Here is a 53785-nt window from a genome sequence, read left to right as displayed (position 1 = left end):
CAGATGAAGAACTCGCTGACCGAGGCCGAAATAGAGGCCATAGCCACAGAAAAATTGCTGGGTTTGGGATTGAAAGATGTCGATGTGACGATAGCAATCGACCCTCCCAGCGGCGGCTTCCGCATGGCGCATCTCACGGCCAGATATGCTTTCGTGATCGAGTTCCCGTACTTCGACCAATATCCGATCAATTATGCGACAACTGTCACAGTTCCCTTGGTCGGATCGTGAGAGCGTCCAACAGCGCCTTTACGCAACAGGCGGTGGGGCGCCGATTGATTCGTTAACACCGGCCGCGGGATGGCGGCGATCGGTGGCGTGAGTGAACGGGTCGTCGTCGCTACAAAGACACGTTTCTGGACAGGACAGCCAACACCGCACTAGGCCGGACAGGCTCGCCACGCTTACGGAGTGATGCCGTCAGAGCGCCGGCAAGCGGCCGGGCATACGGAGCGGCAACTTGACGAGGCCCAGTCTTTCAAATTGAGTGAAATCACGATTAATAGAGAACCGGCACAAGACAGATGGGCGAGACACATATGGCATGGGATGAAAGAAAGATCGGTCACGGCAAGGGCCACTATTTCATTCAAATGGGCCTTGCGCTGCTGGTGCTCGTCTTTCTCATCGCCCTGCCGCTCGCCTTTCTTCCCGAAGATATCAGGAAGTTCTACCTCAGCGAGGGCGGTCCCATCGAAGTCTTCTCGGCCGCCGGTTACCTGATCGTCGTGGCGACGCTTGTGCGGGAAATGTCCTATCGGGAGTTGCTCAAGCGCTGGTATCTCGTCGCCATAGCGATCGCGATGTGCCTGCGCGAGTTGGACTTCCATGCGCATTTCACCACCCACAACATCACCAAGACCACCCTCTACATTTCGCCTGACGTTTCGCTGTTGGAAAAGCTGATCGGCGCGACGGTCGTTATGGCCCTCGCCATTGCCTTCTATTTTCTCCTCAAAGACGGCTTCCGTAGCTTTGTGCAAGGGCTTCGCCACGGCGAGGCGTCTGCCGTTGCCATTGCCGCCGCTATCGGTTGCGCCGTCCTTTCGAAGGTCATCGACGGGGCGCCGTCAAATCTCACATTTCTCGGCATCCATCTTGCCCGGAACGATACCTCGACAGTGTTCGAGGAAATCCTCGAATTGGGGATTCCGGTCTATCTGGCCATCGCGGCATTCGCGGCCTTCCCGACGCAGGATGGTCTCACAAGAAGAGCCGCGGGGCAGGTCGCGCCAAACAAGCCGGGATCCGTCACCTGATTGCTCTGCACAGAGGATTTGGTTCTTCGACTGAGCCTGAAAGGGACTGTGAGCGGTCGCTGCCGAGCGACCTCCAGCTCCCAATCCTATAGAGGTTTGCGACCTGCCACGGTCTGGTCCGCCGCGGCACTGCCTCTATTTGCTTGAGAAGCAGGCGAGGCAAACATGTGGGATGTGGCGAAAGAGGGCTGGACGCTCCTTAAGGAGAGCATTGTCGGCTTCATCAATGACAATGCCTTGAGCCACGGCGCAGCGATGGCGTTTTATGCCACGACCTCGCTTGCGCCGATCCTGCTCATCGTTGTCGCCATCGCAGGCATGGCCTTCGGAAAAGATGCCGCACAACTGGCGCTTTCGGCCCAGCTGGCGGGCCTGATGGGTCCGCAGAGCGCCGAGCTTTTGCAAGCGACAATCGAGAACGCGTCACAAAAAGAGGCGGGAACTCTTGCCAGCATTTTGGGGCTCCTCACGCTGTTGGTTGCCGCATCCGGCGTCTTCGGCGAAATGCAGGTTGCCCTGAACGAGATCTGGAAAGTCAAACCGGTTGGCACATCGATTTCACGGCTCGTCCGGGCGCGCGCTGCCAGCCTGGGTCTCGTCGCGGCGCTTGGCTTTCTGCTGCTGGTATCCCTCGTCGTAAGCGCTGCAATTTCGGCGCTTGGCGATATCATCAACGCATATCTGCCCTTTGGCACCCTCATCCTGAGCGCAATCAACGGGATCGTGTCGTTTGCCATGATCGCCCTGTTGTTTGCGGCAATCTACAAGATACTGCCCGACCGCGCGCTGCAATGGCGCGACGTTGGCGTCGGCGCCGTAGCGACGGCGTTTCTCTTCACGATCGGCAAGTCACTGATCGGCTGGTATATCGGGACCAGCGCCATCGCTTCGTCATACGGGGCAGCCGGTGCACTGCTCGTCGTGCTGCTGTGGGTCTTCTATTCGTCCGAGATCTTTCTGTTGGGCGCCGAATTTACACGAGCCTACTCGGTTCGATATGGCAGCCGGTCCGACCTGGAGGCGACCATTGAAGCAAGTAAATCGCAAACAGAAGCCGGCGACGGCGGCCAGGATCGAAAAGTCTAAAACGAAGTCGTCGGCTAGATTGTTTTCCGCAGTCCGCTCACTGCGTCCCTAAGCCATTTCCAGCATCAACACTGGCGCTGAGACGCCCGGCGCGGCGCCCCGAGGCGAGCATGGCCTTGGGGACATCCGGTCGGAGCGACGCGCGAAGCTCCTTCGCCGCAGCCACCAGCCTGACGCGGTTGCTTCCATATCTCTTGATCAACTGATGGACTTGCGCTGGGGTGATGCCGTTCTGTCGGGCAAAATGCCTTACCATATAAGCTTCGCTGCCGGAGATCCGATCCCGGTGGCGGGGATAGAGCTTCGCCGCGTCGGCTGTCATGCTTACTCTCCTTTGGTCACGTTTGCTCACGACGTACGATTGGCCAACGCAAAACGGGCGAATTCGTTGCCGCATGCGACACCAATGCAGTTCGCTCTTTCGCCGCAGGCCCGAGCGCCCGGCCAAAGCAATCGGGTCGAAGCACGTATCTGGTTAAGTCCATACGTCGATTTTTCGAGACTCAGCCCTCAGGCACGCGCATGATATGGGCAGGGAGGAAAAGCCATGCGCGAATTGCCAAAGAGCATTGACGCAGACGTTGTAATCGAAATCAGCAGGTTGCTCGACGACCGTTCGAAGTCGGCACCAGTGCCAGTCCACAAGCTTGCCTCGATGATCTCGAATAGTCTCGAGACCGATCTGCCGACAGCTTCCATCGAAGAGTTGATCGTTGAAATGGCCATGACCCGCCAACTTCCGATGCTGTTCGATCTGCCGGGGGCGGATGCAGACAACGTCATATCGATAGCCTTGGCGCGCGCCAGCTGATCCGGCTGAGGGACCTTTCCGGCGAGTGTGATTTCAAGACGCGGATCGTTCCCGTCCTGCTCCAATTCGCCCCGCTGGCTCCGGCCGGCGGCGTGTTTGCCGCGTCGCCAATGACAATCGTCATCGGCAATAATCGTCATGGCGATCCGCTGTTTGGGAACATGTGGTGTCCAGTTGCATTTCCTCTAGACAACAAAGGAGGAATTCATGAACTGGGATCAAATCAAGGGAAAATGGATGCAGTTCAAAGGCCAGGCCAAGGAGCAATGGGGCGACCTTACGGACGATGACCTTGATCGCATCGAGGGCAATCGTGACCAACTCGCAGGACGCATTCAGGAGCGGTATGGAATCGCCAAGGAAGAGGCAGAGCGCCAGGTAGACGACTGGTCCAGAAGCCTCACCTGAGTCTTCAATATCCAGGCTGCGCCGTCGATCGGCGCGCCTTCGTCGTCCTAGCTAGGGCGAAGCAAGGAGCGAAGCGACGGGGCGCAGACCCTAGGATCCATGCCGTTACCTCAGAGCGTCACGACGGTGCAGAACCGTTGATGGCGGAGGGAGGCGCCCCCCTCTGTCCTGCCGGACATCTCCCCCACTTGGGGGGAAATCGGATGTCGGGACCGCTTTCGCCAATCTCCGACGTCGCAAAGAGGGCGCCCACAGTGACATTGCCAATCTCCCCCTTGTGGGGGAGATGTCCGGCAGGAGAGAGAGAGGGGTGCGCTGTCCCGCCAGCATCAAAATACGATCGCCGCGACGCCCCGATGTCACGATCGGCTAGCGCGCCGATTGTCTCTTGGCTTGCACGGCGACGGCGGTGAGGAAAGCCGTTGCGGCAGTATCGCACGCCGCTCGGGACGGGCTATAGGCGAAAAGGATCAGCTCGGCAGCCCTTGTCGTAAGGCCGTGCTTTTTAGCGAAAGCAGTTATTTCGTAAGGCTTGTCGTGGTCTATGGCCAGTTCGTAGTCTTCATTCATTGCTTCCTCCCGTTTGCGACGTTCCTCGCCTTGGCCCCTCCGCGGCGCAAGGATTAACTTCCCCGGTCTTGAGAGAGTCTACCAATTAGAGATTGCAAAAGGCCTGCGGCGCAAGTCCGCTGCTTTTTTCGCGGCCATGCTGCCGACAGAACCAAGAACAGCGGGCCAGCATGGATGATCAATTCGGCGCTAGCCGCGCCGATCTGTTCATCAGTCCGTCTGATACGGCCGTCTTGAGGGGCGGCCCCATTTTGTCCGCTGCACATCAAAAAAGATTATATGATGGCGCTGATATCGCAGGTGGTCGACGCAAGCCAATGCCGATCTTTTCAGTCAAGCACACGACCGTCTATCGCTATACGCAGCCGGTGACATTCGGCGAGCACCGGCTGATGTTCAGGCCGCGCGACAGTTTCGATCAGCGACTTCTGGATCACGCCCTGTTAGTCGACCCCGAGCCGAAAGAGATTGGCTGGATCCACGACGTTTTCGGAAACTGCGTTGCCGTAATCGATTTCAACGGCTCGGGCGACGAACTGCGTTTCGTGACAGACATTCGGCTCGATCACACGCCGCAGCATGCGCCCGATTTCCGTATCGATCACACAGCACTCAGCTATCCATTTTCCTATGATCCCGACGAGGCAACCGACCTCAGCCAAACCATCGAGCGCCATCACCTCGATGATGGCGACGAGATCGGCAAATGGGCACGACAGTTCGTGAGCGCCAAAGGGCGCACCGAGACCGGCAAATTGCTGATGACGCTTTGCTACGCCATCCACGAGAGCTTTGTTTATTCGCGTCGAACTGAATCAGGGACGCAACCGCCTCTGATGACCTTGCACCTGCGTCGAGGCACATGCCGAGACTTTGCGCTGTTCATGATGGAAGCGGTTCGTTCGCTCGGTTTTGCCGCCCGGTTTGTGACCGGTTATGTCTATGTGCCGAACCGCGACAGCGGTTCTGTCGTCGGCGGCGGGTCGACGCATGCCTGGTGCCAGGTCTATTTGCCCGGCGCGGGTTGGGTCGAGTTCGATCCCACCAACGGCATTGTCGGCAACCGGGATCTGATCCGGGTGGCTGTGGCCAGGCATCCCGGGCAAGCCATCCCACTTTCGGGAAGCTACTGCGGCAGCGCGTCGAGCTTTCTCGGCATGACGGTGGAGGTCAAGGTGGTGAGGGAAGCCGGCAATCACCAGCATCTATAAAAATCAGCATCTTCCAATATATTCGGAACTGTTCGCGGGAGTTTGCTCGCCGGTGTCTGTCGGGATTTTACGCATTTCGCAATTTCACGCCGTTGCATGACTGTTCCAGCGCGATATTGCACCTTCTATCTCTGCCATCGGCATATCGGGAAGGCGCCAGCCCGCCGCGCCTTTCGGCTCGACGGGCTTCAGCGTGGGGTCACGTCAGTCGTAGACCTTCACAATCTTGCGGGTACCTGGATCGACCAGGACAGTTCGGCCATCGATGACGACGTAGCGGTACTGAACGTCCGGCACCTCGTAAAGCTCGACTGTTTCGGGCAAAGCTGTGCCGATGTTGAGTTCGACGCCAGGAAGGCTGAGTGATGCCACCGGTTTCTTTTTCACGTATTCGCGGATCACGGTGTCATGCTCGGGTTGAATAATGACGTCCTGAGCGGCAGCGGCGCTGACACCGACCAGCAGAAGCATGCCTGCCGCAGCCAATGTAAGTTGCTTTCCCATAATAGCCTCCAAGCAACCTTCAGCTGCGGTGCTTGATGCTGCCGCGACGGGTTGCCTAGTTATCTCAACGATGCCGAGCAATTCTTGTTCCACCGGCTGTGAGCGAACCGGCTGCCACGGCCTATCGACGCCGATGTTTGGCGGCGCCCGCCAACGCCGGCTCAAGGCCTGGTTTCTTCTTGGGGCGGCGCGTTTGGGACTGGACAATCAGGCTGTGGCCATTTTTCACACGCAGTCGGCTTGTCGCCAGCGTCGCCATAACGTTCCACGAGTTTTGCGAAGCCGTAGGCGAAGGCGGAAAGCAGCGCCAGGATAACCACTATGCGAGCGGCCATACGGGATTATAGCAGCTCCCGCTCAGGATTGATCCAGCATAAGCTGCGCTCGGCAGGCCGGCGACGCGCAAGTCCGCTCGGGAACCTGCGGCCCCATCGTCGCGGACGATGTGCACTACCAGCCTGGTTCCGCCGTGAGAGACCGAGGCGCCGCTATGCTGCTGCGCAGAGGCGTCTAGGGGGCCGCGTCGAAATCGATCGCAAATCCCGCGTCGATGGCGCTTCGCGCAATGAGATCGCCAATTTGCCAATCCGTGAGTTCGCAAAGTGGAAACATCTTCCTCACGGCGATGGTCACTTCGGCTATCGAGACACTCGGATTGTCAACGTGATCGATCAGGTAGCCGACAATCGCTTGCCGAACATCCAATGAATTTGGCTTCTGCAGCGGCGCGGACATTTCCGGCCTAAGAATGGAGCCGTGGTTCTGGGCTATCGGCTGTTTTGGCGTCGAAAGCGACGGGCACGCCGTGCACTACGCATGCTGCCGCCAGCATCTCCTCCAACTCGTGGTTGGTGGCCTTGCAAGCCGGCATGAGTGTTCGAATGGCGCGGATCGCCTGCGCGATCGAGAGATACCGAGCCTTGCCTCTGGAAAGGACATAGGCCTCCGCCGCGCCTTCAACCGTGACTGTGTGAAAAGTGTGGCTCATCAACAGTTCCTCCCTGCCAACACTACGACTTTCGTCTAACATGCTGCGGCCTTCAAGCATATGTCTGATTTCGGACAATCAGGCAGAGCACGTCGCGTTTGACCGGCCTCATGCGACGCGCTTCAGGTTGTTGTTTTCATGCATGTGGTAATCGGAAAACCGCTGCACGCCCTTGGGATGGTTCAGTCCCCGAGGGGCATGCTTGTGCGCGACATGCATCAGCCGAAGTGACGTTGCTCCTCGTCGCCATAGGCGCCATGTGTGAGCTTTATCATTCCGGCACGGTCGACGATCGTGATCTCGCCGCGCCTGGCGTGAACCAGCCCCCGATATTCCAGCATTTGCAGGGCGGTGGTAACGCCGGGGCGCCGAGAGCCGAGCATGGTCGCCAGAAATTCATGGGTCAGCTGGATCTTGTTTCCCTCTGTCCGGTCGTGGACCATCAGCAACCAGCGGGCCAGCCGTTCCTCGATCTTGGAATGGCCATTGACCAGTGCCGTCCGCGACGACTGGACAAGGAAGGCGTGGGCATAGGCAAGCAGCGACGCGCCAAGCGACTGGCTCTTTGCCACCTCAGACCGAAGATTCTCAACCGGCAGGCACCAGCCGCTGCCTGCGACCTGGATGTAAGTCTCATTGGGAGAGCTGTCCTGGCCGAGAATGACGGCAACGCCTGTCATGCCATCATAGCCAATGATCCCGACTTCACTCTGCCGCCCTCCAGTCATGGTGGCGACCACCGAAGCGATACCCGCTTCTGGAAAATACACGTGCTCGATTGGCTGATACGGGACCTCCAGCTGGGCTTTGAGGTCCAGTTGGACATGATGCATTGACGGCAGCAGCAGCGCGAAATCCTCTGGGGAGAGGGCTTTCAGCAGATGATTGCGAGGAAGGGACACGTCTCTCTCCCTGACGGGCAAGAGCACGTACCCTCTTACTGTCGGCTGCATCCGCAGCACTGGCGGCCGATATCAAAGCATAGGCTGCAAACACGCGATTGGCAAAACCTTCGCCACCCGCGGCCGAACTTCAAACTGAGACAAGGTGGCGGCGGTCGATCCCCGTTGCGCATCCTTGCGCGCCGGCCTCCCTTGCCCTTGGTAAAGGGAGAGCTTCTGAGGGCCCCATTGCGCAGGTTACCGGCGCCCACGCCTAGGGTATTCCACATTTATGTTGACTTCAACATTTGTGTGGAGTTCCTTATATGCGTGAACAGCAAGGAACTTAAGAAATGGCTCGCTGCGCAGGGTTGCACCTTCGAAAGCAAGAAGGGCGGCTCCGGCCACCTGATCATCCGCCGTGGTGATCGCAAGTCGGAATTGCCAATGCATGGCGCTGGCAAGGAACTCGGAACAGGCCTGGTCAATGCAGTCAAAAAGTAGTTGGGATTGAAGTGATGGCTGGATATCGCATCAACGTGGAACCGGACGACAACGGAACGCTGCTCATTACATGCCCGCAATTGCCAATTGTGGTGACGTTCGCAGAGGATGAGCAGGGTGTGCGCCAGCACGCAGTTGATGCCATAGAGACCGCACTGGCAAGTATGATCGACGATGGTGAGGACGTCCCTCGCCCAGATGGCCAACCGGGTTTCGTCATCGATTTACCGGCACTGACTTGGCTGAAGCTCAATCTTTATTGGTCGCTCAGGGATTCGGATATAACGCGAGCTGAATTGGCCAGGCGATTGGATTGGAAGAGGGAGTCTGTCGACCGCCTGTTCAGGCTTGATCACAGATCCAGACTTGAACAGTTGGAGGCGGCCTTCTCCGCGCTAGGACGCACGGTGGAAGTCGACATTCGCGTTGCCGCCTAGCTGCCGCAAGATAGATGGAGGTGGGCGGTGGCAAACGATAAGATAAAATCCATCGTGGGCAACTGTCCGCGAGTCTGGTGGCGCTCAGCAAAAAGAAGCCGCCGAAGCGATCCGCACAAAAGGCGAAGCTGGCATCGTAAGCGATCATGTCTTTGGCCCCCAAAGCTGACGTTTCTTCGCTCCAAGGCGTGCAGTTTCGCGCTTTGTTCCGTAGGCCGACGACCGTTCACGTAAACCGCAAAACGCCTAAGTTCGGATCTCCTCAACTGCAACTTGGCGAGAACGATTTCAAAGACTTTGTTGAAAGGCATTTCGGGAGGGTAACCGAGCGGTCCGAACTGCCGCTGCGTGGCCGCGTTCAATCGTTATGACGGTCAATCGGAACAACAACGTGAAACGCTCGCGTCCCGAATTATTGCCAATTACATGGCCGGAGTGGTGGACGAGGAAGAACTTCTGTCGGCTTCGAAAATGGGGCGGCAAGCGACGGCTTCACCGGAAATGAGGCCGGCCAGAGATATCGACGGAGCCGCCGCTGTGATCCGCCTCTACCAAAGATGTGAGCATCCCCTAATCTACTCCTCATGAGACTCCTCTGGTTCTCTCCCCCGGTCTACGTGAAGGCGAAGCGTCCGGCCACTCGCCATCGGGTCAGCCACCTCGAGGGAGCCGCCGAGGAACTCATGTCGTGGGACACAAAGGGGCCGAGGTGGACGAAAGCGGTCCAATCATGCGTTGACGCGTTCGAGGGCAGAGTGTCCCCCCAAAAAGGTCCGTGAAGCCTTTGAGGCGGTGGCCAAGGAGGCGAGCGTGTATCTGTCGCCTGAGTAGGAGGTATCATGGCAAGTCTTTGGTTCGTCCCTCCGGTTTTCGTGAAGACTGAAACGGAAGGTGCCAGGCATGGCTGCAACAATGCGAGGGCAGCCCTTGAGCAGCTCAAGACGTGGACCCGGAGAGGACCTCACTGGCACAAGGCGTGGACCCTCTGCCTGTCAGCACTGGAGGGCGATCCGATTGACCCTCACGTGATCCGAAAGGCTTTCGTGGCTGCCGCTAAAGAGGCGGAGATGTATCTCTCGCCTGAGTAGGAGGCATCATGGCCATCCATTGGTTTCACCCTCCGGTCAACATCGAGACCGACCGACCTGGGCTGACATACGGCTGCAATAACGTCGAGGTTGCCGCCGCGGAATTCATGAAGTGGACCAAGCGGGGACCTAAGTGGACAAAGGCAGTTAAGGCCTGCATGGCGTCCATGAGGGCGAGGGCACAGCCGACGACGTAAAAGCCGCACAGTGAGCTGCGCTATTTGCGTGCGAGCACGACGTGAGCCTCTTGGGGGAACATCAGCTCCCCTCCAGTTGAATAGATTGCCAGCGAAGAACTTACATCACTCATAATCGCTGCGATGACTGCGTCGCGGTGTCCGGCATCCATTCCGCTGACCAGCCCTGCCTGCGGAGTCGCTGCCAGCTGTAGTCGCACATATTCCTTTGACGAGGGGAATCGGATGTTCTGTGTCGTCGTGTGGATGGTCACCTGACGAAATCCCGCCCCGGCCACCAATCGGTAAAGCTCGTCCGCATCGGCGAGTGAATGCTCGGACCGTTTCGTTGCCGAAGCGCCTGGACCGAGGTGTCGATCCAAGGCGTCCACCAGCGCCTTTGCCGCAGGAGTGCGCTCAATAGCGCTGAAAACGCTTAAGGCCAGTCGGCCATCAGGCACCAGCACCCGGAACATCTCACGTAGCGCACTCGACCGGTCCGGGAAAAACTGCAGTCCGAGCTGGCAAAGAACCAGATCGAAGGTGGCGTCAGGGAACGGCATTTCGAGCGCGCTTCCCTCGTGCCAGTCGATACACGGTCCAGCGCCTGTCGGGAGGGATCGAGCAACGGCAAGCATGCCCGTGTTGATGTCGAGGCCGACGACCTGCCCACTTCCCATACGCTCGGCCGCCAAGCGTGCCACCACGCCGGTGCCGCAAGCTACGTCCAGAACCCGCTCACCAGATTGAGGCGCAGCACGATCCACCAGGTCGGCAGCCCACAGGGCTGTGATTGCCGGGACCAGGTAGCGCTCGTAGAGTTCCGCGGCGCTGCCTTGCAGCTGCCACTGCTCCTGCTCGGCCATAGCGTTCCTTTCCGCACAACGAGCCGCTCGGCAAAAGGCTCGATCGGGCGCTTTTAAGCAGTCATCATAGGCGCGCGTCTGTCAAACAAGCAACCGCGCTAACCGGCGGTTGGTAGACGCGCCGCAGCCGGCGCGCGTAGGATTTTTCCACGATCCGCAACCGGGCAAATCCCGACCCACCCGAGTTCGGTGACCGCTTGATCGCCCCGTCGCTCTCCTGTGCGGCGGGTTTTTTTGTTTCCTATGGAACACCGGCATGGCAGGACGTTCGCCTCCTGCAGCATCTTCTGTGCTGCGAGATCGGTGTCCCCTCCCGACCAGCCCGCTTTCTTCCCCTCCGTGGGCGCGGGCAACTTCAGATGGACTCTCTCCCTGATTGGAGTAGTCACGTCATGCCGTCGACCTCGATACACAAAACGGAATACGATCCGGAGCGCAAAGTCCTCTCGGCGTGGCTCGTGGCCAGCGGTAAATGCTACCAGTTTGAGGACGTGCCGCCGGAGACCTTCGCCGAGTTCCAAGCCGCCTTCGCCAAGGGCCGCATCTTCAACGGCCACATCCCAAATCACTTCCGCTACCGTCTGGTTGGACCCGCGGTCGACTGAGCAGCATCAGCGGACGATCTCTCTTTTGGCAGGGATGCGGCTCATTCGTCGCGGCCGTCCGGCCAGCTTTTGCGAGGGCAAGGTCGGACATCGGAACGAAAGGCGGATTCGCGAATTTCTACTGCTAGATAATCGGAATCGTCGCCCATGAGGCTCGCGACCCTCCACCTTGAAACTGCGACATACGGCGACGTATATCGCGCGGAAAGGCTCGCGCGGTTGAGGCAGCAAATGATCCGGCACATCAAGCGCACTGACGCCTCGGCTCAAAAAGTCGAGCAAGCGCTGGCTAGTTTGGCCGAAGCAAACGCACCCATGGACCGGCTCGCGCGGCATCAGTAGGGCCGCGCTCATGCGCGCCTCCGCATCGGCACGATGTGCGGCGGGTTGTTCGGTTGCTGCATGTGGCGTTTTCACCACATCCGTTTCGTGATGCCTGTCCTTAGCCCCCGTGGGCCCGCAGAACTGTAGACATGTGGACACGACCGCACGTCCACATGTCATCAGCTATCGGTGTTGGGGGCACTCAAGCGTCCGCTGTTAGACTCGGCGACACCTTGTAGATTGGAACGACACCCTGGAGATTCGAAACATGGCGCTCAAGCGGATGGACAACGTAGGAATCGTCGTCGAAGATCTCGGAGGGACGATCGATTTCTTTCGCGAACTCGGCCTCGAGCTCGAAGGGCGGTCCACGATCGAAGGAGAATGGGCCGGACGTGTCACTGGACTGGGCGATCAGCGTGTCGAGATTGCCATGCTGCGCACGCCGGACGGCCACAGCCGGCTCGAGCTCTCCCGCTTCCTCACGCCGCCTGTCGTCGCAGATCACCGGAACGCCCCGGTCAACGCCTTCGGCTACCTCCGCGTCATGTTCGCCGTGAACGACATCGACGAGACGCTTGAAAGGCTCCGCACGCGCGGCGCGCAGCTCGAAGGCGAAGTAGTCCAGTATAAAGACGCGTATCGGCTCTGCTACATCCGTGGGCCTGAAGGGCTCCTCATCGGACTAGCCCAAGAACTCAGCTGAGCGCAATACGAAGACAAATGGCGAAGAGTGACCAATGCCAGCGAGCGCGTCCGAGGCCGACCCGCCTGTTCGACGTCCATCCCTCCACGGTCGGCCGCGTTACGCGCATGCAATTATCGCAACGTGGGCATGCTGCCACGAAACGGCGCCTCGCGCCCCTTTGCTCGACCGCATCGACGTCCTGGATCTTGGCGGCGGTTAAGGCCTGCATGGCCGTTCGCGTCGGGCAGCGGCGCCCTGAATTCACGATGATGCAACCACCGCCACGTCTTCGCGTTTAACCGCCTTCACTCCTGGGGAGCGACGAAAATGACGGCGTTTGTCCCGATTACAATCTACCTGAATCACAGGCCGATGGTGGTCGCGTCGATCGCCGGCGCTGCGAAAGCGCTTCAGCAACCATGGCCATTCATGGACAAGCCGTCCCGGCTTGAAGCAATCCGAATGATCGAGGAATGCCTGGCCGGACATTGCAGTCACCAAGCTGCGTTCGCCGCCTTCGAGGCGGCTGCAACGGAACAGGGACTCCATAAGCAGAAGCCCCCAAGCGAAGGCCTCAAGAAATTCGACGGGGTTGCTGAAGATCTGATGTGAGATGATGCCCGCCCTCGCCACCTTGGAACCGCTGACAGGCCTCGCCCGGGCGGACTTGGTCAGCCGGGATTGCGGACCACCCGCAAGTCGAGGAATGGCGGTGGTTTCTTGCTGCGCATTGCCTAGCTAACGACCATTCCAATTGCCAGGAACGCGATGGAGACGGCGAAGACCGGAGCGAGTAACCAGCGGGTCCAGTCTGTTGCGCGAACAGGTGAGACTTGGGTCCGGTCTGAGATCCGCCCGAAGCTCCCAGCCAAAGGAACTTTTGCAGCTGCCGCGGGTTCGATGAGTATCGCGCGAAGACGATGCTGTTCGGCGCGACAGGACTCACATAGGAGGCAACTATGAAAATGCGACTTTCCACTGCAGCCGCGGGATTTCTGCTGCTGGCAGGTATCGGCGCTGCTGCCGCTCAGGACGTAGTCATCGAGCCTGAACAGGAGACCGTCATCCGGGAATATGTGAAGAAGCAGCCGCTCGCATCGGTGAAGGTCCCTGGGATGGAGCTCAATATCGGCTCAACGCTGCCCCAGACGGTCGAGCTTCATGAAGTTCCCGACACCAAATATAGTTACGTGATGGTCGACAACCGGACCGTTGTCGTTGATCCAGGCACACGCAAGATCATCAAAGTCATCGAGTGACCTAAAGCGACTGGGAGCACAGCCCGCCGTGCCTAAAGGTATAGCAGGACACTAAATCTGGAAGTCCCTCTGATCCAACAGACCATTGCCTGTCCTCTCCCGTAGGCAATGGTCTATCGGCCATCCGGTAACTCAAGTTCTGTTCACACGGGAGAATGCCAGCACTGCCGACCTCACTTTGTTTCGGAACCGATTCGAAACGGAGATATTGATTCAAATCGAAGTGTCTGGAGTGCGGGTGCATGCTTACCGAGCCTGGCGTTGGCCGGCTTTCTTTCGTTGAATTCCAAATGCCCACGCTGGTCGAGAAGCCGCCCAAGGGCGATGGATGGATTCACGAAATCAAATACGATGGCTATCGGACCCAGCTGATCATCCAGCGGGGCAAGGCGCAGGCCTTCACCCGAAGGGGCTTCGACTGGACCGACCGATACGGCCCGATTGTCGGTGCCGCGGCTGAGCTGAAAGCAAAGCGCGCAATCATCGATGGCGAGGCGACTGTATTAGGCGCTACCGGGCTTCCTGACTTTCAGGCACTACGCCGCGAGCTTGGAAAAGCTGAGTCAACGAAGCTGATCTTCCACGCTTTCGATCTGCTTCACCTCAACGGCAAGAATCTGCGGGACGCTCCGCTGCTGGAGCGCAAGCGCGCCTTGCAACGTCTCTTGGAGGGCGCGCCGCCGGTGCTGGTCTATGTCGATCATTATGAGGGCGACGGCCCGACAGTGTTCAAGCACGCCTGCGAATTGGGCCTGGAGGGGATAGTGTCGAAGCGTGCAGATTCCCGCTACCGCTCCGGCCGGCAGGAGAGTTGGCTCAAGCTCAAATGCATCAAGAGCGACAACTTTCCGATCGTTGCCTTCGTCGAGAAGCTGGGGGCGAAGCCGCGCAGGATTGCCTCGCTTTATCTCGGTCGCCGCGAGGGGAATCGCGTCCACTATGCCGGCAAGGCGCAAAGCGGCTACAGCCTGCGCGATGCACGCGAAGTGCGCGAACGATTGGACCCACTGATTGTGGCGAAATCTCCACTCTCGGAACCGATAGAAAAGCCCAAGGCAACTTGGGTGCACCCAGCAGTCGAGGCCGAAATCCAATATAGCGGGATCACCGATGACGGACTGCTGCGTGAGGCGGTGTTCAAGGGGCTGCGCGATGATCTGAGCCCACCAGCCCGCGCGCCGCGTTTAGCCCGTAAGCGGCCGCCGTCCGATGAAAGTTTGGGCGTCCAGCCCGAAAACATTCTGCAATTGCTGCCCGACGCCGTCGTGCCCTCGAAAGAGGATCTGACCGGATATTGGACGAAGGTAGCGAGAAAGGCGCTCGTCCACCTCGGCCGACGCCCGCTCAAGCTGGTTCGCCACTCCCACGACGTGACGTTCTATCACAAGGGCAGATTGCCCAAAGTTCCGGATGCCGTGCATCAGCTGCGAGTTCAGAAACGCGAAGGTGGCGAAGGGGTGAGGCTGTGGGTCGATGACCTTGATGGGCTTCTTGGCTTGGTGGAAATGGGCGTTGTCGAATTGCACCCATGGAACGCCACCATTGATGATATCGAGCACGCCGACCGCCTCGTAATAGATCTGGATCCTGGCGAAGGAGTCGAATGGGAGCTAGTTGCCGGCACGGCTTTGGCGCTCCGCGATATGCTGCGTTCAGCAGGACTGGACAGCTGGCCGAAGGTGACCGGCGGCAAAGGCCTGCATGTGATGGCGCCGCTGAACGCTGCGATCACCCACGATGCGGCCAGGCAGTATGCACGCAGGCTGGCGCAGCAGTTGGTCAACAAGCATCCCGATCGCTACCTGTTGTCGGCTGCGCCGTTCGCCCGCGTAGGGCGTATCTTCCTCGATTATCTCCGAAATGGGCGTGGAAACACCGCGGTCGGTGCGTATTCGCCAAGAGCCCGCCTTGGCTTTCCAATTGCGGCTCCCGTAACCTGGAACCAGGTCGAAAAGGGAATTCTGCCAGACGCATTCACCTTGCAGAGCCCCTTTCGGCCGACGCCGCAGACAAGCGTGCGGAAAGCAGGCCGCGCTCGGCCCAATGTTTCAGATCGCCCGACCGTGAATAAGAGCAGGGACTTTTAGTCAGTCCGGCGGATCTAAAGATCGTGGCTCGACCAACGCCAATCTTCCGCACGCGTCAAAGTGGATTGGAATAGGGTCGCAAATTGTCCCAGAAAACCGCTCCTCCGGACCCGAGATGAAGGCAAGTAGGTAGTCCTGGTCACCATGTGTAAGAAGGCGCCCGGCATATATCTCGCAGTCGGATGTGCCGTATAGGAATGGACCGTCCGCCGGTTTCCATGGCCCCAAGGGATGATCGGCAGCAAGATAGTGGATGCCCGCTACCGGCTCTCCCGGATAGTTGCGTTTGAATTCTTCCGACCAACATTGTGAATGTGTGCAGAAGAGGCAGAACCATTTGTCGCCCCGCTGGAAGACTTGGGGGACCTCGATTTCCCCGAAAGATCCGACATAAACCGGAGGCTGAAGCTGCCAATTTACAAGATCGTGCGAATGGGCAACGCCAATTGCACCAGAGGCATTGGTATCCGATGGCATCGGCGAGCGGGCCGTGAAATACATCAGCCAGCCAGAGCCCTCGGGGTCACGTATCACCCAAGGATCCCGCAGCGAGCAGTCCTTCCAGCGCCGCGGAACGCAACCCTCGTAATACTCGGCATTCTCACCGGTGCGCTCAAGCGCAAGGCCCTGCCTTCTCCAATGGACTAGATCGGCGCTACTAGCGCGTCCGATTCGTTGTATCTTGCCCTCTTCAGCGCGTGATGTCCCGGTATAGAAGAGGGTCCATGAATTCCTGTCGTTCCGCACAATGCAGCCGGTCCAGATCGTCAGATCATCAAAAGACGGAGTTTTGCTCGGCCGGAAAACCGTTCCCCGATACGTCCATTTGCGCAGGTCAGGACTTGTGGCAAGGCCCCAGGTGACATTCCAGTGTCGCAGTTCGGGATTCCCTAGCGAGCGATCGGCCTGCAGAAAGAAGGCATGCCAGAGTCCCTGATCATCCCGGCAATACCAGCTGTCCCATATCCATTTTCCTTCGACGGTCAACATTGGATGCCTCTGACGTCGCATTGCCAACCACTGCTGAAAGAAAACCATCAGCGCGCGCTAACGTTCCGCTTCAAGGCTTACGGCCGGGGAGGCAACCCGACTAATCTTGATTCCAAATATCGTGCGAACTTGGTTTCGGACTTGGTTGCCCAACGCGCGGTTCAGGTTGACCTTGTCGGCGGCCTGCCTGCCGGCCTTTAGGCGTCGGTCGCTACGCGGGCCGATGCTCGACACACCAGCCGTATTTCGGGATGGGTTGGCGCGAACTCCTTCTCGTGTGGTGAGTCTTGACCAGGATCGGGCCCCTTTCCACGGGGGCGAGCTCTTCCAGGCGGTCGTTCAGGTACCGATCAGGCCGACCTGGAACGATCGGGTGCCGACGGCGAAGCGATCCCCGATAGGCGCGCCTCTGCTTGAAGCGCCGGCTTTCGACGTCGCGGTAGCGGGGTCGGTCCACCTTCACGCGGTGGACCGGGACGCAAGTTTAGGTCGTTGCAGACCCGCGTTCAGGACGATCTGGCGATCTTCTAACTACCGTCATAGGACCCAAAGGGGAGAAACCTAGCAGGCCCGCGCCGAACCAAGGTGTGAGCGTTAGGGCGTTCACCTCGATACGCAAACGGAATACGATCCGGAACGCAGAACCCTCTCGGCGTGGTTCGTGGCCAGCCGTAAATGTTACCAGTTTGAGGACGTGCCGCCGGAGACCTTCGCCGCGTTCAAAGCCGCCATTATGAATGCCGCTACTTCAAGACCACATCCGCAATCCCTTCCGATCCGGTGTGGTTACGACCGGCGACGGTGCCGGATGACATCGTATGGACCAAGCGCGTCATTCAGGCTGGTGGCGACGCTATGTGGTGGTAGAAGACTCGTCCGACGACCCCGGCAAACGATCGCGAATGGCTTCCTCAGTTCTGTTTGCGGTCGATTCCACAACTTTGCCGACCTTGCCTGCTAGGGTGCCTGCATCTCCACCCGAGCCTTGCCGGTCGGCCTCTTCCTTGACCGTTTCGTAGGCCTCGGCGGCAACTTGCTTTGCTTGCTCCAGGCCCGTTTCGAAAACCTCCTCCGCACTGTCGCGAATTTTGTCGCGGTAGGCGCCAAGTTGCTCGTCCTCTGTGGCTGTGTGGGGCAGCATCACCCCGATGGCAGTGCCCAGCGCAAGGCCGACTGCGGCGATAGCCAGCGGTTCGCGCTCGAAGAGGTCTTGTGCCGATTGGCGCGTCCGAGCCGCTATCTCGCTGGCGCTTGAGCCGAGCTGTCCGGCGGTTTTTGTCATCCTCTCCTTGGCGCCCGTTGCAGCGTTTGCTGCAGCTTCGGCCGCGTCGCTTGCTGCTGATGTAACCGAACCGGCGGTATCGGAGAGCATCGCCCCGATTCCGGACCCTTCGTTGCCCTGGCTGAAATCATCGCCGCGCAAGTTAGAGAAAGCATCAGGAGCTGTGCCTGTCCGATAGGCGGCGGCAGCTGAGTTGGTTGCCGACGTGCCGTCGCCCAGCATCAGCCAGGCCAGGCCGGCTCCAATCAACGTCAATGGCAACGGGTTGTCCCTGACTTGCGACTTGAGATTGCCAAGCATGGCGGATCCCTCGCCACCGGCGAACATCCCGGTAAATTCGTCGATCAATTGACCCGGTGTCATCTTGCTGCGGATCGAATCGGCGGTGTCTGCTACTTTAGCACGGGCGATGTCGGCATCGCGCTCGAGCTCGGCTGCGGATTTGTCGCTCATCTTATTTGATCCTTGATCACGCGCGCGTCGCGCTTGAGTTGGTCTTGTGTGCGATCAGGCGTCAGCTCGGAAGGAGCCATGCTTTTCGTGCCGGAACGCAAGAGAATGATCCCCAGTATCGCGACGACGATTCCAACCAGCAGCGAGGACCATCCCGCTCCCAGGCCGGCACTCGCCAGGGCGATTACGAGTGCTTGCAAAAGCACCATCAAGGCCGCGAGAAGGCATATGGCGCCGGCCAGAACCTCGGCGGCGCCTGCGCCGGCCTTGCTGATTTTCTCCGACATTTCGGCCCGCAACAGCCTACTTTCGGTTTGAAGCAGGGTTGTGACCTGCTGTGCCAGATCGCTGACGAGGGTTGCGAGGCCGCGACTTTCCTGATTGTTGGTCATGGGTTCTGCCCCAGGCTTGCGCCGGCCAAATCCCTGTCGTCTCTAGGCTGATTGAAGGGGGGCGGCGTCGTGTCAGGTGCCTCTGCCGATCGCGTAGCGGACTGATCCGAGTTCGAAACCGTTTCTGAACCCCCGTCTGTTTGCGATCGACTCGGTGTCTCGGTCCGGGCAGATGGCGGCGAGCTCTTGATAAACCGCCCCAGCGCCAAGCCTGCCAATACTGAGCCGGCTATCAGCGCCCCTGAGTTTTCGCGGCCGAAAGACCGCATCTCGCCAAGAACATCTTCGAATGGTTTGTCCTTCAACGAAGATGAAAGGCGTTCAAGCGAGCCGGCGGCATCGAGGGTGAACTTCGAAGCGGTCCGTTGATTGTTATTGGCCAGATGCTCGCTTGCTGCTCGCAAGGCTCCGCTAAAGGCCTTCAGGTTGGAGCTGATATCGCGCTGTGTTCCCTCGGCTTTGTCGAACAACGCCTGCTTGGCTTCAGCAGCGTAGTCGCCCGCCTTCCTGGCGAGTTCGTCGCGAGCGTCGTGTAGCGCCTCTGTCGCGGTCTGCGTTTCCTGCTGGAACCGTTCGGACAGTTCGCTTTTGGCTGTTTCGAAATCGGCCGGCTTACGGCCCTGATCGTCTTTGCGCTGCATGGTATCTCCTAATGGAATCCGAGGAAGGAGAGGATCGCAAGCACGACGACGACAAGGCCGATGAGATAAATGACACTGTTCATGGTGGCAATCTCCTCCATTGCCTAACGAACTTGGCGGGGGCAAACAGGTTCCATCACTTCCAGCTAAATTAGCAGTAAGAATTCGGTGCCATAACCGGCGTGCCTCGCATGGACTTCTAGCGACAGCGCGCCCGTGGCGTGGGTCCAAGGGAACATCCAAATGAACCAGGGCATTAATAGGCCCTCCGAAAGCTGATCTGTTCAAGATGGCTGCCGGGAACCAGCCTCCGCAAGACACGTTGCTGAGTCACCGAACTTCTCAAAAAGGATGCTTGCTATGGCGAAAGAGATACCTCGCGAGGAAGAGCAACGCGGCACAGGAAGGGTCCTCATGTGGGGCGCCGTGATCACCGCTGTGCTTTTTGTTGCCCTACTGGCCACATTTGTCCTCGGGCCACTCTGATCTGAGATACTCACCGCCCTAACCTCTGGAGCTTGTTCCTGCGGCGGACCAAAGCTGCCGGCCGGCGCCTACCAGGCAACGCCCACTGCTCACAGAGCACTATTAGCTGACGCTAATGTTGCGCTTCAAGGGGCTTTTGGCCGGGGAGGCAGCGACCTGCGGGACGGGGTGTCGTGGTCACCGCCGGGTATCGACTGCGCTTTGCAGGCGATCGGAACTAACGGTCTGTGGCGGCGTTGCGATGGCAGTAAGACAATGCTGACCAACGGAGACAGACATGACAGACTCCAAGGAACGTCTGGTGCAGTGGCTTCGCGACGCTCACGCCATGGAAGAACAAGCCGAGACCATGTTGAGCGGCCAAATCGAGCGTCTCGAAAACTATCCCGAGATTCGCGACCGGATGAACATGCATCTCGAAGAAACAAGGCAACAGGCAAAACGTCTTGAACAATGCCTCGATCGGATCGGCGACGGATCTTCGACGCTGAAGGACGCCGGCGGTAAGCTAATCGCCATCGGACAGAACATCAGCGGCATGTTTGCAGGCGACGAGGTGATGAAAGGATCACTGGCTAGCTACACATTCGAGCATATGGAAATCGCCAGCTACAAAATGCTCATTGCCGCAGCCGGCGAGGTCGGCGACTCCGAGACCCAAAGAGCGTGTAAAGAAAACCTCCGCGAAGAAGAGGCGATGGCACATTGGCTGGAAAACCAACTCGGCACGGTCACCAGCGAGTTCCTCAGACGCGACGAGCGGGATGCTGACATCGCGAAACGGTGACATGCCTAAAGTCTTGCCATCGCGTTGTAGAAATCCTTCGGCGGTACGAGGCTGATCGACGTCGACGTCAACCCGGTAGGGCTTCAGACGCGAAGGGTGGCGGATTGGTTGACGTTCTAAAAGAAACCGCTCCCTCTCGGCGCGATGTTCGAACCAGAACCTGCGCGAGGCTTGCCAGGCCTCGCGAAAATCCCAGCCGGCATGGCTTGTGCAGCCAGGATGTTCCCACGCATGGCTGATTCCCGGGCGCTGTTCTGGCCGTGGGAGCCTGAATCTCGTCGCATATCACCTTCATCGTATGGGAACGGATACACGTCGATGTCAAGGGGCTGCGCTTGTCGATCTTGTGCCAACCAATTCCGTAGAAGGAATCTGCAGCGATCACGAGAGCCTTGCATGTCAAGGGCTTGAGCGATTTCAAGGGGATAAACTGGTGCTGCGAGAGAGGATTGAACTCTCGACCTCTCCCTTACCAAGGGAGTGCTCTACCACTGAGCTACCGCAGCCGCTGATGGCGGGGCTTCTGCCATATCGAACCGGCAAGCGCAAGGCCAAGCGCAAGCGATCTGTGAAAGCCCGCTCCGACGGCTTTTGCGGACATGGCAGCGCCACAATGTTGGCTATCCCTGAATAGCGGGTCAGCCGGGACGGAACCATGAACGACAAGGCAACTCGAACTGACAAGGGCGGGCCATCGAAAAAGGACAGCCCACCGAAGAAGGCTGACCGCCAGACCCGGCTCGCCGAGCAATTGCGCGCCAATCTGCAGAAGCGCAAGGCGCAGTCGCGCTCGCGACGCACTGGCGAGGCTGACAAGCGGCCGGAAGGGTTCGGCGCCTTAAGGGAAACGCAAAAGGATTGATATCAACAGGCTGGCCAGGGCGAGAATCCTGTTTCTTGAACCAAACCGGCCAATGGTTTAGACGGGCCACAACAGACTCAACCGATTAAACCGGCCCTTCGGCCGAGGGGACGCTCTTCCATGGATCGCATCAGAATTGTCGGCGGCAACAAGCTTGCCGGAAGCATCCCGATCTCGGGCGCGAAGAACGCCGCGCTGCCGCTGATGATCGCTTCGCTACTCACCGACGACACGCTGACCCTGGAAAACGTGCCGCATCTGGCCGATGTCGAGCAGTTGATCCGCATCCTCGGCAATCATGGCGTCGACTATTCGGTCAATGGACGCCGCGAAAAGCAGCAGGAGGGCTATTCGCGCACCGTCACTTTCTCCGCCCGCAACATCGTCGACACAACGGCCCCCTACGAGCTGGTGTCGAAGATGCGCGCCTCCTTCTGGGTGATCGGCCCGCTGCTTGCCCGCATGGGCGAGGCCAAGGTGTCGCTGCCCGGCGGCTGCGCCATCGGCACGCGGCCGGTCGACATTTTCCTGGAAGGACTCCAGGCGCTGGGCGCCGATATCGACGTCGACACCGGCTATGTCATCGCCAAGACCAGGAACGGCCGTCTTGTCGGCAATCGCTACGTCTTCCCGAAAGTGTCGGTCGGCGCCACCCATGTGCTGATGATGGCCGCGTCACTGGCCAAGGGCGAGACGGTGCTCGAAAATGCCGCCCGCGAGCCCGAGATCGTCAACCTCGCCGAATGCCTCAACGCCATGGGCGCCAGGATTTCCGGCGCGGGCACCGAGACCATCACCATCGACGGCGTCGAGGCGCTGTCGGGCGCGCGCGTCCGGGTGATACCCGACCGCATCGAGACCGGCACCTATGCGATGGCCGTCGCCATGACCGGCGGCGACGTCGTGCTCGAAGGCGCGCGGGCGGACCTGCTGCAGACTGCGCTCGACGTGATTTCCCAAACAGGCGCCGAGATCACGCAGACCAATTCCGGTATCCGCGTCAGGCGCAACGGCGCCGGCATTGCGCCGGTCGACGTGACGACAGCGCCGTTCCCGGCGTTCCCGACCGACCTGCAGGCGCAGTTCATGGGCCTGATGACGATGGCCAAGGGCAAGTCGCGCATCACCGAGACGATCTTCGAAAACCGCTTCATGCACGTCCAGGAACTTGCCCGGCTCGGCGCCCACATAACACTGTCCGGCCAGACGGCGATCGTCGACGGCGTGCCGAAGCTGAAGGGCGCGCCGGTGATGGCGACCGACCTTCGCGCTTCGGTGTCGCTGGTCATCGCCGGCCTGGCGGCCGAAGGCGAGACCACGGTCAACAGGGTCTATCATCTCGACCGCGGTTTTGAGCGGCTGGAAGAAAAGCTGTCCGGCTGCGGCGCGGTGATCGAGCGGATTTCGGGGTAGAGGTAACGGCCTGAGGTCGGCGCTGCCCCTCATCTGCCTGCCGGCATCTTCTCCCCGTCTGGACCAGGGCTATTGCAGGTGGAAAGCCGAGGCTTTCGCTCTACGATGTACCCCCACCCCTAACCCTCCCCACAAGGGGAGGGAGACTTCCGTTGGCGCTGGCCTCGGCAGATTGCCTGCCTTTCGGCGCCAAAGGGGAAGTCAAAGGCGCGCGGCAGCGTTCCCTCCCCCTTGTGGGGAGGGTTAGGGTGGGGGTCCACCTTCGCAAGAATCCAAATGCGATTGCCCTGGTCGGAATCCGTGGCGCGGTTGCACGGATCGCCAAGACCGCCTAACAGAAAGTCGACTGTAAACCTTCGCAGGTGCGAACTCCGCATGAACCTTCTCAAGCTTGTCGCGCTCGACGATCAGGATCTGAGCATCGTCTCGGCCCATGTCCAGGACGCCGTGCTCAAGGTCGGCGATCTCGAATACATGCCGGCGGCCAAGCGCTTCGTTATGACGATGAACCGCTTCGTCTGGGAGGCGAAATCGGGGCTGTTCCGCCAGCATAATGAACGGCGGCAAAGCGTGCTGCATTTCGACCGGGTGCTGGGCGCCAAGACCAGCGGCATTGCCCGCGACAAGCCGGACGAGGTGCTATCGCTGCTGGCGATCAGCTTCGTCGCGCTCGACAAGCCGGCCGGCATTGTCGAGCTGATCTTTTCAGGCGGCGGCGCGATCATGCTCGATGTCGAGTGCATCGAGGCGCGGCTGGCTGACACTGGCGGCGCCTGGGAAGCGACGTCGCGCCCCTTCCACAGAGCCTGAGCACACAAGATGGCCATCACGCTTCGCCTGTCCGATGCCGATTTCGAGCCGCGGTTTGCCGCGTTCCTTTTGACCAAGCGCGAGGTCTCGGAGGACGTCGACGCGGTGGTGCGCGCGATCATCGCGCGGGTCCGCGCCGAGGGCGACGCGGCGCTCATCGACTACACGCAGAAATTCGAAAAGGCCGACCTGAAAGGCCTCGGCATTGCTGTGTTGCAAGACGACATCGCCAAGGCCTACGATGCGGCCGACCCGCAGACGATCGACGCGCTCAAATTCGCCCGTGACCGGATCCGTTCGCATCACGAGCGGCAGCGGCCGAACGACGACCGTTATACCGACGCTGCCGGCGTCGAGCTCGGCTCGCGCTGGACGGCGATCGAGGCGGTCGGGCTCTACGTACCGGGCGGTACGGCGAGCTACCCAAGCTCGGTGCTGATGAGCGCCGTGCCGGCCAAGGTCGCCGGCGTCGAGCGCATCGTCATGGCGGTGCCGGCGCCCGGCGGCGTCATTAATCCGCTGGTGCTGGTGGCGGCGGACCTGACCGGCATATCCGAGATCTACCGTGTCGGCGGCGCGCAGGCGATCGCAGCGCTGGCCTATGGCACCGAAACGATAAAGCCGGTCGCCAAGATCGTCGGCCCCGGCAATGCCTATGTCGCGGCGGCCAAGCGCCAGGTGTTCGGCACGGTCGGCATCGACATGATCGCCGGGCCATCGGAAGTGCTTGTCGTGGCCGACGGCAGCAACGATCCGGACTGGATCGCCGCCGACCTGCTTGCCCAGGCCGAGCATGACGTGTCGGCGCAGTCGATCCTGATCACCGACGATCCTGACTTCGGCGCGGCGGTCGAACAGGCGGTCGAACGCCAGTTGCAAAACCTGTCGCGCGCCGGGACGGCGGCGGCCAGCTGGCGCGATTTCGGCGCCGTCATCCACGTTCCCCGAATTGAGGCGGCGCTGCCGCTGGTCGACCGCATCGCTGCCGAACATGTCGAGCTTGCCATCGACGAGCCGGAAGCCTTCCTGGCTCGGATGCGCAATGCCGGCGCCGTCTTTCTCGGCCGCCACACGCCGGAAGCCATCGGCGACTATGTCGGCGGCTCCAACCACGTGCTGCCGACGGCGCGCTCGGCGCGCTTCTCGTCCGGGCTTTCGGTGCTCGATTTCGTCAAGCGCACCTCGATCCTGAAGCTCGGGCCAGAGCAATTGCGGGCGCTGGCGCCGGCGGCCATCGCGCTGGCCACAGCGGAAGGCCTCGACGCGCATGGACGCTCCGTCGCCATCCGGCTGAATGTGTAGCTGACATGGCGGACTACGATCGAACCCGTGCCAGGCTGATCGATGTCGAACTCGACGAATCGATCGGCCGTTCGACGCCCAACGTTGAGCATGAGCGGGCGGTGGCGATCTTCGACCTGATCGAGGAAAACAGCTTCCAGCCGGTCAATGACGACGGCGCCGGGCCCTACCGGCTAAAACTGTCGCTGGCCGAATCCCGCCTGGTCTTCGCGGTGACGCGCGAGGATGGCGCGGCAGTCGTCACCCACATCCTGTCGCTGACGCCGCTCAGGCGCATCGTCAAGGACTATTACATGATCTGCGAAAGCTATTACGATGCCATCCGCACCTCGACGCCCAGCCAGATCGAGGCGATCGACATGGGCCGGCGCGGCCTGCACAATGAGGGCTCGCAGACACTGATGGACCGGCTGGCCGGCAAGATCGACATCGATTTCGACACGGCGCGGCGGCTGTTCACGCTGGTCTGCGTACTACACTGGCGAGGCTGAACTGTCAGTCCCTCTGCCCCGCTCGATCCTGCCCCGCTCGATCCTGTTCGTCTGCGCCATGAACGCCGTGCGCTCGCCGATGGCCGAACTGCTGGCGCGCCAGGTGCTTCCGGCCACCAGCTTCGTCGCGTCGGCCGGGGTGCGCGGCGGCGAACGCGACCCGTTCGTCGACGCCGTGCTGGCCGAGGACGGGCTTTCGCTCGGCGACCGGCACCCGAGGACACTGGACGATCTCGAGGACGACTATTTCGACCTGATCATCACGCTGTCGCCGGAAGCCCATCACACCGCGCTCGAGCTTACCCGCTCGCTTTCGGTCGACGTCGAATATTGGCCGATGCCGGACCCGACTGGCGTCGGCGGCACGCGCGAGCAGATCATGGCCGCCTATCGCGAGGTGCGCGAACGGCTGAAGGCGCGGATCGGCCGCCGTTTTCTGGCGCCGGAAGCAGAGAAACCGGGCTGATTTAAGCATGTTCACAAGCGCACGATTATCATATAGGTTCCGCCCAAATTCCGGCTAGAGTCGGATGATTTCAGGTCTGTTCGACCTGAAATCTGAATCCGCCTCTAAATCCAAGAAGTAGAGCATGATGTCGTCCGAAAACCGCTTCACACTTTTCGGCATCGTGCTCTAGGCGCTGGGAATCCATCCAAGCAAAGGTATCGAATGCCGAAGGAAGAAGTCCTCGAGTTTCCGGGTGTCGTCACGGAATTATTGCCCAATGCGATGTTCAGGGTGAAGCTTGAAAACGAACACGAAATCATCGCCCACACCGCCGGCCGCATGCGCAAGAACCGTATCCGCGTGCTGACCGGCGACAAGGTCCTTGTCGAGATGACACCCTACGACCTGACTAAGGGCCGCATCACCTACCGTTTCAAGTAAGATCGTCAGAGCTCGGCCGGGATCGCGATGAGCATTTTGCAGAAGCTCGTGCTTGCCTCGGGTTCGCCGCGCCGGATCGAACTGCTGCAGCAGGCCGGCATCGAGCCGGACCGCGTGCTGCCGGCCGGCGTCGACGAAACGCCGCTGCGCGCCGAGCATCCACGCTCGCTGGCCAAGCGCCTGTCGAAGGAAAAGGCCGAAAAGGCGCTGGCCTCGCTGCAGACGGAAGAGGATTATGCACCGAGCTTCGTGCTGGCCGCCGACACCGTGGTCGCCGTCGGCCGGCGCATCCTGCCCAAGGCCGAAACGTTCGACGACGTCGTCAATTGCCTCGGACTGCTGTCCGGCCGTTCGCACCGGGTCTATTCCGGCATCTGCCTGGTTACGCCGAGCGGCAAGCTGCGCCAGCGGCTGGTCGAGACCAGGGTGCGTTTCAAGCGGCTGCCGCGCGCCGAGATCGACGCCTATGTGGCCTCGGGAGAATGGCGCGGCAAGGCCGGCGGCTACGCCGTCCAGGGTCTGGCCGGCGCCTTCGTTGTCAAGCTTATCGGCTCCTACACCAACGTCGTCGGCCTGCCGCTCTATGAGACGGTGGCGCTGCTGGCCGGCGAGGGCTTCAAGGTGCATGCCAACTGGCAGTCAGTTCGGCCATGAACTCAGGTTCGGACGACAAGGTCACGCCGCTGCGCCCCAAGCGGCCCTGCCCCGAATGCGGCAAGCCGTCGGCGCGCGAGACCTACCCGTTCTGCTCCGTGCGCTGCAAGGACATCGACCTCAACCGCTGGCTCAAGGGCGCCTATGTCATTCCGGGCCGCGACGACGAGGACGAAACGGACAACGACCCTCCCAAATGAAGCTGTTCGGCACGGCTTGGTGACTTCGACCGCGTCCCATGAATCGACCTGTCCAGTGATTGCTCGTTTGCCGCTTGAAATCAACGCTTAGGCGCTGGACAGGCCGGATTCCCGTGCTATAACCCACGCGCTTTCAAGGGGCGCCTGCGGCGCTTTCAAGAAATCCGGCGTGCAGAACTGCCCGCGTGCCGGAACAGGCCCAGATAGCTCAGTTGGTAGAGCAGCGGACTGAAAATCCGCGTGTCGGTGGTTCGAATCCGCCTCTGGGCACCATCCCCTCTTCTCCCGAGAGTCTCTTTCGCCGAAGCTTCTACGCTTCTGTTCCGCCAACTAGCTGAAATCTTTTCCGATTTCGGCGCGTAAAGCGCGGATGGTCGGGTTTTGTGGAATTTTGGCGTAGTTGGTCTAACGAGCCGGGGGGCTGGTATTTTCGCTGGTATTGGAGATCCTGATGGTATCGATGGAGCCAAATGGAGGTCCCGAGAATGGCCCTTTCCGACGTGAAATGCCGAAATACCCGACCCGCTTCCAAGCTCGTCAAATTGTCTGACGGTGGCGGGCTCCAGCTTTGGGTTCAGCCTACCGGATCTCGCCTATGGCGCTTTGCCTATCGTTTTGGCGGCAAACAGAAGCTTCTAGCATTGGGCAGCTATCCTCTCATCTCCCTCGCTGAGGCACGCGAGTCGCGCGATACCGCCAAACGTCTCCTCCTACGTGGCATCGACCCCGCACAGGAGCGTAAGTGGCGAAAAAAGGCCGATTCGGCAAAGGACACCTTTCGCTCAATCGCGGCGGAATATATCGACAAGCTGAAGAAGGAAGGACGTGCCGACCGGACCATCACCAAGGTCAAATGGCTGCTCGACTTTGCCTATCCAACGTTTGGAGACAAAAGTGTTCGGGAGATCGATTCGGCCACGATTCTTGCCGTTCTCCGCAGCGTGGAGGTTCGCGGTCGATACGAGTCGGCTAGGCGACTGCGCTCCACCATCGGCAGCGTGCTTCGATACGCAATCGCGACCGCACGCGCCGAGGCAGATCCGACTATCGCCCTGAGGGGCGCACTCATCAGCCCGACGGTCACGTCGCGTGCCGCGATTACCGATCCTAAGGCCTTGGGAGGCTTGCTGAGAGCGATCGATGCATTTGACGGACAGGCTACAACCCGAGCCGCCCTGAAGCTGATGGCGTTGCTGTTTCCCCGCCCCGGCGAGCTGCGCGCGGCCGGATGGGACGAGTTCGATTTCAAAAGCTCGGTGTGGACCATCCCTGAAGGACGCATGAAGATGCGACGGCCGCACCGCGTACCGCTTTCAAGGCAGGCCGTCAGCATTCTGACCTCACTTAGAGAAATATCTGGAGGTGGATCGCTGCTGTTTCCTAGTGTTCGATCGAATTGGCGTCCGATTTCTGACAACACGCTTAACGCCGCCTTGCGTCGCATTGGCTACAGCAAGGAAGAAGCAACCGCGCACGGTTTTCGAGCAACGGCATCAACTCTGCTAAACGAATGCGGCAAGTGGCATCCGGACGCCATAGAGCGGCAGTTGGCCCACATTGAGAACAACGAAGTTCGCCGCGCCTACGCCCGGGCAGAGCACTGGGAAGAGCGAGTCAGAATGATGCAATGGTGGGCCGATTATCTGGATGAAATTGAGAACGCGAAACCCGCGGCTGAACTCAAACAAGTATGGTTGCAACCCCGGTCTCCGCACCTATCGTAACATGAAGGTCTGCTGTGGGCACATTAGGTTGGTGCGAGTATTTTCGGGCCCGCGGCCAAAACTGACTGCGCTACTGCGCCCGAGTCGACCGCCATGCGTTTCGCCCGCTCCACGATGTTCTGGGGTAGCGCCAACCATCGAATACGCTGCCATCGATGGTTTCGTTGATCGTCGACGTCCGAGCTTTGGTTCCCAGAACCGGTTGGACGCCGACCGTTCTAAATACCAGCTGCTGAAAAACTGATAGCTGCCACCTAAGAAGCTGGCTAGGAGTCGGATATGCGTGGCACGACGTTGGCTTGGTCGATATCCACGTCCCAGCGCAACTTGTGACCGAGCGCCGTAGCCTTGGCTATGAACCACTTCAGAGGGATCTGGACCAGCAGGTCACCTGCATACCCGCCCCCGACATTCGCATGAGCGCCGACAACCAGCGCTGCTCTACATCTCAAGAGGACGTGGCGAGGCTGGGGTTGCGCCTAGAAGCGTCGTCCGAGTCCAGAGCGTTGGCCTGAACGAGTTGCGAATCCTTGTCGATCGCCAACCCTAGCGGTATAGGCTCCCCGGCTGAAGCCGAGGACCGAACAGCTGGTCGCCCTCGTTGTAATGGTCGATTAGCCACTCATATGCGTCGGTGATCTCGTGATCGGGGCCGTAGCCGAAGAGACCTCCCCTCACCTTCTCTCCAAGGTGGGTCCCGACGCCAACGCCGCATTAGATAAGTTGCTGGGAAATCGTCCGGGTCGCACAGAGATTTGATGCGCCAGACGTTTGTGTTGTCGCCGACAGTGTTCCAGTGCCGTCGAGAAAGACGGCCACGCGTCTAGGATTGCTCATAGTTCCCTGCCTTTTCAACTTGCCGCGGCACGCAACCGTCGAACCACGCGATGGTAGGTAACGTTGCGCCAACAGAACTGACAGTGATCAAAGTTTCCAATGTTCCTGCAAATAGGCACCTAGGCATAAGCAGACACTCTGAAAACGATATAGTTGAACAAAATTGGGCGCTTCGTCGATTTGTCGACGACTTGGCCGGAGCCCGTGTTCCACGCCAAGGCGTTCCAATCCCAATGAGAAGAATCTCCCTGCGCGACAATGAACGAGCCGTGCCGGAGCGGCACCGAAGTTTGACTCTTCGCGAAATCAAGTCCGAGCTTGAAATGGAATACCTGCTTGTTCTTGTTCCTACTGAGAACGGACTGCACCACGCTGGATGTTAGGCCGACGAACGGCCTGAGAGCGGGTTGAGCCTTGGTCAACAGGCCCAGACCTTCTTTAAACGGACCGCTCCCGATTGCGTTAAGAATGGTTTCGTCGCCCTTGCTGATGACGTTGATGGTCTTTCCTTCGAACGCGATTCCGTTTTCGCCGACCGACACACCAAGAAAGATGGGAGACCCGCTGATCGCTGCACTTGCCCCATCCTTGGCTTCTGTGGTCAGCGCGAAACGCAATTCTTCCGGCTCATTCTGGAGTTGGTTTTTTCCGGTGAACTCGCATAGTATCTGGTGAGTGCCGCTGCCTGGGTACCTGTGTATCCAGAACTTTTCGAGCGTAATCTTGACCCTCGAGTTCTTTAGCGTCTCGTCAGGTTCGAGCGAGAACGCGCTTTGGATTTGCGCCAGCTGACCGCCCGATTCAGGAGGCAGGAAGCCGCACATCATTCCCGTATGGGCCCAGACCTGATTTCCCCAAGGGCTGGCCAGACCTTGTCCAACCCCGCCGCTGGGGAACAGCTCTTCCACCGCTTCATCGTCTCCGATGTCTTGGAGATAGCTCTTGATCGTCGCGCGGCTCTTGTAGCCGATACTGTTTTTGTCGCCTGGCACCTTAGGTTCTCACCCGGGTTGGCACTCGCTGCGTCACGTCGACTCGCTTAGCTCTCACGCGTGCCTCTACGTCTGCGAAAAGGTCTGTCCTGACGGGTTGGCTCATCTCAAGAGTCACTGCCAGGCCATATGGCACCTCCGCCGCGGCAAAGGGCGTCATTTCCGCCATTGCCTGAACACCGAGGAAAATATCGCCCGAACCGCCTTGCGGAATCAGGTTTTTGCCCTCGAAAACAAGGTGTTGGAGCGTACCGCGTCGCGCGGCCCGCCCGTCCGGCGAGAGTGTGCGTTTGATCCCTTTCCAGAAATCCCGTTTTCCATCGCCATCGACAACTTCGAGGCGGACACCACGGTAACGTCGCGTTATAGGATCGATCGGACTGCTCCAGGCGAGTGTGACCACGACCCGCCGAAGCTCGCGATTGTTGACCATCGCGCGGGGGATGGGAAGTCTGTACTCGTGGAGCGTATCGGGGAAAATTATGTCGTCGGCAAGCAGAGTGATGCGATTCCCTTGACCACTGAAGACCCTCGAATGATCGGGACGGCCATATCCTAGCACGCTGCTGATGGCTTCTTTCTTCCGGAGAGCTCCACCAGGGTAAAGTTCGTACAATATCTCGCCTGCGCCGCCCCACGTGCAGCCGTGAGCGAGCAGCGCCTTCAAGACGACCGCGCGCGTTTTGGCCTCCAGCCACTGCTCGCCGTTTTCGTCGAAGAGATCCTCCAGAACGTCCACCAGCCGCGCGGCTGTTCGTGTGGTGAGAGCCGCAGCGTTACTTGTACCCGTACTGCGCCTGACCAGGTTTTGGGCAGCGCCGACACCAGGCGCCGCGGTCACCTGACCGACGTCCGGGTGCTCGATTGCCCAGGCTGAAACGAAGCCTGCATCATCTTCCGAACGTGCCAGTTGCCGGCCACCGAGTTCGACAATGTCGGGTTTCACTGCTCTATTAACTCCAAGCCCAACGCTCGACGCGAGGTTTGCTACGCCCGACATCGTGTCAAAGGGATCCACGAAACCAAGAGGCGCTCCGACGGAACTGTCTCCATGTACCGCGCCCACAGTTAGTCCGTTGAGGGTTTCCGCGGGGCTCAGCATTATCCTGCCCCCCCTGCTCCGATTGAGAGCGCTAAGCAGAGCGATCTGCCGCTCTACTGGACTAGCCGTTTCGAATGCATTGCAGTCGGCGTAAGTGTCGACCGCGAAAGGCTCCATGTTGTTTCCGGCGCTGACGATAAAAAGCAGCCGGAAACGATGGCTAAGGTGGTCGAGCAGTTTCGCCCAGTAGCTCGCGCGCTGACCGAACGGCGCTTCTCGATCACAGATCGAATGGTTGATAACGACGACGTTTTCGGCCATGGGCCCCACGCCATCAGACCCTTCGACCAATGACAAGACCGCCCGATAAACTAGGCCAAGCGGAAGCTGATCCTGTGGTGTGCATTCTTCTGCGAGGTTTTGCGGCGCGCCAAGTATCGGCACCACTTGCAGTAGCCGGTCGATAGGAACAGTATCGTCACCCAAATCACCGTGGATAATGAGAGACGCCATAGCAGTACCGTGCCTGCGCCTTGCCACGGGGACGTTTACAGCATGAACGTCCACTTCGCTCACCCGCAGCCTATTCCTCAGCAGGACGTGGTTCTCGACTGGGTAGCCGTCGAGTAGCGCTACCACTGCGGGTCTTGCGTCAGGTGTCGACGGAGGATCACGATGATCAGAGACTGAGAATGCAGCATCCCCGGCCTCGCTGGTATAAAGCGACTGCGGTCGGACGCGCATCACGCGGTCGGCAGTCGACAGAGGGCCCTGGAGTGAGCCGAGGCAAAGCGCCTGCTCGTTTGGTAGCTCGACTAGAGCTGCCTGATATTGGATTTCTGGAATCGTAACGAAGTCGAGGACGGTTCCGGCGACCAGTGACATGAGATCGGTAACATATTCGCGTGCCGCCGCTCTCAAACTGAGGTCACTTCGGAACCAGAGATCAAGTTCCAACCGGATCGGTCGGTCTGGAAATTTTCGCATCATACGGTCGACAAAACGGGAGAGCGCAGGGTCGACCCTGTCTTTAGCCGACCATGTCCTGACGTCGTTCAAGTATGCGAAAAGAGGCCACCATTCCCCGTCGTGAGTCCTAGGCTTTGGCTGATTGGTGGAATACTGCTTCCATAGGGAAAGCACCTTCTGAAGACCGCGAATGGTAGGCATGGTGACATAGAGCATGCTCTGACCGCTGTCAGCGGCAGGCTCGTCTGCTTCCTCGCCTTCGTCTTCGTCGCTAGTGTCCTCATCGAAGTCTTCGCCTAGCCACTCAAACCCGGCCGCGCGTACCGCCGCGACAAATTTCGCCACGTTCGACAGCGGGCCGATCACTTCGAAAACGAGCGCGCGGTCGGGGGTTACTTCACTAGGGGACGTTGAAAGGTCTGCGCCGCTCAGGATCCGCCCAAGGCCACTTTCTATATCGCCGAATTTGGCGTCATGGCGCTTTGCTTGTTCTCCCCAAGAGATCGCCTTCGGGAACCTGGCCCGTTGACCTTTGATTCGCTTTCGCCTTGCCGGTTCTCTGCTTATTCTTACTATCGGTTTCTGTGCCACCCGACTGAGCCCCCCCAACGTCTCGACGTCTACTCCACCTGTCGAGCGCTTGGGCGAATGCATCGCTGGGCCTCAACTTCCCATGCGATAGCACAACTTTTCTGCGAGCGTCGAGTGTTACGGCCTCTATTTCAGAGAATGTCTCCCCCTTAAATATTTTCACGAAATTGTCGGCGCTTATACCTAATTCACCGAGAGCGTTCTCCGTCTTAAAATACCACTCCCGCAGTTCAGCCGCTCCGGGTTTTGGAAGTGTTAGGCGTATCTCGAATCTGCGCCAAACCGCCCTGTCGAGGAGCTCGGGATGATTGGTCGCGCAAATCACGATGCAACTGCTCGGCAGTGCGTCCATGTTCAGTAGCAAAGAGCTGACGACCCGCTTAATCTCCCCAGTTTCGTGAGCATCAGCGCGTTCCTTCCCAACACTGTCAAACTCATCAAAGAAGAGGACACAAGGCGTCCGGGTAGCATATTCGACGACTGATTGAAGTCTCGAGGCCGTCTCGCCTAAATAACTGCCAACCAAGCCATCGTAGCGAACAGTGAAAAACGGAAGCGCAAGTTCTGTGGCGACCGCCTCGGCAAGGCTCGTTTTTCCAGTGCCGGGTGGGCCCACCAACATTATCGTATGGCGTGGCTCGAGCGAATGCGAGCGCAGCAACGCGGTCTGCCGGACTTCGTTAATCAGCTCCTGAATTTCCCATAGAATTTCTTTTACAAGGACGAGTTGCTCTAACCGGCGCGCTGGCGCAACCTCACGTAGCAGCGGCTGAAGACTTTCGGGTAACATGCTCGAACCTCCGCCGTAGAATCGCGCCGGCGACTGCTCGCGCACCAAGGTTCGCCCGGAATTGTCGCGCTTGTTCTGACGATGAGCCTCTTCGATAAGTGCAGTCAGGGTATCGCGGGTTCCGTTGCCATTCCCAGTTTCCGGTCGCAGCTTGTGAACGGTTGTGTGTTTGGCCATCTAATCTTCCTTCGCCACAGCCTCGGCGCGGCCTACGATTCCATCCGCCACAAACCACTTTGCCTCAACATCATTAACGACTGCTGCACGGCACGCAAGCCGATCAATCCTGAACCCTGGAACTATGCACTACCATGGTGCCTTTTAGTCATCGGCCTTATCGTGCAAGCACTCCGTAACACGGTATGTCAGGAGATTTGTTCCCCGCCTGCCGCGTCTACGTCTCCGTCGGATCCTCGCGGCGGTACCGCCGACTTCAGGATATCGAAAAATGGAAACGCCGCCCGCGATTAACCGCAGACTATGGCTGCTTTGGGTCAGATCACCATGACGCTTGCACCGAAATAAAAGCCTGCTTGTGTCGAACAACGGTCGGCAACCGGCCTAAACGCGACATCCGAGTAGTGGCTAGTCGATCGCTCCCAGAGCAAAGCTTCCGATCGTGGTGCGGTGCCATCGCCGATTTCGATCGGCTACTCGAAATTGTCTTGGCCCCACGTCTATGTCGAAAATGGCGTATCAGTTTCGGCACATAAGACAGCTATTTCATGGTGGCGGTGTTCGGGACGACGACGGCGCTCAGCATAACGGCTCAAATTTCGACACTAAAAGAAGCTGCGAAAAGGCCAACGGGGCACTCGCCGTTGGTTAGCCTCGGTCGTGTAATGCAACGGCAACGGCGAGCCGTCCGCTGACATGCCCCACGGGTAGCTCTCCTGCGGTGATCCACCCGTTCACACGTTGCTGCCAGTTTAAGCCGAACGAACCTAGTCAGGCCCCTTCCGCTTAACGCGCTCTTTTTCTTTAAGTCGACACGGTCCCTCGCTGCGAATGGCAACCCAGGATGCAACTTGTGGCTTTCGACAACAACACGCCAGGAGCTCAGGAGCGAGGCAGCGCCCATGAAAAGTGATGCAATCTCGTATCCCCCACGAGGTCTAACCCGTGAGGAAGCAGCTCGCTACATCGGTGTCGGATCGACGCTTTTTGATGAAATGGTCGCCGATGGGCGCATGCCGAAGCCCAAGCGCATCAACAGCCGCGCTGTCTGGGACCGGGTGGCTCTCGACATAGCTTTCACCTCGTTGCCGGATAAAGATAGCGGTCTTCAAGAACTGCTGGAAAGAAGCAGACGGGACAGAGAAAGAAGATAACCAATACGCTCGTTGCGTATACGCTGCAGGCGTCGTATGATCGTTGCCGTACGGAGGGGCGTGACGTGAACGAGAATGAGAAGATTGCACAAGAAGTGAAAGCCTGGCGGGCCAAGGGAGGATTCACTGCCGAAGCCGCAGCTAAGGTGCTGGGAATACCGAAACGCACATTCGAAGGCGTAGAGCAAGGCAGAGGCTTCCCTTACCCGGTGCTCCTGCGCGTTGCCATCGAAAGCGAAGCCCTTCCGCTACAGGCGATGCTGGAGAACTCCCCGCGCGTTGAGCACCAGCGGCAGAAGTCTGGAAGGAGGGTTTGATGGCTAGGCCCTTCAAGGATGCGCGATACCCTGGGGTCTCTTCGCGTCTCAAGAACGGCAAGCTAGCTTATCGCTACCGCGCAAAAGGCATGCCCGAACTCCGCCTTCCCGGTAAGCCCGGCGATCCGGAGTTCGAGGCGGCTTACGAGAAGGCCACGCAGGGTCAAGGCAAGAAGGCAGTTATCATCGATTTGCCCGGTCGGGCACTGCCAAAAACCTTTGGCCATGCCGCGCGTCGGCTTGAAACGACAATGGAGTGGCTGGATTTTGATGAAGCCACGCAGCAGAAGAATGCGCGACTGATCGAGCGTTTTCTCAACCTGCGGGTCGATCCCAACTACCCACTCACCTGGCGCGATACTCCTGTCGAACATCTCGACGCGGATCGGCTTCGCGCCATCATTGAAGGCATCTTCAGGACAAACCGCACCGTCGCCAAACACATGTTGGTCGCCATCAAGAAGCTTCTATGGGTCGCGACCGATGTCGAAAAATGGATCAAGCCGCAGGATGATCCATCGCTATCTATCCGTGTGCGGGTGCCCAAATCGACCAAGAACCCAGCTTGGCCAATTGCGATGCGCGAAAGGTACGAGGAGCGACACCTAATCGGCACAGCCGCACGCACCTGCTATGCACTCGGCTTCTGGCTTGGAAATCGGCGCGGGGATATCGCTGCTCTTGAGTGGGACGATCTTTTGACCGAAGAAATCGAACTGTTCGACGGCTCGCTGGTGCTAATCGAGGCCTTTGATTTCCGCCAGAAGAAAAACCGCAACCGCCATGGCGGGAGGGAGATGTTCATTCCAGTCGTAGACAAGCTAGCAGCGGCCTTGGAGCCGCTTGATCGCTCGAAGGGCGGCACTGTCTTAAAGAACGCGTATAGCAGGTCATTTTCGGAAAAGAGCCTGACGGGGATGATGCAGCACTGGACGCGGCAGGCGGGACTTCCTAGCGGCTACACGCTCCATGGCCTGCGCCGCACCTTCGGCACCTACCTCGCTGAATGCAACATCCAAGCGCGGGCTATCATGGAGGCGATGGGCCATTCCTCCATGACGGTAACAGATGAATATGTGCGTGAGGCCAACAAGAAGCGGATCGCGGTTGATATTGTTCGTGCCATCAACGAGCGCGAGGCCAAGCGTGACGCCATGAAGCGGCGGGCAAACCTCCGCATTGTCAAATAATCAAATCGAGTCGGAACAAACCGGGACCACGGTGTTTGCTTTGGGCCCATAATGAGCCCAAAACGTTTTGGGCCGAGGGCAGTTTTTGTCAATAAAATCAATGGTTATGGTGGGCCCGGAGGGACTCGAACCCCCAACCAAGCGGTTATGAGCCGCCGGCTCTAACCATTGAGCTACAGGCCCCACACGCGGCTGGATTAATGTTTTTCCCCGAACCGCACAAGGCTTTCCGGACGGGCTGGCCGAAATCGTCCAAATCCGCCCATATTCAGACATTAGAGCGACGTGCGTCCACTTAGACGCGCAAAAAACGCTCTAACGCTTTAAACCTACGCAATCGCGCTTCCCGAAATCGATTCCGATTCTTGGGCCGATGCGGTAGTCGACAAGCGCGACTGGATCGCAGACCGAGGAGATTTTTATGACCAGACATCTTTTACCCTTGGCGCTCGCCGCCGCAATCGCTTTTCCGGCGATGGCCGGCGCGGCCGATTCGCCGCCGCAGCCCCGGATCGTCGTCACTGGCGAAGGCGAAGCGACCGCGGCCCCCGATCTGGCGCTGCTGACGCTCAGCGTCATGCGTGAGGCCAAGACCGCGCGTGCCGCGCTCGATGCCAACAACGACGCGATGGCCTCGGTGATCGCCGCAATGAAGTCGGCCGGCATCAAGGAGCGCGACCTGCAGACAGCCGGCATCCAGATCAGCCCGCGCTACAATTATACCAACAAACCGGACGGCAGCCAGGAGGCCGAACTCATCGCCTACCAGGTGACCAACACGCTTTCGGTGCGCATCCGCGACATCGACAGGACAGGCGAGATTCTCGACAAGGCGGTATCGCTCGGCGTCAACCAGGGCGGCGGCATCTCGTTCTCCAACGAGGATCCAACGGCAACTGTCACCGAAGCCCGCAAGAAGGCGGTCGCCGACGCAATGGCCAAGGCCAGGGCGCTGGCCGAAGCCGCCGGCGTCAGCATCGGGCGGGTGCTGGAAATCACCGACCAGAACGTCGCGCCGCCGCCGATACCGATGACCGCCAAGGCCTTTGATGCGGCCCGCGAATCGGTTCCGGTGCAGGCTGGCGAGAATTCCTACGCGGTACAGGTCACAGTCACTTTCGAGTTGAAGTGACCGCCCGCTGAAGGCGGCTGTTGCAGCAACATTGACTTTGCTGCATGAAAAACCCCGGAGGACTGGTCCTCCGGGTTTTTTTCGAGCCTCACCCTTCTATCTCAGGGGGCTCTACTCCAGACCGACCTTCGCAGAAGGTCATACTACCAAGTGGGCCATTGCCGGTCGGCAACGTGCGAACGCTTACCGGTAGAGGACCGGGCAGCCGCGCTCATTGGCGAACACGACCACGACGCGGTCGCCATACTGGCGGCCCGCCACTTTCACGGTGCGGCGGCCGACGTCGATGATACGGGCGCGGCGCAGACCCATGCGCTCTGCCTTGCCGAGGGCACGATTTGGCGAGCAGGACCGGCGCCAGTCGCGTTCGCGGCGGCGTTCGCGGTAGTAACCATCGTCATCGCCGGAATAGACGCCGACGCGCGGTTCGTCGTTGTTGCCGAAGCCGAGATAGATGCTGTCTGCATGGGCTGTGGCGGGGATGGCGGCAAGCGTGCCGAGGCCGATAAGCGCCGAAAGGGCCACCGTCTTGATCGTGTTGAACATGTCTTCTCTCCTTGTTCAGGGCTTCCGCCCGCCTTTGATCGAACCAATGTGTCTTGGTCGAACCGATGGCGAGGAGAATGCGCTTGCGTATCTGAACTTTTTACGAACCGGCCGTTCATTTCTGGTTCATGTAGAAACAAGCAATTGCGCAGTCTTCTCGGCTTACCGGTTCTGAACAATCCGGTCGGTTCTGAACCATTTGGGTCGAAAACGCGCTGTCGGGCAGCCGGTTCCGGTTCCTGAAGGCCCGTCGCTAGGGCTCGTCGTCCAGCATGTGCTCGAAATAGTCGTCGGGCTCGGCGAGATCGGTCTCGCTGGCGCTGACCCGGCCCCGCATGGAGATGCCCGCCTCATGCACCGTCTCGGCACTGCCTGAAACCAGCCTGTGCCACCAGTAGAGATCGTGGCCCTCGGCGACCAGCCGGTAGGCGCAGGTTTTGGGCAGCCAACTGATGAAGCGCACATTCTGCGGCGTCAGACCGACGCAGTCCGGGACACGCGCCAGCCGGTTGGCATAATCGGAGCAGCGGCAAGTTTCGGCGTCGAACAGCCGGCAGCCGACGCTCGTCCAGTAAATCGCGCCAGTGTCTTCGTCCTCGAGTTTCGACAGGCAGCATTTGCCGCAGCCGTCGCAAAGCGATTCCCACTCGGCCGGGGTCATCGCCTCGAGCGTCTTGGTTTTCCAGAACGGCGTTTCCATCGTCGGGATGTGGCCCCTGACCGGGTGAAGGTCAAGCACCGCAACAGACGCTGACCCCGCCGGCACCATAGGCCGGCACCATAGGAATAACACGAAGTCGCCTTCAAAACGCCGGCCAATTGCCCTTCGTAGCCGTTAATGCCCGCTAACCGGAACCAATCCGGTTGATGAACAGTTTGGGCCGGGATGGGACGCCAAAGGAGGATTTTTAATGAAACGCCAACCACGGATTCTGGCAGGCACGGCACTTGGCCTGCTGATGGCGTCCGCGCCGTTGGGCGCATTCCCGTTGCAGGGCAGTGCCGCGTTCGACCCACCGCAGAATACCGCCACGCCGTTGATCCCCGTGCAATCGAATTGCCCCGAAGGCGAGTCGGCGGAAGGCTGCGCACCGCAGGCGGAACCGGAGCAGAAGCCTCGCAAGAAGCGCGAGGAACAGGCCGCTCCTTCCGGCGAGGAGCAGCAGGGCGGTCAGCGCAGGAAGAAGCGCGAGCAGCAACAGCAGGAGGAAGCCGCGCCGGCCGAACGGCCCGCCGAGCAGGCCGCACCTGCCAGCGACGAACAGCCCGAACCGCGCAGGAAGAAGCGTGACCGGCAACAGCAGGAGGAAGCCGCACCAGCCGAACGGCCCGCCGAGCAGGCCGCACCTGCCAGCGACGAACAGCCCGAACCGCGCAGGAAGAAGCGCGACCGGCAACAGCAGGAGGAAGCAGCACCTGCCGAAAAGCCCGCCGAGCAGGCGGCGCCTGCCAGCGACGAACAGCCCGAACCGCGCAGAAAGAAGCGCGACCGGCAACAGCAGCAGGAAGCCGAGCAGGCTGCGCCTGGCGAAGAGGTCGCACCCGCAAATGACAACGAGCAGGTCACGCCGCGCAGGAAGAAGCGGGAACAGGACCAGCAGATCGAAGCCGCACCATCCGAACAGCCAGCCAGCAAGGAAGCCGGCGAGCAGGCCGAGCCGCTTCCGACCGACCAGCAAACGGCTCCCGCTGAGGGCGACAAGCCCCGGGATCAGGCCAGGGAACGCGGCAAGAAGCCTGTCGACGAACAGCCGGTGACAGGCGAGCAGCCTTCAACCGGCGAGCAGCCCGCCGAGCGCGAACAGGCCGCGCCCGCCGAAGGCGAAGGTCCGGCACAAGGCGAGGCTCCAGTGTTCGACAGCCAGAAGGATGCCAGGCGCAAGCGCAAGGGCGGCAGGGACAACGCGCAAGAGACCGGCGGCCAGGACGCGGGTGGTCAGCCCACCCAGCAGGACGGCGAACAGGCGGAAGCCCCGAGGCCGGCTCCGGTCGACCAGGGACCGCCGCCCACCGACGACAGGGCGGCCCAGCAGGCGATCAAGCTTGAGAGGATGGTTCGGGCGACGGAGGAAAAGGGCAGACGCGTTGAGCGTGCGCCCGACGAGGAAAACATTCGCCGCCGTCGTGAACGCCCGCGCGGGGTCGACGTCGTCAGGGAACTCGGCGACCGCGTCATCCTCCAGTTCAACAACCAGACGATCGTCGAAAGCGACGATGCGCCGCGCATGCGGCGTGGCGCGCGGAACGTCTACTATGAGGAGTTGTCGAGCAATCGCACCCGGGAAATCGTCGAGCGTGACAACGGAATCCAGATCGTCACCATCCGCAACCGCTACGGCGACGTCGTCCAGCGCTCACGCATCGCGCCCGATGGACGCGAATATGTGCTGAGTTATGTCGACGAGCGGCACTACGAGGACGATGGCGACTGGCGCGATCCGGGCGACGACCTGCCGCCGATTCGGATCGACATTCCGCGCGAGGAGTACATTCTGGATTCCGAGGAGGTCGAGGATCCGGAAGACTACTATGCCTTCCTTGAACAGCCGCCGGTGGAGAGGGTGCAGCGCCTCTACTCGATCGACGAGGTCAAGCGCTCGGCCCGCGTGCGCGACATCGCCCGCCGCATCGACCTCGACACGCTGAACTTCGAATTCGGTTCAGCCTCGATCCCCGAAACCGAGGTGCAGAAACTGGAAGGCGTCGCCACCGCCATGGAGAAGCTGCTGGAGAAGAACCCGGCGGAAACCTTCCTGATCGAAGGCCATACCGATGCCGTCGGCAAGCCGGAGGCGAACCTCGCTTTGTCCGACCGTCGCGCGGAGGCGGTCGCCGAAGCCCTGAGCAATGCCTTCAGCATCCCGCCGGAGAACCTGACGACACAGGGCTATGGCGAGGAGTATCTCAAGGTCGATACGTCGGAGCCGGAGCGCGAGAACCGTCGCGTCGCCATCCGCCGCATCACCTCGCTGGTGGCGCCGGTCGCCAGCGCGAATTAACTCGCAATTCCAGGAACCTGAACTGGTTTCTGGAATCTATGCGGGAAGACATAGCCCACCCCGGATTCTCCGGGTTGGGCAATTTCCGGCAATCAGCCGAGGTTGAAGGAGAATGTAAGTCGCGATTTAACAGGCATTGAATCGCGAGGTCGTCCACCCCAGATTCTGGCTAGGGCTTCCCTGCCCTGTCCCGACTCCAGCGGGACACATGAGCCCCGCCGGTTCCCCCTCGCCGGCGGGGTTTTGTTTTCGGCTTCGGTTGGGAAACGAGGGCTATGCCGGTGCCAGTCAGTAGATATTTTTCACGTTGGTTTTCGAATTCGCAAACACCTCGTCGGGCACGAAGAAGTCACCGGCGAGCGGGCCTATCGCATCAGGCGCATAGATCGAAAAATTGCTGACGCCCTCCGCGCGCAGCACCTCCTCGTCGATGTAGAAATTGCCGGTCGCTTCGCGCGACGGCCTGAGCAGGATCGCATGCGCGGCATCGGCCATGATATCGGGCGAACGGCTCATCGCCGCCACTGTCGCCCCGCCCAGAAGATTGCGCACCGCTGCCGTATCGATCGTCGAGATCGGCCACAGTGAATTGACGGCGATGCCGTCCCTGGCGAACTCCGCGCTCATGCCCAGCGTGCACATCGACATGCCGAATTTGGCCATCGTATAGGCGACATGGTTCTTGAACCATTTGGCCTTCATGTCGAGCGGCGGCGCCAGATTCAAGATGTGAGGATTGTCGGCCAACTTCAGGTGCGGAATGCACATTTTGGAAACCAGGAAGGTGCCGCGTGTGTTGATCTGGTGCATCAGGTCGTAGCGCTTCATGTCGGTTTCCAGCGTGCCGGTGAGTTGGATGGCGCTGGCATTGTTGATGCAGGTGTCGATGCCGCCGAATTTTTCGACGGTCCTGGCGACCGCCTCGGCCACCTGCCCCTCCTCGCGTATGTCGCACAGCATCGGCAATGCCTTGCCGCCGGCCTGCTCGATCTCCTCAGCCGCCGTATAGATCGTGCCCGGCAGCTTCGGGTGGGGCTCGGCGGTCTTGGCCGCGATGGTCACATTGGCGCCGTCGCGCGCGGCGCGCAGCGCGATCGCCAGCCCGATGCCGCGCGACCCGCCGGAGATGAACAGCGTCTTTCCCTTGAGCGACATGTCTTGCGCCTCCGTTGCAAATCGGTTGGTCGTGATCCTTGCCCGCGCCGTCGCCGGATACAAGAGCGGGGAGCATCGAGAGATGGTGACGCTGCGGAGCCGCCACGGAATCCAATGGACTCAACGGCGGAGTAATACATATTCTGTAGAATGAGGTTGAATATAGAATGGCCCTGTCGATCAAGAACACGGAAGTCGAGCAATTGGCGCGGGAACTTGCCCGCCGCCGTCGCGTGTCGGTGACGGAAGCGATCCGTCAAAGCCTCGATCGCGAGGTTGCGCGCGAGCGGCTTGTGCCGCGCGACGAGCCCGACGACCCTTTTCAGCGCCTAATGGCGATCGCCGAAAGAGCCGCGCAGGTACCGAAACGCCAAGATGCGATGACCGACGTCGAAATCCTCGGCTACGACGAACTCGGAATCCCGACGCGATGATCATCGACTCCTCTGCCTCGTCGTTATTTCACGTGCGGAACCAGGTGACGATTTCCGGCTGACGGAAATCGAACCGGCTGTGTAGTCCACCGTCAGACCAGCACCAGGCCTTGCCGCATGGCGATGGCGATGGCGTCGGTGCGGTTGGCCGCACCTAGCTTGATCAGGATCGCCGCGACGTGGAACTTCGCCGTATGCACGGAAATGTTCAGGCGCCGCGCGATCACCTTGTTGGGCGCGCCCTCGGCCAAAAGCGCCAGCACTTCGCTCTCGCGCGGCGACAGCACCGGCCGGCCGGCGCTGTCGCCGACCGGCTCCACGTCGGAGAGGTCGTCGTCATGGAAAGCAAAATCGTCATGCCGATCGGACAAGGGGCGGCCCTCGCCCGAGATCCGATAGCCAGCCGCCGCCAGTCGCGCGGCGGCAGCGATCAGCAGATCGTCCGCTGCCGCCGGCAGTACGGCAAACACGGTATCGGCCGGCCGCTGCCGGCTCGCTCGTTGCGACAGGAGCACCCGAGGTATCGCAGGATCGTTGGGCCCGCCTTCCACGCCGCCTCTTTCCAGGTAAACGCCATCGACGATCGCGACATCCGCTCTGTCGGCGCTATTGCTGCTACCGGCCACAATCGGCAGCAGATCGCCGGTCGCGGCAAGAGCGGTGGACAGGTGCTCGGCGCGCACGACGTCATCGAGCGCGATCAGCACCGTCAGCCGCCGCCCCGTGATCCTGTGACTTGCCATCGATCTTCTCAGTTTAGCGGCTTTTCGCCGATGGTCAGCACGACGTCGCGCCATTCGCCGCCGCGCACCACGCCGAGCGTCACCGACGCGCCGGCGCTGTCCGGCCCGAGCCTGCGGATCAGCTCGCGCGGGCCATGCACGGCCTCGCCGTTCCACGACACGATGATGTCGCCAAGATGCAGGCCGGCCGCCTTCGCCGGGCCGTTGTCGTCGAGGCTCATCACCATCGCGCCTTGCGTGTCGCCGGTGCGGATTGGATGCAGGCCGGCGCCGAGATAGCCGCGCGCGACATGGCCCTTCTCGCGCAGTGTCGCCACCGCCCGTTCGATCGTCTCGTAAGGCATGACCAGCGCCCGCCGGCGCGGCCCGAACAGCAGCATGCCGATCAGTGCGCCCTTGGCGTCGAGCACCGGGCCGCCCTCGAAACGGCCACCGGCATTGACGGCCAGATTGATGCGCCGGTCGATCGTGCCGCCGCGCATCGAGCGCCAGGCCGGACCGACCTCACCAACCGTTCCGAATGCAGCGAGCGACGCACCGTCGCTATTGCCGACGGCAATGGCAAGATGGCCCGGCCGCGCCGTGCCTGCCTCGGCCAGCGGTCGCACGTCCGGTGCGCCGGTCGGCTTCAGAAGGGCGGTCCCGGTGGATGGATCGCGGCCGACCAGCTCAGCCTTCACCTTGTCGCCCGAAGAAAGCGTCAGCTCGATCTCCTCGCCGGCCTCAACCGCCTCCTCGGCAGCGACAAAATAGCCGTCGCGCCAATGGAAGGCGGTCGCGGTGCGATGCTGATCCGTAGCGAAGCTCGCCGTCGCCGGCGCCGCTGCGGCGGCGATATCGGCTATGGCCTCGGAAAATGCGCTCAGATTGAAGTCGCTCATGTCGGTCTCCTGGGTCTTTTTTCGCATCGTCCCGAAAATCGGCATCGATTTGTCGGAAAGCACGATGCGAGAACTCAAAGTCTTAGAGCGTGCTTGAGCGCCCAATGGACGCTCGTCGCTCTAACCCAGATATCGCTCGGCAGCGCGTTGGCGGGTACTCGCCTGACGGCTAGTTGGGCGTTGGACTGGCCATCTGGTCAGGTCGCGGCCGATCCGGCCGCTCCGCACATATAGGCATCCTTCATCTTGCTCTAAAGACACGGAGCCCTGCCATGTCCCTCCCCGCCCAGCAATTGCAGTTCGACGATGCGCTGCTCGACGATTATTCGGCAACGGTCGCTGATGCCGTGGACCGCATCGGTCCCGCCGTCTGCCGCATCGAGCGCATCGGTGGTGCCGGCGGCCTGGGCTCCGGCTTCGTCATCACACCGGATGGGCTGGTCGTCACCAATTTCCACGTCGTTGGCGATGCCCGCAGCGTCCGTGTTACGATGCCGGACGGCGTCTCCAGAGAAGGCCGTGTTCTCGGCCGCGACCCCGACACCGACATCGCGCTGGTGCGTGCCGACGGCAGCTTTGCCGATATTGCACCGCTCGGCGATTCCAAGCGCCTGCGGCGCGGCCAGATCGCCATTGCCATCGGCAACCCGCTCGGCTTCGAATGGACCGTCACATCAGGTGTCGTCTCGGCGCTGGGCCGCTCGATGCGTGCCTCCACCGGCCGGCTGATCGACGATGTCATCCAGACCGACGCAGCGCTCAACCCCGGCAATTCCGGCGGACCGCTGGTGTCGTCGGCGGGCGAGGTTATCGGCGTCAACACCGCCATGATCCATGGCGCGCAAGGCATTGCCTTCGCGGTTGCCTCCAACACCGCCAATTTCGTCATTTCCGAGATCATCCGCTTCGGCCGCGTCCGCCGCGCCTTCATCGGTGTCTCCGCCGATACGACAAACCTGCCGCGTCGCGCCGCCCTTTTGTCGCAAGTGTCGAGCAGCACGGCTGTGCGCCTGCGCAGTGTCGAGGCGAACAGCCCGGCCGCCAGAGCAGGCTTGAAAGAGGGCGACATCATCGCCGCCATCGACGGCCGCCCGGTCACCGGCGTCGACGATCTGGTGCGCTTGCTCGACGCCGAGCGCATCGGCCGCGAGACGCTGTGCACGGTGGTGCGCCGCTCCGGCATTACTCAGGTCACGCTGATGCCGGAGGCGCGGGCCTGACAACTAACGCGGCGCAAACATCTGGCCAAGCAGCGAAACCAGCAGCACTGCCAGCTCGCCGGTCGGATCGAGGTCCGGATCGAAAATGGTCATGTCCATGCCGGTGCAGCGCGGGTCCGCCACCAGCCCCGCGAGGATGACGACGAGATCGTCGGGATCGATGCCGGGACTGCCTGGTGAATCCACCGCCGGCATCACCGTCTGGTCGAGCGCATCGACGTCGAAATGCACCCAATAGGCCCAGCCGGTTCGCGCCAGCGCGGTCCAGGTCTTTTCCAGGACCTTTGCCGCGCCAAGCTCTCGCACGGCAAAGACATCGATCAGCGTCATCGTGGTCGAATTGATATCCGGCCAGGCAAAGTCGGGGTCGCGGTTCTCGCGTTCGCCGATCTGGATCACCTGTTCGTCCGCAACAAGCGGGCTTGCGATCTCAGGCCAGTCGGTCAGCAACGGCTCACCGCGTCCGGTTGCGAGCGCAAGGTCCATGCCGGCGGCCGAGCCGAGTGAAGCATCGACGTCGTAATTGCCCGGATGGCGGAAATCGCTGTGGCCGTCGACATGGACCAGTGCCATCGGACCAGACCGCCGTGCGCCAGCCAGCGCGCCAAGCAGGACCGCGCAGTCGCCGCCGACGACCAGCGGGAACTCGCCTCGTCTCAGCGCGCCGGCAACCACTTCGGCGAGTCCGAGATTGAAGCTGCGTATCGCACTGCCGTTGCGCAGCCGGGTGCCGGGCTGCGGCTCCGTGCTATACGCAGGCCGATCAAGATCAACGACTTTGAGGGGCGCAAGCGTCTCGATCAGGCCGGCTTCCGTCAATGCCTGCGGCGCACGCCACGTCCCCGGAATATGACCTGGCCTCAGCGGACGCAAACCAAGGTTTGAGGGCGCGCGGACAAGGCAGATTTCACGCATGGAATGGGCCCAGGCTGATGAGTTCAGCATAGACCGCAAAGACGTCGTCGGCCACGCGGCTGGAGGCTTCAGGTGATATCTACAGACAATTCCTGCCAGCCGCTATCCCGCTCAGCCCGCCGCGCCTTCAACAAACTGCTCCAGAAACTCGGCGCTCGGCGGGATCGGCTTGATCACGTCGATCAGCACGCCATTGGGGTCTTTGGTGATGAAATGGCGCTGGCCGAAGGCTTCGTCGCGGAGCGTTCGCAGGATTGGCAGGCCGGCGGCGATGACCCGCTCATAGATAGCATCGGGGTTCTTGACCTCGAAATTGATCAGCAGGCCGGAGGTCCGGCCTCGCCCTTCCTCAGGAATGGTTTCATGATCGCCCTGGACGATGCCGAGATTGACGCGGCGATCCTCGGTTGATTGCAGATGCACGTACCAGTCGCTCTCGAACAGCGGCTTGAAGCCGAAGTGCGCGACATAGAAGGCCTTCGTGCCGGCAACGTCGCCCGTCATCAGCACCGGGTAATAGCTTGTCGTCTTCATCTTTCCTTCTCCCGTCAAATAACATACAGTCTGCATGCAAATACGCATTAACATACAGGCTGAATGTATGCAACAAAGAACCGCGCGCCGCTCCAACCGCGATCGCACCGAAGCGACGCGCGCCGAGCTGATCGCCGCGGCGCGAAAACTGTTCACCGAGAAGTCCTATGCGGAGACCGGCACGCCAGAGATCGTGGCTGCGGCCGGCGTCACGCGCGGCGCGCTCTATCATCACTTTGCCGACAAGCAGGCGCTGTTCGCCGCAGTGGTCGAGCAGGAGGCGGCGGCTGTGGCGGAAGAGATCGAGCGCGCCTCGCCGCCCTCGCTGTCTGCCCGCGACGCACTGATCGCCGGCTCTGATGCCTATCTTGCCGCCATGCGCGCACCCGGCCGCACCCGGCTGCTGCTGCTCGACGGGCCGGCCGTGCTCGGCCGCGCCGCCATGGACGAGATCGACAACCGGCACGGCAACCGCTCGTTGCGCGAAGGCCTGGTTGCCGCGATGCGCTCGCAGTCCATGATGAGATTGCCGGTGGAAGCGCTGACCGCGCTGCTTGCCGCCGCCTTCGACCGCGCGGCGCTCGCCATCGAAGCAGGCGCTTCGACCGAGGACTACCGTGCCGTTCTCATGGCGCTGATTGATGGTCTGTCGCCCCAGGCCCCTGGTTCGGCTCGAACTCGTTGAAACAGCCAAGCTGGCGCTTGAACTGGTCGATCAGCCAGGCCGCAGCCGGCTTCGGGCTGCGGTCGGCGCGGTGCATGGCATAAAGCGGCGCGCGGACTTCGCGATACGGCTCCAGATCGAGTTCCACCAGCCGGCCGTTGGCCACATCGTCAGCAATCAACCATCGCGGCAGTCCGCCCCAGCCCAACCCTTCGCGCATCAGCGCGTGCTTGGTTCGCATATCCGTAAGTCGCCAGGTGCGGTAGGCATAGACGCCGTAGTCGCGCCCTTTGGTGCGCTCGGACTGGTCGCTGACGACAAGTTGGATGTGTTCGCGCACCTCCTCCAGCGGCACCGGCTTGGGAAGCAGCGCCAGCGGATGGGTTGGCGCGGCCGCCGGCACCATCGACATGAAGCCAATGCGCACAAGATGCGCGTCGACCTCGCCCAGCAGGCCGCCAATACCGAGATCGGCATGTCCATTGACGACATGATCGGGGATCAGCCCGAGCGTGCCGGCATGCAGGCGCAGCATCACGGTTGGAAATTGCGCCTCGAACGCCTTCAACACGCGCACCAGCACGGTGGAAGGCAGCGCCACATCGACCGACAGCGCGACTTCAGCCTCCAGGCCCTGTTTGTGGCTGTCGACGCGAGAGCGGATGCGCTGCAATACGCCGACCATGCGCCGCGCATCTTCCAGCGTCGCCCGGCCGACATCGGTCAGATGCGGCTCGCGCGTGCCCTCGCGCTCGAACAGTTTCAGCCCAAGCTGTGCCTCGAGATTGGCGATAGCGTAGCTAATGACCGACTGCGCTCGGTTGAGCTTGCGGCCGGCGGCGGAGAAACTGCCGGTGTCGGCGACGGTGACAAGGATCTGAAGCTGATCAAGTGTCGGGTTTGGCTGCATCGTCATATCCACTATTTAGATGGAACATACATAAAATTTGCCGGTTTTTCAAATAGGTCAGTTCGCCCATATAGGTCGGGAAAGATCATTCGAACCCTGGAGACCCGCCATGTCCATCCTTCTCGTCACATCCAGTCCGCGCGGCAATGCCTCGCATTCGACCCGCATCGCCACTGAACTTGCAGAAAAGCTGCTCGCCGCAGATCCTTCGGCCAAGCTCGTCGCACGCGATCTCGTGGCAAACCCGCTGCCGCACATCGATCCTGACTATTCGACCGGCATCTATACGCCCGCCGAGGCCCGCACCCAGCGCCAGGCCGAGGTCGTCGGCGTTTCCGACGGCGTGCTCGATGAACTGTTTGCGGCCGACACCATCATCCTGGCCACCGGCTTCATCAATTTCGGCATCTCGTCGACGCTGAAATCCTGGGTCGACCACATCTCCCGCACCGGCAAGACTTTCTCTTATGGCGAGAACGGCCCGAAGGGCCTCGTCAACGGCAAGAAGGTCTATATCGTCCTCGCCTCGGGCGGCATCTATTCGGAAGGCGCTGCCGTGCAGATGGATCACGCCATCCCTTACCTGCGCAGCGTGCTTGGCTTCATCGGCATGACCGACGTCGAAGTCATCCGCATCGAAGGCGTCGGCATGGGGCCGGATGCGGTCGCTGCCGCTCTGGCCAAGGCATCAGCCAAGGTGGATGCTTTGGTGACCTCGACCGTAAGCAAACAGGCGGCGGCGGCGTAGGCCACCAGCCGTCGGTAACTCTAGATTAAAGGCAGGCGCCTGACAGGGCGCTTGCCTTGTTCGTTTCAAGAAGCGCCGGAGACCGAATGCGGTCTCACCCGAACATCTTCTCGCCCTGCTCGTCGACCAGCTGAATGCCCTTTTTGATCGAGATGTCGACAGCGTCGTCGAGCCCGGCAAAACGATCGGCGCGGATGAATTTGTGCTCCTTCACCACGCCGTCGATCTCCTTGGAAACCACGCCGCAGGTCTGGTATTGGCCTTCCGCCTTGTACGGCGTGGCGCTGATCAAAAATCCCTTGTGCTCGATCTGCTTTGCCGGTGCAGCACTCTTTGGCTCGCCCGCGTCACCGCCGCCACCGCCGAAAAGACGTTTCAGAAAAGACATGGGCGCGCCCTCCAACGGCTATCATCCTGCATCACATAGCGTGCTGCAGGATGATTTCACTAGCGATCCTTAGGCAAACGGGCAAGGGCCGCATCCGGCCTGGAAGTCAGTCGGGCGACAGCGCTTCGAGGGCTTCGGCCGCCCCTTTCAATATCGCGATCGCCTCGGCCTGTTTTTCAGCGGGCGCGTCGACAATGTCGCCGAGGGCTGCGCGCAGCCGGTGGCGCACGGCGCGCAATTCGTCGCGCTTTTTCGAACCGCCGCGGCCGCGACGTCCGCTATCCTCGCCATCGTCGTTCCAGCCGAACCAGTCACGCGCCTTTGCCATCTTGCGGCCGAAACGCTCGAGATGATCGAGCACATGGTCGATCATCTCGCGATTGTCATTGAGATGCGCCTGCCCTGCCTCGGTAATCGAAAACACCTTCTTGTTGCCTTCCGCCGACGAGACGGCATAGCCGGCCTCTTCCAGGAAGGTCAGCGTCGGATAGACCACGCCGGGGCTCGGGCTGTAGACGCCGCTGGTGCGTTCCTCCAGCGCCTTGATGATGTCATAGCCGTGGCGCGGCGCCTCGGCCAGCAGCGACAGCGTGATCAGCTTGAGATCGCCGTCGGCCAGCATACGCCCGGCGCGGAACATGTCGCCCGGCCCGCCGCGCCCGCCGCCCCTCATACCGTGGCCGAATGGGCCGAAGCCGCCGCCACGACCGCCGAACTTGCCGGCCATATGCACGAAAACGCGCTCGGCATGCTCGCCGAAATGATGATGTCCGTGCATTGTCTGCTCCTTGAGTTATGTCTTACGATATATCTCAATTTTGCGGATGAGGCCGTTGAGTCAAGATATATCTTACGATGTATCTGAGAACGTGCCACCAGATTGATTTCGTCACCGAGCTTGGCCAATACCGGTTACCAGCGGCCCTTGCGCCGGTTCCAGGCATAGAGAAGATCGGCGAAGCGATCATAGGCATAGCGCGTCAGCGGCAGCACGGCGCGGTTGCCGAACAGCGCTGCCAGCCAGCCCTCGCCCGGCGTTCTCAACCAGACGGCAATTGCGACGTCGGCGCCGACCAGCAGCTTGCCGTCCGCATCGGTTGCGTGCAGCCGGCGGCGGATGTCGTCCAGCGACACGCCGTATCCGGCCAGCGCCGCCGGTTCGGCATTGATGTCGCGAAACGCGATCCGCCCGGCCTTGATCGCCTCGACCAGCCGCCGCTTCTGCCTGACGATGCCGGCATCGCAAACCGGACAACGGGTATTGTACCAGCTGGTCAGCAGAGGCTTGGGCATGTGTCTCGAGGCGCGAGTTGAAATGCTGTGCTGACTATCCGGGAAAACCTTCGCCCCGCAACATTTCGGCCAGACACATTCCGGGCCAGCCACCTTCGGGCCAGACTGGCCGGCGCCGTCGAGCAGCGCCTGACCGTCCGATGTCCGGCAGCTGCGCGGGTCTATGGCCGCGCAACGCCTCAGCCGAGCGAGGCGATGATCTCGCGATAGGCCAATTCCGGGAACGCCTTGAGCGTCCGCGTCCTCACGTTACCGCCTGTCGCCAGCATCAGCGAGAAACGAGCGAGCACCGCATCGTCGGGCGCTTCGACGACCGCCACCATGTCGCATTCGCCCATGGTGAGATAGAACGCCTTGAACGAGCCGCCCATGTCTCCCAGCAGCTTCTTGGCGGCATCGAGCCGCTTCGGCGACTCGCGCACATTTCTGGCGCCCTGCTCAGTCCAGTTGATCAGCACGATGTAGGTTGTCATGCACACCTCCTCCGGAGGCCTCGGAGCGCGGCGTCACCGCCGGGGCGGGCATCCGGGTTTGTCGCCCAGAAAATTGCATCCGACACGCGATTATCCTCCCACAGCCGGTATGCTGCAAGAACAACCGCACCGTCTGGCGAGACAATCCCTGTGAACGAAAAAGGGCGCCGCAGCGCCCTTTAAATTGCTTATTCGTTGCCCGGTATCAGCTGTCCAGGAAGCTCCGCAGCTTGCGCGAGCGGCTCGGGTGCTTGAGCTTGCGCAGCGCCTTGGCTTCGATCTGGCGGATGCGCTCGCGGGTGACCGAGAACTGCTGGCCGACTTCCTCCAGCGTGTGGTCTGTGTTCATGCCGATGCCGAAGCGCATTCTGAGCACGCGCTCTTCACGCGGGGTGAGCGAAGCAAGCACCCGCGTCGTCGTCTCGCGCAGATTGGCCTGGATCGCCGCGTCGATCGGCAGGATCGCCATCTTGTCCTCGATGAAATCGCCCAGATGCGAATCCTCCTCGTCGCCGACCGGCGTTTCGAGCGAGATCGGTTCCTTGGCGATCTTCAGCACCTTGCGCACTTTTTCCAGCGGCATGGCGAGCTTTTCCGCCAGTTCCTCCGGCGTCGGCTCGCGGCCGATCTCGTGCAGCATCTGGCGCGAGGTGCGTACGATCTTGTTGATCGTCTCGATCATATGCACCGGAATGCGGATGGTGCGCGCCTGGTCGGCGATCGAGCGGGTGATCGCTTGCCGGATCCACCACGTCGCATAGGTCGAGAACTTGTAGCCGCGGCGATATTCGAATTTGTCGACCGCCTTCATCAGGCCGATATTGCCTTCCTGGATCAGATCGAGGAACTGGAGGCCGCGATTGGTGTATTTCTTGGCGATGGAAATGACGAGGCGCAGATTGGCCTCGACCATTTCCTTCTTGGCGATCGCAGCTTCGCGCTCGCCCTTCTGCACCTGGTTGACGATCCTGCGGAATTCCAGGATCGAGATCGCCGTTTCGGTGGCGAGGTTCTGGATCTCGGCGCGCAGGTCGCGGATCGCGTCCTTCTCGTTCTTGGTGAATTCCTTCCAGCCGCGCGAGGTCAGATTGCCGATCGAGCGCGTCCAGTTGGGATCGAGCTCCGAGCCCTGATACTCCTTCAGGAATTCCTCGCGGCGCACGCCATAGCTTTCGGCCAGCCGCAACAGCTTGCCTTCGTTCTGCACCAGGCGCTTGTTGATGTCGTAGAGTTGCTCGACCAATGCCTCGATGCGCGCCGTGTTCAGGGATAGCGACTTCACCGCCTTGATCAGCTGGTCCTTCAGCTCCTTCAGCCGGCGATCCTGGCTGGGCGACAGCGTGCCGGCGGCAGCCAGCCGGTTCTCGACCTGCTGGTCCTGCAGCTTGCGCAACTTCTTGTAGGTGTCGGCGATGACGTCGAGCGTCTCCATCACCTGCGGGCGCAGCTCCGCTTCCATCGCCGCCAGCGACAGGCTGGCTTCGTCCTCGTCTTCCTCGTCGTCATCAGTCAGACCGCGCGTGTCGCCGCCGACATTGGTGATGTCGTCCTCGTCCTCGCGCG

General features: G+C 60.7%; 62 protein-coding genes and 3 tRNA genes (2 of these 65 cut by a window edge). 36 read left to right on the top strand and 29 right to left on the bottom strand.

All coding sequences use genetic code 11. The features are described from left to right. The 3 genes from AC0L15_RS01915 to AC0L15_RS01905 all read left to right on the top strand — a co-directional run. Nucleotides 1-231, top strand: partial view of a TadE/TadG family type IV pilus assembly protein gene (locus AC0L15_RS01915; RefSeq protein ID WP_287067486.1) — the 3' portion only. The gene continues 123 nt to the left of window position 1, outside the view; the window shows 231 of its 354 coding nt (coding positions 124-354); its start codon lies beyond the left edge, outside the window; its stop codon occupies nucleotides 229-231. Nucleotides 232-539: 308 nt separating this feature from the next. Beyond that, the gene (locus AC0L15_RS01910; protein ID WP_473495835.1) at nucleotides 540-1259 is read left to right on the top strand and encodes a hypothetical protein; all 720 of its coding nucleotides are present in this window, start codon (nucleotides 540-542) and stop codon (nucleotides 1257-1259) included. Nucleotides 1260-1424: 165 nt separating this feature from the next. Further along, nucleotides 1425-2345, top strand: a complete 921-nt coding sequence (locus AC0L15_RS01905; protein WP_287246504.1) for a YihY/virulence factor BrkB family protein — start codon at nucleotides 1425-1427, stop codon at nucleotides 2343-2345. Between the two features lie 37 nt (nucleotides 2346-2382). On the opposite strand, the gene AC0L15_RS01900 is transcribed toward AC0L15_RS01905, so the two are convergent. Then, nucleotides 2383-2667 (bottom strand): DUF3606 domain-containing protein, encoded by a 285-nt coding sequence (locus AC0L15_RS01900; RefSeq protein WP_287067479.1) that lies wholly within the window; start codon nucleotides 2665-2667, stop codon nucleotides 2383-2385. 225 nt (nucleotides 2668-2892) lie between these two features. Between AC0L15_RS01900 and AC0L15_RS01895 the strand changes: the two genes are divergently transcribed. Then, nucleotides 2893-3156: a hypothetical protein gene (locus AC0L15_RS01895; RefSeq protein WP_287246503.1), complete on the top strand. Its 264-nt coding sequence runs from the start codon at nucleotides 2893-2895 to the stop codon at nucleotides 3154-3156. Between the two features lie 207 nt (nucleotides 3157-3363). Beyond that, nucleotides 3364-3564: a CsbD family protein gene (locus tag AC0L15_RS01890; protein WP_023800267.1), complete on the top strand. Its 201-nt coding sequence runs from the start codon at nucleotides 3364-3366 to the stop codon at nucleotides 3562-3564. 369 nt (nucleotides 3565-3933) lie between these two features. Here the strand turns inward: AC0L15_RS01890 and AC0L15_RS01885 are convergent, their stop codons facing one another. Further along, complete coding sequence (locus tag AC0L15_RS01885) at nucleotides 3934-4134, bottom strand: hypothetical protein (RefSeq protein ID WP_036263866.1); 201 nt, start codon at nucleotides 4132-4134, stop codon at nucleotides 3934-3936. A gap of 317 nt (nucleotides 4135-4451) precedes the next feature. Between AC0L15_RS01885 and AC0L15_RS01880 the strand changes: the two genes are divergently transcribed. Next, complete coding sequence (locus tag AC0L15_RS01880; RefSeq protein WP_473495834.1) at nucleotides 4452-5345, top strand: transglutaminase family protein; 894 nt, start codon at nucleotides 4452-4454, stop codon at nucleotides 5343-5345. Between the two features lie 204 nt (nucleotides 5346-5549). Here AC0L15_RS01880 and AC0L15_RS01875 read toward each other — a convergent pair whose 3' ends face one another. The 4 genes from AC0L15_RS01875 to AC0L15_RS01860 all read right to left on the bottom strand — a co-directional run bounded on the left by AC0L15_RS01875 (nucleotide 5550) and on the right by AC0L15_RS01860 (nucleotide 7760). Further along, nucleotides 5550-5849 (bottom strand): DUF1236 domain-containing protein, encoded by a 300-nt coding sequence (locus AC0L15_RS01875; protein ID WP_023800265.1) that lies wholly within the window; start codon nucleotides 5847-5849, stop codon nucleotides 5550-5552. 510 nt (nucleotides 5850-6359) lie between these two features. Then, entirely contained in the window at nucleotides 6360-6584 is a 225-nt protein-coding gene (locus AC0L15_RS01870) for a hypothetical protein (protein WP_287246501.1), read from the bottom strand. 7 nt (nucleotides 6585-6591) lie between these two features. Continuing rightward, entirely contained in the window at nucleotides 6592-6837 is a 246-nt protein-coding gene (locus tag AC0L15_RS01865) for a hypothetical protein (RefSeq protein WP_287246616.1), read from the bottom strand. Between the two features lie 218 nt (nucleotides 6838-7055). Then, a complete protein-coding gene (locus AC0L15_RS01860; protein ID WP_473495852.1) occupies nucleotides 7056-7760 on the bottom strand; it encodes a Crp/Fnr family transcriptional regulator in 705 nt (234 codons plus the stop codon). Nucleotides 7761-8048: 288 nt separating this feature from the next. Here AC0L15_RS01860 and AC0L15_RS01855 point away from each other — a divergent pair, with 288 nt between their 5' ends. The 3 genes from AC0L15_RS01855 (at nucleotide 8049) to AC0L15_RS01845 (ending at nucleotide 9747) form a co-directional block, all read left to right on the top strand. Next, nucleotides 8049-8222 carry a type II toxin-antitoxin system HicA family toxin gene (locus tag AC0L15_RS01855; RefSeq protein ID WP_287067470.1) on the top strand — a complete coding sequence of 58 codons (174 nt, stop codon included), beginning with the start codon at nucleotides 8049-8051 and terminating at the stop codon, nucleotides 8220-8222. 14 nt (nucleotides 8223-8236) lie between these two features. Beyond that, the gene (locus AC0L15_RS01850) at nucleotides 8237-8659 is read left to right on the top strand and encodes a type II toxin-antitoxin system HicB family antitoxin (RefSeq protein WP_287246500.1); all 423 of its coding nucleotides are present in this window, start codon (nucleotides 8237-8239) and stop codon (nucleotides 8657-8659) included. A gap of 839 nt (nucleotides 8660-9498) precedes the next feature. Continuing rightward, complete coding sequence (locus AC0L15_RS01845) at nucleotides 9499-9747, top strand: DUF982 domain-containing protein (protein WP_353813028.1); 249 nt, start codon at nucleotides 9499-9501, stop codon at nucleotides 9745-9747. Nucleotides 9748-9964: 217 nt separating this feature from the next. Here AC0L15_RS01845 and AC0L15_RS01840 read toward each other — a convergent pair whose 3' ends face one another. Further along, entirely contained in the window at nucleotides 9965-10789 is an 825-nt protein-coding gene (locus tag AC0L15_RS01840; RefSeq protein ID WP_287246497.1) for a class I SAM-dependent methyltransferase, read from the bottom strand. A gap of 392 nt (nucleotides 10790-11181) precedes the next feature. On the opposite strand from AC0L15_RS01840, the gene AC0L15_RS01835 reads away from it, so the two are divergent. The 5 genes from AC0L15_RS01835 (at nucleotide 11182) to ligD (ending at nucleotide 15752) form a co-directional block, all read left to right on the top strand. After that, nucleotides 11182-11394, top strand: coding sequence for a KTSC domain-containing protein (locus tag AC0L15_RS01835; RefSeq protein WP_287246496.1), 213 nt, complete (start codon nucleotides 11182-11184; stop codon nucleotides 11392-11394). 592 nt (nucleotides 11395-11986) lie between these two features. After that, nucleotides 11987-12424, top strand: coding sequence for a VOC family protein (locus AC0L15_RS01830; protein WP_287246495.1), 438 nt, complete (start codon nucleotides 11987-11989; stop codon nucleotides 12422-12424). A 309-nt stretch (nucleotides 12425-12733) separates the two neighbouring features. Further along, entirely contained in the window at nucleotides 12734-13018 is a 285-nt protein-coding gene (locus AC0L15_RS01825; protein ID WP_287067456.1) for a DUF982 domain-containing protein, read from the top strand. Between the two features lie 347 nt (nucleotides 13019-13365). After that, the gene (locus tag AC0L15_RS01820) at nucleotides 13366-13665 is read left to right on the top strand and encodes a DUF1236 domain-containing protein (RefSeq protein ID WP_287246494.1); all 300 of its coding nucleotides are present in this window, start codon (nucleotides 13366-13368) and stop codon (nucleotides 13663-13665) included. 242 nt (nucleotides 13666-13907) lie between these two features. Beyond that, complete coding sequence (ligD, locus tag AC0L15_RS01815) at nucleotides 13908-15752, top strand: DNA ligase D (RefSeq protein ID WP_473495833.1); 1845 nt, start codon at nucleotides 13908-13910, stop codon at nucleotides 15750-15752. Here the strand turns inward: ligD and AC0L15_RS01810 are convergent, their stop codons facing one another. Further along, entirely contained in the window at nucleotides 15753-16742 is a 990-nt protein-coding gene (locus AC0L15_RS01810; RefSeq protein WP_287246492.1) for a glycoside hydrolase family protein, read from the bottom strand. It abuts the gene before it with no gap. A 661-nt stretch (nucleotides 16743-17403) separates the two neighbouring features. Here AC0L15_RS01810 and AC0L15_RS01805 point away from each other — a divergent pair. Then, entirely contained in the window at nucleotides 17404-17703 is a 300-nt protein-coding gene (locus tag AC0L15_RS01805; protein ID WP_287246491.1) for a hypothetical protein, read from the top strand. On the opposite strand, the gene AC0L15_RS01800 is transcribed toward AC0L15_RS01805, so the two are convergent. From AC0L15_RS01800 to AC0L15_RS01790, 3 genes are read right to left on the bottom strand one after another with little or no spacing between them, the layout of a single operon-like run. Continuing rightward, complete coding sequence (locus AC0L15_RS01800; protein WP_287067447.1) at nucleotides 17596-18477, bottom strand: hypothetical protein; 882 nt, start codon at nucleotides 18475-18477, stop codon at nucleotides 17596-17598. The two genes, AC0L15_RS01805 and AC0L15_RS01800, sit on opposite strands and share 108 nt — an antisense overlap. Next, on the bottom strand, nucleotides 18474-18869 hold the full coding sequence (locus tag AC0L15_RS01795) for a phage holin family protein (protein WP_095493499.1): 396 nt from the start codon (nucleotides 18867-18869) through the stop codon (nucleotides 18474-18476). Before AC0L15_RS01795 ends, AC0L15_RS01800 begins: the two co-directional genes overlap by 4 nt. Then, on the bottom strand, nucleotides 18866-19510 hold the full coding sequence (locus tag AC0L15_RS01790) for a hypothetical protein (protein ID WP_287246490.1): 645 nt from the start codon (nucleotides 19508-19510) through the stop codon (nucleotides 18866-18868). The genes AC0L15_RS01795 and AC0L15_RS01790 overlap by 4 nt, the downstream gene beginning before the upstream one ends. A gap of 763 nt (nucleotides 19511-20273) precedes the next feature. Between AC0L15_RS01790 and AC0L15_RS01785 the strand changes: the two genes are divergently transcribed. Next, nucleotides 20274-20783 (top strand): ferritin-like domain-containing protein, encoded by a 510-nt coding sequence (locus tag AC0L15_RS01785; RefSeq protein ID WP_473495832.1) that lies wholly within the window; start codon nucleotides 20274-20276, stop codon nucleotides 20781-20783. A 431-nt stretch (nucleotides 20784-21214) separates the two neighbouring features. On the opposite strand, the gene AC0L15_RS01780 is transcribed toward AC0L15_RS01785, so the two are convergent. Further along, nucleotides 21215-21289 (bottom strand) — tRNA-Thr (locus AC0L15_RS01780). Nucleotides 21290-21438: 149 nt separating this feature from the next. On the opposite strand from AC0L15_RS01780, the gene AC0L15_RS01775 reads away from it, so the two are divergent. The 11 genes from AC0L15_RS01775 to AC0L15_RS01725 all read left to right on the top strand — a co-directional run bounded on the left by AC0L15_RS01775 (nucleotide 21439) and on the right by AC0L15_RS01725 (nucleotide 29128). After that, nucleotides 21439-21645, top strand: a complete 207-nt coding sequence (locus tag AC0L15_RS01775) for a hypothetical protein (protein ID WP_287246488.1) — start codon at nucleotides 21439-21441, stop codon at nucleotides 21643-21645. A 120-nt stretch (nucleotides 21646-21765) separates the two neighbouring features. Next, nucleotides 21766-23058, top strand: coding sequence for a UDP-N-acetylglucosamine 1-carboxyvinyltransferase (gene murA / locus AC0L15_RS01770; protein ID WP_287246487.1), 1293 nt, complete (start codon nucleotides 21766-21768; stop codon nucleotides 23056-23058). Between the two features lie 375 nt (nucleotides 23059-23433). Continuing rightward, the gene (locus AC0L15_RS01765) at nucleotides 23434-23868 is read left to right on the top strand and encodes a DUF2948 family protein (RefSeq protein ID WP_287246486.1); all 435 of its coding nucleotides are present in this window, start codon (nucleotides 23434-23436) and stop codon (nucleotides 23866-23868) included. A gap of 9 nt (nucleotides 23869-23877) precedes the next feature. Then, nucleotides 23878-25170: a histidinol dehydrogenase gene (hisD, locus tag AC0L15_RS01760; protein WP_473495831.1), complete on the top strand. Its 1293-nt coding sequence runs from the start codon at nucleotides 23878-23880 to the stop codon at nucleotides 25168-25170. Nucleotides 25171-25175: 5 nt separating this feature from the next. Then, nucleotides 25176-25661: a UPF0262 family protein gene (locus tag AC0L15_RS01755; protein WP_287246484.1), complete on the top strand. Its 486-nt coding sequence runs from the start codon at nucleotides 25176-25178 to the stop codon at nucleotides 25659-25661. Between the two features lies 1 nt (nucleotide 25662). Next, nucleotides 25663-26127: an arsenate-mycothiol transferase ArsC gene (locus AC0L15_RS01750; protein ID WP_287246615.1), complete on the top strand. Its 465-nt coding sequence runs from the start codon at nucleotides 25663-25665 to the stop codon at nucleotides 26125-26127. Nucleotides 26128-26331: 204 nt separating this feature from the next. Continuing rightward, entirely contained in the window at nucleotides 26332-26550 is a 219-nt protein-coding gene (infA, locus tag AC0L15_RS01745) for a translation initiation factor IF-1 (RefSeq protein ID WP_006200926.1), read from the top strand. Between the two features lie 27 nt (nucleotides 26551-26577). Then, the gene (locus AC0L15_RS01740; RefSeq protein WP_287246483.1) at nucleotides 26578-27204 is read left to right on the top strand and encodes a Maf-like protein; all 627 of its coding nucleotides are present in this window, start codon (nucleotides 26578-26580) and stop codon (nucleotides 27202-27204) included. Next, entirely contained in the window at nucleotides 27201-27404 is a 204-nt protein-coding gene (yacG, locus tag AC0L15_RS01735) for a DNA gyrase inhibitor YacG (protein ID WP_027155506.1), read from the top strand. The genes AC0L15_RS01740 and yacG overlap by 4 nt, the downstream gene beginning before the upstream one ends. A 197-nt stretch (nucleotides 27405-27601) precedes the next feature. Next, nucleotides 27602-27677: transfer RNA gene (locus AC0L15_RS01730), tRNA-Phe, on the top strand. Nucleotides 27678-27889: 212 nt separating this feature from the next. Then, entirely contained in the window at nucleotides 27890-29128 is a 1239-nt protein-coding gene (locus AC0L15_RS01725) for a tyrosine-type recombinase/integrase (protein WP_473495830.1), read from the top strand. A 956-nt stretch (nucleotides 29129-30084) separates the two neighbouring features. Here the strand turns inward: AC0L15_RS01725 and AC0L15_RS01720 are convergent. Genes AC0L15_RS01720 through AC0L15_RS01710 form a run of 3 tightly spaced genes read right to left on the bottom strand, consistent with a single transcriptional unit; the run spans nucleotide 30085 to nucleotide 34526 of the window. After that, nucleotides 30085-30957, bottom strand: a complete 873-nt coding sequence (locus AC0L15_RS01720) for a hypothetical protein (RefSeq protein ID WP_254022424.1) — start codon at nucleotides 30955-30957, stop codon at nucleotides 30085-30087. A gap of 1 nt (nucleotide 30958) precedes the next feature. After that, nucleotides 30959-33559 carry a S8 family serine peptidase gene (locus tag AC0L15_RS01715; RefSeq protein WP_473495829.1) on the bottom strand — a complete coding sequence of 867 codons (2601 nt, stop codon included), beginning with the start codon at nucleotides 33557-33559 and terminating at the stop codon, nucleotides 30959-30961. After that, nucleotides 33441-34526, bottom strand: a complete 1086-nt coding sequence (locus AC0L15_RS01710) for an AAA family ATPase (RefSeq protein ID WP_473495828.1) — start codon at nucleotides 34524-34526, stop codon at nucleotides 33441-33443. Before AC0L15_RS01710 ends, AC0L15_RS01715 begins: the two co-directional genes overlap by 119 nt. A gap of 902 nt (nucleotides 34527-35428) precedes the next feature. Between AC0L15_RS01710 and AC0L15_RS01705 the strand changes: the two genes are divergently transcribed. The 3 genes from AC0L15_RS01705 (at nucleotide 35429) to AC0L15_RS01695 (ending at nucleotide 37187) form a co-directional block, all read left to right on the top strand. Beyond that, a complete protein-coding gene (locus tag AC0L15_RS01705) occupies nucleotides 35429-35680 on the top strand; it encodes a helix-turn-helix transcriptional regulator (RefSeq protein ID WP_473495827.1) in 252 nt (83 codons plus the stop codon). A 65-nt stretch (nucleotides 35681-35745) separates the two neighbouring features. Beyond that, nucleotides 35746-35997 carry a helix-turn-helix domain-containing protein gene (locus tag AC0L15_RS01700; protein ID WP_473495826.1) on the top strand — a complete coding sequence of 84 codons (252 nt, stop codon included), beginning with the start codon at nucleotides 35746-35748 and terminating at the stop codon, nucleotides 35995-35997. After that, nucleotides 35997-37187: a tyrosine-type recombinase/integrase gene (locus AC0L15_RS01695; RefSeq protein ID WP_473495825.1), complete on the top strand. Its 1191-nt coding sequence runs from the start codon at nucleotides 35997-35999 to the stop codon at nucleotides 37185-37187. The genes AC0L15_RS01700 and AC0L15_RS01695 overlap by 1 nt, the downstream gene beginning before the upstream one ends. A 107-nt stretch (nucleotides 37188-37294) precedes the next feature. On the opposite strand, the gene AC0L15_RS01690 is transcribed toward AC0L15_RS01695, so the two are convergent. Continuing rightward, nucleotides 37295-37370, bottom strand: a tRNA-Ile gene (locus AC0L15_RS01690). Nucleotides 37371-37608: 238 nt separating this feature from the next. On the opposite strand from AC0L15_RS01690, the gene AC0L15_RS01685 reads away from it, so the two are divergent. Continuing rightward, nucleotides 37609-38319: an SIMPL domain-containing protein gene (locus AC0L15_RS01685; RefSeq protein ID WP_287246481.1), complete on the top strand. Its 711-nt coding sequence runs from the start codon at nucleotides 37609-37611 to the stop codon at nucleotides 38317-38319. Between the two features lie 183 nt (nucleotides 38320-38502). On the opposite strand, the gene AC0L15_RS01680 is transcribed toward AC0L15_RS01685, so the two are convergent. Both AC0L15_RS01680 and AC0L15_RS01675 read right to left on the bottom strand, forming a co-directional pair. After that, nucleotides 38503-38865: a hypothetical protein gene (locus AC0L15_RS01680; RefSeq protein WP_287246480.1), complete on the bottom strand. Its 363-nt coding sequence runs from the start codon at nucleotides 38863-38865 to the stop codon at nucleotides 38503-38505. Between the two features lie 253 nt (nucleotides 38866-39118). Continuing rightward, on the bottom strand, nucleotides 39119-39565 hold the full coding sequence (locus AC0L15_RS01675; protein WP_287246614.1) for a YcgN family cysteine cluster protein: 447 nt from the start codon (nucleotides 39563-39565) through the stop codon (nucleotides 39119-39121). A 211-nt stretch (nucleotides 39566-39776) separates the two neighbouring features. Between AC0L15_RS01675 and AC0L15_RS01670 the strand changes: the two genes are divergently transcribed. Beyond that, the gene (locus AC0L15_RS01670) at nucleotides 39777-41864 is read left to right on the top strand and encodes an OmpA family protein (protein WP_287246479.1); all 2088 of its coding nucleotides are present in this window, start codon (nucleotides 39777-39779) and stop codon (nucleotides 41862-41864) included. A gap of 288 nt (nucleotides 41865-42152) precedes the next feature. Here the strand turns inward: AC0L15_RS01670 and AC0L15_RS01665 are convergent, their stop codons facing one another. After that, nucleotides 42153-43019: an SDR family oxidoreductase gene (locus tag AC0L15_RS01665; protein ID WP_287246478.1), complete on the bottom strand. Its 867-nt coding sequence runs from the start codon at nucleotides 43017-43019 to the stop codon at nucleotides 42153-42155. Between the two features lie 167 nt (nucleotides 43020-43186). On the opposite strand from AC0L15_RS01665, the gene AC0L15_RS01660 reads away from it, so the two are divergent. Then, on the top strand, nucleotides 43187-43453 hold the full coding sequence (locus tag AC0L15_RS01660; RefSeq protein WP_287246477.1) for a type II toxin-antitoxin system VapB family antitoxin: 267 nt from the start codon (nucleotides 43187-43189) through the stop codon (nucleotides 43451-43453). A 92-nt stretch (nucleotides 43454-43545) separates the two neighbouring features. Here AC0L15_RS01660 and AC0L15_RS01655 read toward each other — a convergent pair whose 3' ends face one another. Continuing rightward, nucleotides 43546-44196, bottom strand: coding sequence for a helix-turn-helix transcriptional regulator (locus AC0L15_RS01655; protein WP_287246476.1), 651 nt, complete (start codon nucleotides 44194-44196; stop codon nucleotides 43546-43548). Nucleotides 44197-44204: 8 nt separating this feature from the next. After that, nucleotides 44205-45077, bottom strand: a complete 873-nt coding sequence (locus AC0L15_RS01650) for a S1C family serine protease (protein ID WP_287246475.1) — start codon at nucleotides 45075-45077, stop codon at nucleotides 44205-44207. A gap of 272 nt (nucleotides 45078-45349) precedes the next feature. On the opposite strand from AC0L15_RS01650, the gene AC0L15_RS01645 reads away from it, so the two are divergent. Further along, nucleotides 45350-46297 (top strand): S1C family serine protease, encoded by a 948-nt coding sequence (locus AC0L15_RS01645; protein ID WP_287246474.1) that lies wholly within the window; start codon nucleotides 45350-45352, stop codon nucleotides 46295-46297. Between the two features lie 3 nt (nucleotides 46298-46300). Here AC0L15_RS01645 and AC0L15_RS01640 read toward each other — a convergent pair whose 3' ends face one another. Next, nucleotides 46301-47212, bottom strand: a complete 912-nt coding sequence (locus AC0L15_RS01640; RefSeq protein WP_353813027.1) for an arginase family protein — start codon at nucleotides 47210-47212, stop codon at nucleotides 46301-46303. Nucleotides 47213-47323: 111 nt separating this feature from the next. Beyond that, entirely contained in the window at nucleotides 47324-47746 is a 423-nt protein-coding gene (locus tag AC0L15_RS01635; RefSeq protein ID WP_023799742.1) for a VOC family protein, read from the bottom strand. Nucleotides 47747-47813: 67 nt separating this feature from the next. Here AC0L15_RS01635 and AC0L15_RS01630 point away from each other — a divergent pair, with 67 nt between their 5' ends. Beyond that, nucleotides 47814-48431: a TetR/AcrR family transcriptional regulator gene (locus AC0L15_RS01630; protein WP_287246472.1), complete on the top strand. Its 618-nt coding sequence runs from the start codon at nucleotides 47814-47816 to the stop codon at nucleotides 48429-48431. On the opposite strand, the gene AC0L15_RS01625 is transcribed toward AC0L15_RS01630, so the two are convergent. Further along, on the bottom strand, nucleotides 48373-49320 hold the full coding sequence (locus AC0L15_RS01625; RefSeq protein WP_287246471.1) for a LysR family transcriptional regulator: 948 nt from the start codon (nucleotides 49318-49320) through the stop codon (nucleotides 48373-48375). The genes AC0L15_RS01630 and AC0L15_RS01625 overlap by 59 nt on opposite strands. A 109-nt stretch (nucleotides 49321-49429) precedes the next feature. Between AC0L15_RS01625 and AC0L15_RS01620 the strand changes: the two genes are divergently transcribed. Continuing rightward, entirely contained in the window at nucleotides 49430-50068 is a 639-nt protein-coding gene (locus AC0L15_RS01620; RefSeq protein ID WP_287246470.1) for an FMN-dependent NADH-azoreductase, read from the top strand. A 94-nt stretch (nucleotides 50069-50162) separates the two neighbouring features. Here AC0L15_RS01620 and AC0L15_RS01615 read toward each other — a convergent pair whose 3' ends face one another. The 5 genes from AC0L15_RS01615 to rpoD form a co-directional block, all read right to left on the bottom strand. Then, on the bottom strand, nucleotides 50163-50456 hold the full coding sequence (locus tag AC0L15_RS01615; RefSeq protein ID WP_027151173.1) for an HlyU family transcriptional regulator: 294 nt from the start codon (nucleotides 50454-50456) through the stop codon (nucleotides 50163-50165). 106 nt (nucleotides 50457-50562) lie between these two features. Beyond that, nucleotides 50563-51234 (bottom strand): PadR family transcriptional regulator, encoded by a 672-nt coding sequence (locus AC0L15_RS01610; protein ID WP_287246469.1) that lies wholly within the window; start codon nucleotides 51232-51234, stop codon nucleotides 50563-50565. A 134-nt stretch (nucleotides 51235-51368) separates the two neighbouring features. Further along, entirely contained in the window at nucleotides 51369-51749 is a 381-nt protein-coding gene (locus AC0L15_RS01605) for a thiol-disulfide oxidoreductase DCC family protein (RefSeq protein WP_473495824.1), read from the bottom strand. A gap of 179 nt (nucleotides 51750-51928) precedes the next feature. Continuing rightward, nucleotides 51929-52222, bottom strand: coding sequence for a GYD domain-containing protein (locus AC0L15_RS01600; protein WP_023799749.1), 294 nt, complete (start codon nucleotides 52220-52222; stop codon nucleotides 51929-51931). 205 nt (nucleotides 52223-52427) lie between these two features. Continuing rightward, on the bottom strand, nucleotides 52428-53785 hold the 3' portion of the coding sequence (gene rpoD, locus AC0L15_RS01595; protein WP_023799750.1) for an RNA polymerase sigma factor RpoD. 664 nt of this gene lie beyond the right edge of the window; only the last 1358 of its 2022 coding nucleotides appear in the window; its start codon lies beyond the right edge, outside the window; it ends in the stop codon at nucleotides 52428-52430.

The sequence above is a fragment of the Mesorhizobium sp. WSM4846 genome, from assembly GCF_055811415.1.
This window is presented reverse-complemented; position numbering and strand designations above follow the sequence as displayed.

Bases quoted from the DNA above. Each gene is read 5' to 3' on its own strand.
- AC0L15_RS01880 (WP_473495834.1), top strand. From the start codon at position 4,452: ATGCCGATCTTTTCAGTCAAGCACACGACCGTCTATCGCTATACGCAG.
- AC0L15_RS01835 (WP_287246496.1), top strand. From the start codon at position 11,182: ATGCCGTCGACCTCGATACACAAAACGGAATACGATCCGGAGCGCAAA.
- AC0L15_RS01665 (WP_287246478.1), bottom strand. From the start codon at position 43,019: ATGTCGCTCAAGGGAAAGACGCTGTTCATCTCCGGCGGGTCGCGCGGC.
- AC0L15_RS01910 (WP_473495835.1), top strand. From the start codon at position 540: ATGGCATGGGATGAAAGAAAGATCGGTCACGGCAAGGGCCACTATTTC.
- AC0L15_RS01645 (WP_287246474.1), top strand. From the start codon at position 45,350: ATGTCCCTCCCCGCCCAGCAATTGCAGTTCGACGATGCGCTGCTCGAC.
- AC0L15_RS01790 (WP_287246490.1), bottom strand. From the start codon at position 19,510: ATGCAGCGCAAAGACGATCAGGGCCGTAAGCCGGCCGATTTCGAAACA.
- AC0L15_RS01800 (WP_287067447.1), bottom strand. From the start codon at position 18,477: ATGAGCGACAAATCCGCAGCCGAGCTCGAGCGCGATGCCGACATCGCC.
- murA (WP_287246487.1), top strand. From the start codon at position 21,766: ATGGATCGCATCAGAATTGTCGGCGGCAACAAGCTTGCCGGAAGCATC.
- AC0L15_RS01895 (WP_287246503.1), top strand. From the start codon at position 2,893: ATGCGCGAATTGCCAAAGAGCATTGACGCAGACGTTGTAATCGAAATC.
- AC0L15_RS01650 (WP_287246475.1), bottom strand. From the start codon at position 45,077: ATGAGCGACTTCAATCTGAGCGCATTTTCCGAGGCCATAGCCGATATC.
- AC0L15_RS01605 (WP_473495824.1), bottom strand. From the start codon at position 51,749: ATGCCCAAGCCTCTGCTGACCAGCTGGTACAATACCCGTTGTCCGGTT.
- AC0L15_RS01810 (WP_287246492.1), bottom strand. From the start codon at position 16,742: ATGTTGACCGTCGAAGGAAAATGGATATGGGACAGCTGGTATTGCCGG.
- AC0L15_RS01635 (WP_023799742.1), bottom strand. From the start codon at position 47,746: ATGAAGACGACAAGCTATTACCCGGTGCTGATGACGGGCGACGTTGCC.
- AC0L15_RS01795 (WP_095493499.1), bottom strand. From the start codon at position 18,869: ATGACCAACAATCAGGAAAGTCGCGGCCTCGCAACCCTCGTCAGCGAT.
- AC0L15_RS01695 (WP_473495825.1), top strand. From the start codon at position 35,997: ATGGCTAGGCCCTTCAAGGATGCGCGATACCCTGGGGTCTCTTCGCGT.
- AC0L15_RS01765 (WP_287246486.1), top strand. From the start codon at position 23,434: ATGAACCTTCTCAAGCTTGTCGCGCTCGACGATCAGGATCTGAGCATC.
- AC0L15_RS01755 (WP_287246484.1), top strand. From the start codon at position 25,176: ATGGCGGACTACGATCGAACCCGTGCCAGGCTGATCGATGTCGAACTC.
- AC0L15_RS01620 (WP_287246470.1), top strand. From the start codon at position 49,430: ATGTCCATCCTTCTCGTCACATCCAGTCCGCGCGGCAATGCCTCGCAT.
- AC0L15_RS01840 (WP_287246497.1), bottom strand. From the start codon at position 10,789: ATGGCCGAGCAGGAGCAGTGGCAGCTGCAAGGCAGCGCCGCGGAACTC.
- AC0L15_RS01680 (WP_287246480.1), bottom strand. From the start codon at position 38,865: ATGTTCAACACGATCAAGACGGTGGCCCTTTCGGCGCTTATCGGCCTC.
- infA (WP_006200926.1), top strand. From the start codon at position 26,332: ATGCCGAAGGAAGAAGTCCTCGAGTTTCCGGGTGTCGTCACGGAATTA.
- AC0L15_RS01675 (WP_287246614.1), bottom strand. From the start codon at position 39,565: ATGGAAACGCCGTTCTGGAAAACCAAGACGCTCGAGGCGATGACCCCG.
- AC0L15_RS01875 (WP_023800265.1), bottom strand. From the start codon at position 5,849: ATGGGAAAGCAACTTACATTGGCTGCGGCAGGCATGCTTCTGCTGGTC.
- AC0L15_RS01615 (WP_027151173.1), bottom strand. From the start codon at position 50,456: ATGTCTTTTCTGAAACGTCTTTTCGGCGGTGGCGGCGGTGACGCGGGC.
- hisD (WP_473495831.1), top strand. From the start codon at position 23,878: ATGGCCATCACGCTTCGCCTGTCCGATGCCGATTTCGAGCCGCGGTTT.
- AC0L15_RS01785 (WP_473495832.1), top strand. From the start codon at position 20,274: ATGACAGACTCCAAGGAACGTCTGGTGCAGTGGCTTCGCGACGCTCAC.
- AC0L15_RS01685 (WP_287246481.1), top strand. From the start codon at position 37,609: ATGACCAGACATCTTTTACCCTTGGCGCTCGCCGCCGCAATCGCTTTT.
- AC0L15_RS01890 (WP_023800267.1), top strand. From the start codon at position 3,364: ATGAACTGGGATCAAATCAAGGGAAAATGGATGCAGTTCAAAGGCCAG.
- AC0L15_RS01825 (WP_287067456.1), top strand. From the start codon at position 12,734: ATGACGGCGTTTGTCCCGATTACAATCTACCTGAATCACAGGCCGATG.
- AC0L15_RS01610 (WP_287246469.1), bottom strand. From the start codon at position 51,234: ATGCACGGACATCATCATTTCGGCGAGCATGCCGAGCGCGTTTTCGTG.
- AC0L15_RS01710 (WP_473495828.1), bottom strand. From the start codon at position 34,526: ATGGCCAAACACACAACCGTTCACAAGCTGCGACCGGAAACTGGGAAT.
- AC0L15_RS01660 (WP_287246477.1), top strand. From the start codon at position 43,187: ATGGCCCTGTCGATCAAGAACACGGAAGTCGAGCAATTGGCGCGGGAA.
- AC0L15_RS01830 (WP_287246495.1), top strand. From the start codon at position 11,987: ATGGCGCTCAAGCGGATGGACAACGTAGGAATCGTCGTCGAAGATCTC.
- AC0L15_RS01775 (WP_287246488.1), top strand. From the start codon at position 21,439: ATGAACGACAAGGCAACTCGAACTGACAAGGGCGGGCCATCGAAAAAG.
- AC0L15_RS01725 (WP_473495830.1), top strand. From the start codon at position 27,890: ATGGCCCTTTCCGACGTGAAATGCCGAAATACCCGACCCGCTTCCAAG.
- AC0L15_RS01640 (WP_353813027.1), bottom strand. From the start codon at position 47,212: ATGCGTGAAATCTGCCTTGTCCGCGCGCCCTCAAACCTTGGTTTGCGT.
- AC0L15_RS01885 (WP_036263866.1), bottom strand. From the start codon at position 4,134: ATGAATGAAGACTACGAACTGGCCATAGACCACGACAAGCCTTACGAA.
- AC0L15_RS01740 (WP_287246483.1), top strand. From the start codon at position 26,578: ATGAGCATTTTGCAGAAGCTCGTGCTTGCCTCGGGTTCGCCGCGCCGG.
- AC0L15_RS01905 (WP_287246504.1), top strand. From the start codon at position 1,425: ATGTGGGATGTGGCGAAAGAGGGCTGGACGCTCCTTAAGGAGAGCATT.
- yacG (WP_027155506.1), top strand. From the start codon at position 27,201: ATGAACTCAGGTTCGGACGACAAGGTCACGCCGCTGCGCCCCAAGCGG.
- AC0L15_RS01655 (WP_287246476.1), bottom strand. From the start codon at position 44,196: ATGGCAAGTCACAGGATCACGGGGCGGCGGCTGACGGTGCTGATCGCG.
- AC0L15_RS01845 (WP_353813028.1), top strand. From the start codon at position 9,499: ATGGCAAGTCTTTGGTTCGTCCCTCCGGTTTTCGTGAAGACTGAAACG.
- AC0L15_RS01900 (WP_287067479.1), bottom strand. From the start codon at position 2,667: ATGACAGCCGACGCGGCGAAGCTCTATCCCCGCCACCGGGATCGGATC.
- AC0L15_RS01865 (WP_287246616.1), bottom strand. From the start codon at position 6,837: ATGAGCCACACTTTTCACACAGTCACGGTTGAAGGCGCGGCGGAGGCC.
- AC0L15_RS01820 (WP_287246494.1), top strand. From the start codon at position 13,366: ATGAAAATGCGACTTTCCACTGCAGCCGCGGGATTTCTGCTGCTGGCA.
- AC0L15_RS01850 (WP_287246500.1), top strand. From the start codon at position 8,237: ATGGCTGGATATCGCATCAACGTGGAACCGGACGACAACGGAACGCTG.
- AC0L15_RS01600 (WP_023799749.1), bottom strand. From the start codon at position 52,222: ATGACAACCTACATCGTGCTGATCAACTGGACTGAGCAGGGCGCCAGA.
- ligD (WP_473495833.1), top strand. From the start codon at position 13,908: ATGCTTACCGAGCCTGGCGTTGGCCGGCTTTCTTTCGTTGAATTCCAA.
- AC0L15_RS01870 (WP_287246501.1), bottom strand. From the start codon at position 6,584: ATGTCCGCGCCGCTGCAGAAGCCAAATTCATTGGATGTTCGGCAAGCG.
- AC0L15_RS01670 (WP_287246479.1), top strand. From the start codon at position 39,777: ATGAAACGCCAACCACGGATTCTGGCAGGCACGGCACTTGGCCTGCTG.
- AC0L15_RS01705 (WP_473495827.1), top strand. From the start codon at position 35,429: ATGAAAAGTGATGCAATCTCGTATCCCCCACGAGGTCTAACCCGTGAG.
- AC0L15_RS01630 (WP_287246472.1), top strand. From the start codon at position 47,814: ATGCAACAAAGAACCGCGCGCCGCTCCAACCGCGATCGCACCGAAGCG.
- AC0L15_RS01625 (WP_287246471.1), bottom strand. From the start codon at position 49,320: ATGCAGCCAAACCCGACACTTGATCAGCTTCAGATCCTTGTCACCGTC.